The organism is Streptomyces sp. NPDC005820 (genome assembly GCF_040630255.1).
GTDB lineage: Bacteria > Actinomycetota > Actinomycetes > Streptomycetales > Streptomycetaceae > Streptomyces.
Window position 1 is genome coordinate 1 of the sequence record NZ_JBEXXE010000025.1, and the last position, 53,349, is coordinate 53,349.

At 70.3% G+C, this 53,349-nt stretch carries 60 protein-coding genes (1 of these 60 only partly in view); 32 read left to right on the plus strand and 28 right to left on the minus strand.

The window, feature by feature from the left end; translation table 11 throughout:
- Positions 1 to 456: 456 nt before the first annotated feature.
- Positions 457 to 987 (plus strand): hypothetical protein, encoded by a 531-nt coding sequence (locus ABZ464_RS28565; protein WP_359281116.1) that lies wholly within the window; start codon positions 457 to 459, stop codon positions 985 to 987.
- On the opposite strand, the gene ABZ464_RS28570 is transcribed toward ABZ464_RS28565, so the two are convergent.
- From ABZ464_RS28570 to ABZ464_RS28585, 4 genes are read right to left on the minus strand one after another with little or no spacing between them, the layout of a single operon-like run.
- A complete protein-coding gene (locus ABZ464_RS28570; protein ID WP_359281118.1) occupies positions 956 to 1,561 on the minus strand; it encodes a nucleoside triphosphate pyrophosphatase in 606 nt (201 codons plus the stop codon). The two genes, ABZ464_RS28565 and ABZ464_RS28570, sit on opposite strands and share 32 nt — an antisense overlap.
- A 4-nt stretch (positions 1,562 to 1,565) precedes the next feature.
- On the minus strand, positions 1,566 to 1,694 hold the full coding sequence (locus ABZ464_RS28575) for a hypothetical protein (protein ID WP_133912730.1): 129 nt from the start codon (positions 1,692 to 1,694) through the stop codon (positions 1,566 to 1,568).
- 52 nt (positions 1,695 to 1,746) lie between these two features.
- On the minus strand, positions 1,747 to 1,956 hold the full coding sequence (locus tag ABZ464_RS28580; RefSeq protein WP_359281120.1) for an acyl-CoA carboxylase epsilon subunit: 210 nt from the start codon (positions 1,954 to 1,956) through the stop codon (positions 1,747 to 1,749).
- 16 nt (positions 1,957 to 1,972) lie between these two features.
- A complete protein-coding gene (locus ABZ464_RS28585) occupies positions 1,973 to 3,586 on the minus strand; it encodes an acyl-CoA carboxylase subunit beta (RefSeq protein ID WP_359281123.1) in 1,614 nt (537 codons plus the stop codon).
- 110 nt (positions 3,587 to 3,696) lie between these two features.
- On the opposite strand from ABZ464_RS28585, the gene ABZ464_RS28590 reads away from it, so the two are divergent.
- Positions 3,697 to 4,563 (plus strand): biotin--[acetyl-CoA-carboxylase] ligase, encoded by an 867-nt coding sequence (locus ABZ464_RS28590; protein WP_359281126.1) that lies wholly within the window; start codon positions 3,697 to 3,699, stop codon positions 4,561 to 4,563.
- A 137-nt stretch (positions 4,564 to 4,700) separates the two neighbouring features.
- On the plus strand, positions 4,701 to 5,795 hold the full coding sequence (locus ABZ464_RS28595) for an adenylate/guanylate cyclase domain-containing protein (protein WP_359281129.1): 1,095 nt from the start codon (positions 4,701 to 4,703) through the stop codon (positions 5,793 to 5,795).
- Positions 5,796 to 5,919: 124 nt separating this feature from the next.
- On the opposite strand, the gene ABZ464_RS28600 is transcribed toward ABZ464_RS28595, so the two are convergent.
- Entirely contained in the window at positions 5,920 to 6,513 is a 594-nt protein-coding gene (locus tag ABZ464_RS28600; RefSeq protein ID WP_359281132.1) for a hypothetical protein, read from the minus strand.
- A gap of 259 nt (positions 6,514 to 6,772) precedes the next feature.
- Between ABZ464_RS28600 and ABZ464_RS28605 the strand changes: the two genes are divergently transcribed.
- From ABZ464_RS28605 to hutH, 3 genes are all read left to right on the plus strand, one after another.
- Positions 6,773 to 7,576, plus strand: a complete 804-nt coding sequence (locus tag ABZ464_RS28605; protein ID WP_359281135.1) for an enoyl-CoA hydratase-related protein — start codon at positions 6,773 to 6,775, stop codon at positions 7,574 to 7,576.
- Positions 7,577 to 7,657: 81 nt separating this feature from the next.
- A complete protein-coding gene (locus ABZ464_RS28610) occupies positions 7,658 to 8,803 on the plus strand; it encodes a GGDEF domain-containing protein (protein ID WP_359281137.1) in 1,146 nt (381 codons plus the stop codon).
- A gap of 99 nt (positions 8,804 to 8,902) precedes the next feature.
- Positions 8,903 to 10,441 (plus strand): histidine ammonia-lyase, encoded by a 1,539-nt coding sequence (hutH, locus tag ABZ464_RS28615; RefSeq protein WP_359281478.1) that lies wholly within the window; start codon positions 8,903 to 8,905, stop codon positions 10,439 to 10,441.
- 55 nt (positions 10,442 to 10,496) lie between these two features.
- Here hutH and ABZ464_RS28620 read toward each other — a convergent pair whose 3' ends face one another.
- A complete protein-coding gene (locus tag ABZ464_RS28620; protein ID WP_359281139.1) occupies positions 10,497 to 11,303 on the minus strand; it encodes a hypothetical protein in 807 nt (268 codons plus the stop codon).
- 42 nt (positions 11,304 to 11,345) lie between these two features.
- Entirely contained in the window at positions 11,346 to 11,672 is a 327-nt protein-coding gene (locus ABZ464_RS28625; protein WP_359281141.1) for an LPXTG cell wall anchor domain-containing protein, read from the minus strand.
- 109 nt (positions 11,673 to 11,781) lie between these two features.
- Here ABZ464_RS28625 and ABZ464_RS28630 point away from each other — a divergent pair, with 109 nt between their 5' ends.
- The 6 genes from ABZ464_RS28630 to ABZ464_RS28655 all read left to right on the plus strand — a co-directional run bounded on the left by ABZ464_RS28630 (position 11,782) and on the right by ABZ464_RS28655 (position 18,507).
- Positions 11,782 to 12,138: a hypothetical protein gene (locus tag ABZ464_RS28630; RefSeq protein WP_359281142.1), complete on the plus strand. Its 357-nt coding sequence runs from the start codon at positions 11,782 to 11,784 to the stop codon at positions 12,136 to 12,138.
- Between the two features lie 224 nt (positions 12,139 to 12,362).
- Complete coding sequence (locus tag ABZ464_RS28635; RefSeq protein ID WP_359281144.1) at positions 12,363 to 13,625, plus strand: Ig-like domain-containing protein; 1,263 nt, start codon at positions 12,363 to 12,365, stop codon at positions 13,623 to 13,625.
- 156 nt (positions 13,626 to 13,781) lie between these two features.
- A complete protein-coding gene (locus ABZ464_RS28640; RefSeq protein ID WP_359281146.1) occupies positions 13,782 to 15,263 on the plus strand; it encodes an ABC transporter permease in 1,482 nt (493 codons plus the stop codon).
- A gap of 133 nt (positions 15,264 to 15,396) precedes the next feature.
- On the plus strand, positions 15,397 to 16,083 hold the full coding sequence (locus tag ABZ464_RS28645) for an ABC transporter ATP-binding protein (protein ID WP_359281149.1): 687 nt from the start codon (positions 15,397 to 15,399) through the stop codon (positions 16,081 to 16,083).
- Positions 16,084 to 16,224: 141 nt separating this feature from the next.
- Complete coding sequence (locus tag ABZ464_RS28650) at positions 16,225 to 17,619, plus strand: VCBS repeat-containing protein (protein ID WP_359281151.1); 1,395 nt, start codon at positions 16,225 to 16,227, stop codon at positions 17,617 to 17,619.
- A 96-nt stretch (positions 17,620 to 17,715) separates the two neighbouring features.
- Positions 17,716 to 18,507: an antibiotic biosynthesis monooxygenase gene (locus ABZ464_RS28655; RefSeq protein ID WP_359281153.1), complete on the plus strand. Its 792-nt coding sequence runs from the start codon at positions 17,716 to 17,718 to the stop codon at positions 18,505 to 18,507.
- Here the strand turns inward: ABZ464_RS28655 and ABZ464_RS28660 are convergent.
- The gene (locus ABZ464_RS28660; protein ID WP_359281155.1) at positions 18,498 to 19,388 is read right to left on the minus strand and encodes a helix-turn-helix transcriptional regulator; all 891 of its coding nucleotides are present in this window, start codon (positions 19,386 to 19,388) and stop codon (positions 18,498 to 18,500) included. The genes ABZ464_RS28655 and ABZ464_RS28660 overlap by 10 nt on opposite strands.
- Positions 19,389 to 19,560: 172 nt before the next feature.
- Between ABZ464_RS28660 and ABZ464_RS28665 the strand changes: the two genes are divergently transcribed.
- Positions 19,561 to 20,601, plus strand: a complete 1,041-nt coding sequence (locus ABZ464_RS28665; protein WP_359281157.1) for an NAD(P)-dependent alcohol dehydrogenase — start codon at positions 19,561 to 19,563, stop codon at positions 20,599 to 20,601.
- 58 nt (positions 20,602 to 20,659) lie between these two features.
- Here ABZ464_RS28665 and ABZ464_RS28670 read toward each other — a convergent pair whose 3' ends face one another.
- Both ABZ464_RS28670 and ABZ464_RS28675 read right to left on the minus strand, forming a co-directional pair.
- A complete protein-coding gene (locus ABZ464_RS28670; protein ID WP_359281160.1) occupies positions 20,660 to 21,073 on the minus strand; it encodes a hypothetical protein in 414 nt (137 codons plus the stop codon).
- An 80-nt stretch (positions 21,074 to 21,153) separates the two neighbouring features.
- A complete protein-coding gene (locus ABZ464_RS28675) occupies positions 21,154 to 22,266 on the minus strand; it encodes a serine hydrolase domain-containing protein (RefSeq protein ID WP_359281161.1) in 1,113 nt (370 codons plus the stop codon).
- 158 nt (positions 22,267 to 22,424) lie between these two features.
- Between ABZ464_RS28675 and ABZ464_RS28680 the strand changes: the two genes are divergently transcribed.
- From ABZ464_RS28680 to msrA (ABZ464_RS28690), 3 genes are all read left to right on the plus strand, one after another.
- A complete protein-coding gene (locus ABZ464_RS28680; protein WP_359281163.1) occupies positions 22,425 to 23,207 on the plus strand; it encodes a hypothetical protein in 783 nt (260 codons plus the stop codon).
- Positions 23,208 to 23,372: 165 nt separating this feature from the next.
- Positions 23,373 to 24,170, plus strand: a complete 798-nt coding sequence (locus ABZ464_RS28685; protein WP_359281165.1) for a carbon-nitrogen family hydrolase — start codon at positions 23,373 to 23,375, stop codon at positions 24,168 to 24,170.
- A gap of 804 nt (positions 24,171 to 24,974) precedes the next feature.
- Positions 24,975 to 25,487 (plus strand): peptide-methionine (S)-S-oxide reductase MsrA, encoded by a 513-nt coding sequence (msrA, locus tag ABZ464_RS28690; protein ID WP_359281167.1) that lies wholly within the window; start codon positions 24,975 to 24,977, stop codon positions 25,485 to 25,487.
- Positions 25,488 to 25,597: 110 nt separating this feature from the next.
- On the opposite strand, the gene ABZ464_RS28695 is transcribed toward msrA (ABZ464_RS28690), so the two are convergent.
- Positions 25,598 to 26,101, minus strand: a complete 504-nt coding sequence (locus tag ABZ464_RS28695; protein ID WP_359281168.1) for a hypothetical protein — start codon at positions 26,099 to 26,101, stop codon at positions 25,598 to 25,600.
- 227 nt (positions 26,102 to 26,328) lie between these two features.
- Between ABZ464_RS28695 and ABZ464_RS28700 the strand changes: the two genes are divergently transcribed.
- A complete protein-coding gene (locus ABZ464_RS28700) occupies positions 26,329 to 27,294 on the plus strand; it encodes a pyridoxal-phosphate dependent enzyme (RefSeq protein WP_359281170.1) in 966 nt (321 codons plus the stop codon).
- Between the two features lie 103 nt (positions 27,295 to 27,397).
- Here ABZ464_RS28700 and ABZ464_RS28705 read toward each other — a convergent pair whose 3' ends face one another.
- The 5 genes from ABZ464_RS28705 to ABZ464_RS28725 all read right to left on the minus strand — a co-directional run bounded on the left by ABZ464_RS28705 (position 27,398) and on the right by ABZ464_RS28725 (position 29,680).
- Positions 27,398 to 27,724: a hypothetical protein gene (locus tag ABZ464_RS28705; RefSeq protein WP_359281173.1), complete on the minus strand. Its 327-nt coding sequence runs from the start codon at positions 27,722 to 27,724 to the stop codon at positions 27,398 to 27,400.
- 122 nt (positions 27,725 to 27,846) lie between these two features.
- Entirely contained in the window at positions 27,847 to 28,308 is a 462-nt protein-coding gene (locus tag ABZ464_RS28710; RefSeq protein WP_359281175.1) for an SUKH-4 family immunity protein, read from the minus strand.
- 98 nt (positions 28,309 to 28,406) lie between these two features.
- Entirely contained in the window at positions 28,407 to 28,637 is a 231-nt protein-coding gene (locus ABZ464_RS28715; RefSeq protein WP_359281177.1) for a hypothetical protein, read from the minus strand.
- Between the two features lie 123 nt (positions 28,638 to 28,760).
- Positions 28,761 to 29,384 carry a hypothetical protein gene (locus ABZ464_RS28720; RefSeq protein WP_359281180.1) on the minus strand — a complete coding sequence of 208 codons (624 nt, stop codon included), beginning with the start codon at positions 29,382 to 29,384 and terminating at the stop codon, positions 28,761 to 28,763.
- A 113-nt stretch (positions 29,385 to 29,497) separates the two neighbouring features.
- A complete protein-coding gene (locus ABZ464_RS28725) occupies positions 29,498 to 29,680 on the minus strand; it encodes a hypothetical protein (protein ID WP_359281182.1) in 183 nt (60 codons plus the stop codon).
- 167 nt (positions 29,681 to 29,847) lie between these two features.
- On the opposite strand from ABZ464_RS28725, the gene ABZ464_RS28730 reads away from it, so the two are divergent.
- The gene (locus ABZ464_RS28730) at positions 29,848 to 30,474 is read left to right on the plus strand and encodes a hypothetical protein (protein ID WP_359281184.1); all 627 of its coding nucleotides are present in this window, start codon (positions 29,848 to 29,850) and stop codon (positions 30,472 to 30,474) included.
- 77 nt (positions 30,475 to 30,551) lie between these two features.
- On the opposite strand, the gene ABZ464_RS28735 is transcribed toward ABZ464_RS28730, so the two are convergent.
- A complete protein-coding gene (locus tag ABZ464_RS28735; RefSeq protein ID WP_359281185.1) occupies positions 30,552 to 31,469 on the minus strand; it encodes an alpha/beta fold hydrolase in 918 nt (305 codons plus the stop codon).
- Positions 31,470 to 31,586: 117 nt separating this feature from the next.
- On the opposite strand from ABZ464_RS28735, the gene ABZ464_RS28740 reads away from it, so the two are divergent.
- The 6 genes from ABZ464_RS28740 to ABZ464_RS28765 all read left to right on the plus strand — a co-directional run bounded on the left by ABZ464_RS28740 (position 31,587) and on the right by ABZ464_RS28765 (position 36,011).
- On the plus strand, positions 31,587 to 32,192 hold the full coding sequence (locus tag ABZ464_RS28740) for a TetR/AcrR family transcriptional regulator (protein ID WP_359281188.1): 606 nt from the start codon (positions 31,587 to 31,589) through the stop codon (positions 32,190 to 32,192).
- Positions 32,193 to 32,371: 179 nt separating this feature from the next.
- Entirely contained in the window at positions 32,372 to 32,758 is a 387-nt protein-coding gene (locus ABZ464_RS28745) for a hypothetical protein (RefSeq protein WP_359281190.1), read from the plus strand.
- A 274-nt stretch (positions 32,759 to 33,032) separates the two neighbouring features.
- Complete coding sequence (locus ABZ464_RS28750; protein ID WP_359281488.1) at positions 33,033 to 33,182, plus strand: hypothetical protein; 150 nt, start codon at positions 33,033 to 33,035, stop codon at positions 33,180 to 33,182.
- A 230-nt stretch (positions 33,183 to 33,412) separates the two neighbouring features.
- Entirely contained in the window at positions 33,413 to 34,240 is an 828-nt protein-coding gene (locus ABZ464_RS28755; protein ID WP_359281193.1) for a DUF6585 family protein, read from the plus strand.
- Between the two features lie 185 nt (positions 34,241 to 34,425).
- Complete coding sequence (locus tag ABZ464_RS28760) at positions 34,426 to 35,028, plus strand: DUF4291 domain-containing protein (RefSeq protein ID WP_359281480.1); 603 nt, start codon at positions 34,426 to 34,428, stop codon at positions 35,026 to 35,028.
- 359 nt (positions 35,029 to 35,387) lie between these two features.
- Positions 35,388 to 36,011 (plus strand): hypothetical protein, encoded by a 624-nt coding sequence (locus ABZ464_RS28765; RefSeq protein WP_359281195.1) that lies wholly within the window; start codon positions 35,388 to 35,390, stop codon positions 36,009 to 36,011.
- Positions 36,012 to 36,384: 373 nt separating this feature from the next.
- Here the strand turns inward: ABZ464_RS28765 and ABZ464_RS28770 are convergent, their stop codons facing one another.
- Positions 36,385 to 36,693, minus strand: coding sequence for a hypothetical protein (locus ABZ464_RS28770; RefSeq protein ID WP_359281197.1), 309 nt, complete (start codon positions 36,691 to 36,693; stop codon positions 36,385 to 36,387).
- Positions 36,694 to 36,778: 85 nt separating this feature from the next.
- Between ABZ464_RS28770 and ABZ464_RS28775 the strand changes: the two genes are divergently transcribed.
- Both ABZ464_RS28775 and ABZ464_RS28780 read left to right on the plus strand, forming a co-directional pair.
- On the plus strand, positions 36,779 to 37,414 hold the full coding sequence (locus ABZ464_RS28775; RefSeq protein WP_359281199.1) for a hypothetical protein: 636 nt from the start codon (positions 36,779 to 36,781) through the stop codon (positions 37,412 to 37,414).
- A gap of 210 nt (positions 37,415 to 37,624) precedes the next feature.
- The gene (locus ABZ464_RS28780; RefSeq protein WP_359281202.1) at positions 37,625 to 38,248 is read left to right on the plus strand and encodes a hypothetical protein; all 624 of its coding nucleotides are present in this window, start codon (positions 37,625 to 37,627) and stop codon (positions 38,246 to 38,248) included.
- Positions 38,249 to 38,591: 343 nt separating this feature from the next.
- Here the strand turns inward: ABZ464_RS28780 and ABZ464_RS28785 are convergent, their stop codons facing one another.
- The 4 genes from ABZ464_RS28785 to ABZ464_RS28800 form a co-directional block, all read right to left on the minus strand.
- The gene (locus tag ABZ464_RS28785) at positions 38,592 to 38,735 is read right to left on the minus strand and encodes a DUF4291 family protein (protein ID WP_359281482.1); all 144 of its coding nucleotides are present in this window, start codon (positions 38,733 to 38,735) and stop codon (positions 38,592 to 38,594) included.
- A gap of 251 nt (positions 38,736 to 38,986) precedes the next feature.
- Positions 38,987 to 39,325 (minus strand): hypothetical protein, encoded by a 339-nt coding sequence (locus tag ABZ464_RS28790; protein ID WP_359281204.1) that lies wholly within the window; start codon positions 39,323 to 39,325, stop codon positions 38,987 to 38,989.
- A complete protein-coding gene (gene msrA / locus ABZ464_RS28795) occupies positions 39,318 to 39,983 on the minus strand; it encodes a peptide-methionine (S)-S-oxide reductase MsrA (RefSeq protein ID WP_359281207.1) in 666 nt (221 codons plus the stop codon). Before msrA (ABZ464_RS28795) ends, ABZ464_RS28790 begins: the two co-directional genes overlap by 8 nt.
- 207 nt (positions 39,984 to 40,190) lie before the next feature.
- A complete protein-coding gene (locus tag ABZ464_RS28800; RefSeq protein WP_359281209.1) occupies positions 40,191 to 41,309 on the minus strand; it encodes a hypothetical protein in 1,119 nt (372 codons plus the stop codon).
- Positions 41,310 to 41,498: 189 nt separating this feature from the next.
- Here ABZ464_RS28800 and ABZ464_RS28805 point away from each other — a divergent pair, with 189 nt between their 5' ends.
- Positions 41,499 to 42,653, plus strand: coding sequence for a cystathionine gamma-synthase (locus ABZ464_RS28805; RefSeq protein WP_359281211.1), 1,155 nt, complete (start codon positions 41,499 to 41,501; stop codon positions 42,651 to 42,653).
- 54 nt (positions 42,654 to 42,707) lie between these two features.
- Here ABZ464_RS28805 and ABZ464_RS28810 read toward each other — a convergent pair whose 3' ends face one another.
- The 3 genes from ABZ464_RS28810 to ABZ464_RS28820 all read right to left on the minus strand — a co-directional run bounded on the left by ABZ464_RS28810 (position 42,708) and on the right by ABZ464_RS28820 (position 44,184).
- Entirely contained in the window at positions 42,708 to 42,956 is a 249-nt protein-coding gene (locus tag ABZ464_RS28810; protein WP_359281213.1) for a hypothetical protein, read from the minus strand.
- Complete coding sequence (locus ABZ464_RS28815; RefSeq protein WP_359281215.1) at positions 42,953 to 43,465, minus strand: sigma factor-like helix-turn-helix DNA-binding protein; 513 nt, start codon at positions 43,463 to 43,465, stop codon at positions 42,953 to 42,955. Before ABZ464_RS28815 ends, ABZ464_RS28810 begins: the two co-directional genes overlap by 4 nt.
- A gap of 209 nt (positions 43,466 to 43,674) precedes the next feature.
- Entirely contained in the window at positions 43,675 to 44,184 is a 510-nt protein-coding gene (locus ABZ464_RS28820) for a MarR family transcriptional regulator (RefSeq protein WP_359281483.1), read from the minus strand.
- Positions 44,185 to 44,351: 167 nt separating this feature from the next.
- On the opposite strand from ABZ464_RS28820, the gene ilvA reads away from it, so the two are divergent.
- The 3 genes from ilvA (at position 44,352) to ABZ464_RS28835 (ending at position 47,640) form a co-directional block, all read left to right on the plus strand.
- Positions 44,352 to 45,581 (plus strand): threonine ammonia-lyase, encoded by a 1,230-nt coding sequence (ilvA, locus tag ABZ464_RS28825; protein WP_359281216.1) that lies wholly within the window; start codon positions 44,352 to 44,354, stop codon positions 45,579 to 45,581.
- A 185-nt stretch (positions 45,582 to 45,766) separates the two neighbouring features.
- Positions 45,767 to 46,786 (plus strand): ATP-binding cassette domain-containing protein, encoded by a 1,020-nt coding sequence (locus ABZ464_RS28830; protein WP_359281218.1) that lies wholly within the window; start codon positions 45,767 to 45,769, stop codon positions 46,784 to 46,786.
- Positions 46,783 to 47,640, plus strand: coding sequence for an ABC transporter permease (locus tag ABZ464_RS28835; protein WP_359281221.1), 858 nt, complete (start codon positions 46,783 to 46,785; stop codon positions 47,638 to 47,640). The genes ABZ464_RS28830 and ABZ464_RS28835 overlap by 4 nt, the downstream gene beginning before the upstream one ends.
- A gap of 78 nt (positions 47,641 to 47,718) precedes the next feature.
- Here ABZ464_RS28835 and greA read toward each other — a convergent pair whose 3' ends face one another.
- Both greA and ABZ464_RS28845 read right to left on the minus strand, forming a co-directional pair.
- The gene (gene greA / locus ABZ464_RS28840; RefSeq protein WP_067248623.1) at positions 47,719 to 48,219 is read right to left on the minus strand and encodes a transcription elongation factor GreA; all 501 of its coding nucleotides are present in this window, start codon (positions 48,217 to 48,219) and stop codon (positions 47,719 to 47,721) included.
- 177 nt (positions 48,220 to 48,396) lie between these two features.
- Positions 48,397 to 48,798: a DUF4307 domain-containing protein gene (locus ABZ464_RS28845; RefSeq protein WP_359281225.1), complete on the minus strand. Its 402-nt coding sequence runs from the start codon at positions 48,796 to 48,798 to the stop codon at positions 48,397 to 48,399.
- Positions 48,799 to 48,913: 115 nt separating this feature from the next.
- Here ABZ464_RS28845 and mca point away from each other — a divergent pair, with 115 nt between their 5' ends.
- Positions 48,914 to 49,795, plus strand: a complete 882-nt coding sequence (gene mca, locus ABZ464_RS28850) for a mycothiol conjugate amidase Mca (RefSeq protein WP_359281227.1) — start codon at positions 48,914 to 48,916, stop codon at positions 49,793 to 49,795.
- The gene (locus ABZ464_RS28855; protein WP_359281229.1) at positions 49,788 to 50,078 is read left to right on the plus strand and encodes a hypothetical protein; all 291 of its coding nucleotides are present in this window, start codon (positions 49,788 to 49,790) and stop codon (positions 50,076 to 50,078) included. The genes mca and ABZ464_RS28855 overlap by 8 nt, the downstream gene beginning before the upstream one ends.
- Positions 50,079 to 50,148: 70 nt before the next feature.
- Here the strand turns inward: ABZ464_RS28855 and ABZ464_RS28860 are convergent, their stop codons facing one another.
- Positions 50,149 to 53,349: the 3' portion of a tetratricopeptide repeat protein gene (locus ABZ464_RS28860; protein WP_359281231.1), read on the minus strand. It continues 21 nt past the right edge of the window; only the last 3,201 of its 3,222 coding nucleotides appear in the window; its start codon lies beyond the right edge, outside the window; its stop codon occupies positions 50,149 to 50,151.

Here is a 53,349-nt window from a genome sequence, read left to right on the forward strand (position 1 = left end):
TGCCCGGGCCACGCGGACAGCGATTTCGCCACGGTTGGCGATGAGCACCTTGCGCACGATTGAGGCTCCCTCCTTGAAACAAGCCGAGTTTAGGGACTGCCGACACGACACATCGACCCGTCCCCAAAGGTGAGCTTGCCCACACGGAGCGTGATGCCAGGCTCACTCGACCGTGAAATCCCTTGTAGTACCGCCGTACGCAGCACTCCACCCGGCAACCCTAGCCCTCTCATGTGGTCAAGGTCTCTGTGAGAGCGTGCTGCGGCCCACTCCGTTTCTTTGTGGAGTCCCTACGAATGGCCCAACGATTCTTTGCCCCGCACAGAACCCTTGTCCCCGGGTTTACCCGTTAGTAGCGTTCACGATGTTTCGAACGTACTTGGGGTAACTGAAACCCTGCTCGACTCCGGATCGAGGGATCGAGGATCGAGCGCAGGCGAAAGTGGGTGGGGAACGGTGGTGCGAAGACCGCTGGCGTGGATCGTGGCTCTGGTGCTGTTCGCGGAGGGGTTCGGCATCGCGCTGCTGAACTGGGCCCTGGGGATCATGGCCGACTCCCAGAACATGTCCATGGCCGGCATCGATCCGGACGTCATGTCGACGTCCTCGAAGGTCGGCGGGATCGTCTTCGGCCTCTACTTCGCCGCCTGCGGCGTGGTCGCCCTGCTGGTGGCCCTGCGCAACCGGGCCCCCGCCCTCCCCGGCCGGATCCTGCTGATCAGCGCGGCCGTGACGCACGCTCTGCTCGGTGCGCTCGCCTGGGGGCTCCTCGGCCGGGCGCAGTTCGCGTTCATGATCGTGGTGCTCGGGCTGATCGTCCTGCTCCTGATGACGTACGACGCCCCGCCGGCGCCCTCGGCCGAGGGCCCCGCGACCGAGGGTCCCGCGGCCGAGGGTCCCGCGGCCGAGGGGCCCGGGGACGGGGAGCCCGGTGAGGGCGGCGACGGTCCGGGGGTCACGCCTCCGGCGGCGCCCACAGCTCAGTGATGCCGACGCCCAGCTGACCCAGCAGCCTGCGGACCAGCGGCAGGCTGATGCCGATGACGTTGCCGTGGTCGCCGTCGATGCCGTCGATGAACGGTGCCGAACGGCCGTCCAGCGTGAACGCCCCCGCCACATGGAGGGGCTCACCCGAGGCGACGTACTCCGCGATCTCCTCGTCGCTCGGCTCGCCGAAGCGGACCACCGTGGAGGCGGTCGCGGAGGCGTAGCGCCCGCTGAGGGTGTCGTAGACGCAGTGGCCCGTCTGGAGCGTGCCCGCCCGGCCGCGCATCGCCTTCCAGCGCGCCGTGGCCTCCGCCGCGTCGGCGGGCTTGCCCAGCGCCTCGCCGTCCAGGTCGAGCACGGAGTCGCAGCCGATCACCAGCGCGCCCTTGGCGTCCGGGCGCGCCGCCACGACGCTCGCCTTGGCCTCCGCGAGCGCGAGGGCCAGCTCGGCCGGGGTGGGGGCGGTCACCGCGTCCTCGTCGACCCCGCTGACGATGACCTCGGGGGCGAGGCCGGCCTGCCGCAGGAGGTTCAGGCGGGCGGGGGACTGGGAGGCGAGGACGAGTCTGCGCATGCGGTCAGCGTAGGCCCAGCACGATCATCGCCACCACCATGGCCAGGGCGAGGAAGAAGCCGAGCCGCCTCAGGGTCTCCTGCATGTCGCGGAGTTCCTTGGGCGGCTCGTTCTTCGGGTCTGACCACAGCATTCCACCAGCGTGGGGCTTGGCCGGGGGGGTTGGCCTGAGTAGGGGTACTTATTTACGCCGGCCAGTAGGTGCGGGTCCATGACGCCCGGCCCGGCTGGGGGACGCGGTGGCCTGCGATCCTTGCCGGGTCGGACCACGCGTCCCTCGGGCCCTCCGCGCCGGGCGGGGTGGCTGCTGCCGCCGCGGCGCGGGCTCGGACCACCGCCAGGGCGGCGGCCAGCTCCTCGGGGGTCGGGTTGCCCCGTACGACCTTGATGTTCATGACGGCTCCCGGCCGGCTAGAGGGGGATGTTGCCGTGCTTCTTCGGGGGGAGGGACTCGCGCTTGGTACGGAGCTGGCGCAGGCCGCGGACGATGTGGCGGCGGGTGTCGGACGGCATGATCACGGAGTCGATGTAGCCGCGCTCGGCCGCGATGTAGGGGTTGAGGAGGGTGTCCTCGTACTCCTGGATGAGGCGGGCGCGCACGGCCTCCAGGTCCTCCCCGTTCGCCTCCGCCTCCGCGATCGTGCGGCGGTGCAGGATGTTGACCGCGCCCTGGGCGCCCATCACGGCGATCTGGGCGGTGGGCCAGGCGAGGTTGAGGTCGGCGCCCAGGTGCTTGGAGCCCATGACGTCGTACGCGCCGCCGAAGGCCTTGCGGGTGATGACCGTGATGAGGGGGACGGTGGCCTCGGCGTAGGCGTAGATCAGCTTGGCGCCGCGGCGGATGATGCCGTCGTGCTCCTGGTCGACGCCGGGCAGGAAGCCGGGGACGTCGACGAAGGTCAGCACCGGGATGTTGAAGGCGTCGCAGGTCCGGACGAAGCGGGCCGCCTTCTCGCTCGCCTTGATGTCGAGGCAGCCGGCGAACTGCATCGGCTGGTTGGCGACGATGCCGACCGGGTGGCCCTCGACACGGCCGTAGCCGGTGAGGATGTTCGGTGCGAACAGCGGCTGCGTCTCGAAGAACTCGGCGTCGTCCAGGATGTGTTCGATCACCGTGTGCATGTCGTACGGCTGGTTCGCGCTGTCCGGGACGAGGGTGTCCAGCTCCAGGTCCTCGTCGGTGAGCGCGAGGTCCGCCTCCTCGGGGAAGACCGGGGCCTCGGAGAGGTTGTTGGACGGCAGGTAGGACAGCAGCTGCTTGATGTACTCGATCGCGTCCTTCTCGTCGCCGGCCATGTGGTGGGCCACGCCCGAGACGGAGTTGTGGGTGCGGGCGCCGCCGAGCTCCTCGAAGCCGACGTCCTCGCCGGTGACCGTCTTGATGACGTCCGGGCCGGTGATGAACATGTGGGACGTCTGGTCGACCATGACCGTGAAGTCGGTGATCGCGGGGGAGTACACCGCGCCGCCCGCGCAGGGGCCGACGACCAGGCTGATCTGCGGGATGACACCGGAGGCGTGGGTGTTGCGGCGGAAGATCTCGCCGTACGCGCCGAGGGAGGCCACGCCCTCCTGGATGCGGGCGCCGCCGGAGTCGTTGATGCCGATGACCGGGCAGCCGGTCTTCAGCGCGAAGTCCATCACCTTGACGATCTTCTGGCCGTAGACCTCGCCCAGCGCGCCGCCGAAGACGGTGAAGTCCTGGGAGAACACGGCCACCGGGCGGCCGTCGACCGTGCCGTAGCCGGTCACGACACCGTCGCCGTAGGGGCGGTTCTTCTCCAGGCCGAAGTTGGTGGAGCGGTGCCGGGTGAACTCGTCCAGCTCGACGAACGAGCCCTCGTCGAGGAGGAGTTCGATGCGCTCACGGGCCGTCAGCTTGCCCTTGGCGTGCTGCTTCTCCACGGCGCGTGCGGAGCCGGCGTGCGTCGCTTCCTCGATACGGCGCTGGAGATCCGCGAGCTTCCCCGCGGTGGTGTGGATGTCGATCCCTGGGATCTCGTGACGCTCTTCCGGCTCGGACATCGGGATGCGGCTCCCTGCCTGCTCAAAAGGGGGGACGGTTACTCATCCGTAGAGTAGTGCTGCGTCCAGCGATCAGCAGTGCGGCGTTTCACACACCTAGGGTGGCTTGCATGACGCCCCGAGATGCCTCAGACGCGAACGGCAGCCGCTGGTCCGACCTCGACCGGCCGCCCCTCAACGCCACATCCCTGCGCCGGGCGCTGGTCCGCGACGGCGGTTTCTACGGTGACCTGGAGGTCGTCCAGCGCACCGGGTCCACCAACTCCGACCTCGTGGCCCGTGCCGCGGCGGGGAAGGCGGACGAGGGGGCCGTGCTGGTGGCCGAGGAGCAGACCTCCGGGCGCGGCCGCCTGGACCGGCAGTGGACGGCGCCCCCGCGCTCCGGCCTGTTCTTCTCCGTGCTGCTGTGCCCGGCCGAGGTCCCCGTCGCCCGCTGGGGCTGGCTGCCGCTGCTCACCGGTGTCGCCGTCGCCAACGGCCTGGCGCGGGCGGCGGGCGTGGACACGGCACTCAAGTGGCCCAACGACCTGCTGGTGACCGTGGGGGGCGAGGAGCGCAAGGCCGGCGGGATCCTCGCCGAGCGGGCCGGGGAGGGCGCTGTGGTCGTGGGCGTCGGTGTCAACGTCACCCTGCGCGCGGACGAACTGCCGGTCCCGCTGGCGGGCTCCCTGGCCCTGGCCGGGGCGGCGAACACGGACCGCGATCCGCTGCTACGGGCCGTTCTGCGGTCGCTGGAGGAGTGGTACGGCCGCTGGCGGGCGGCCGGCGGCGACCCCGCGGCGAGCGGTCTGCAGGAGGCGTACGCGGCGGGCTGCGCGACCCTGGGGCGCGAGGTGCGGGCCGAGCTGCCGGGGGACCGGTCGGTGGTGGGGGAGGCGGTCGCCGTGGACGGGGACGGGCGGCTCGTGATCGCCACGCGGGAAGGGGTGCAGGAGCCGGTGGGGGCGGGGGACATCGTGCATCTGAGGCCCGCGTGAGCGAAAAACAGCCGACGCCGGGTGCCGCCCCCGTCAAGGGGACTTACCGTCGGCTCCACGGGCGTGAGCTACCGCACACTGCCGTAGAGTTGAGGCCGGTCGATACCTGACCGCGGAAGATCGGAAGGGCAGCAGGCGTGACCGTCGACGACACGGGCTCCGACGATCCCGACGAGGGCAACCCGCTCGCGCTGCGCCTCGAACAGCTCATTCTCGGCGCCGAGCGGCGCTACACCCCGTTTCAGGCGGCCCGCAGCGCCGGTGTCTCCATGGAGCTGGCGTCCCGTTTCTGGCGGGCGATGGGCTTCGCCGACATCGGGCAGGCCAAGGCGCTCACCGAGGCCGACGTCCTGGCGCTGCGCCGGCTGGCCGGTCTGGTCGAGGCGGGGCTGCTGAGCGAGGCGATGGCGGTGCAGGTGGCGCGGTCCACGGGGCAGACCACCGCCCGGTTGGCGGAGTGGCAGATCGACTCCTTCCTGGAGGGCCTGACCGAGCCGCCCGAGCCGGGAATGACCCGTACCGAGGTCACGTACCCCATCGTCGAACTGCTGCTGCCCGAGCTGGAGGAGTTCCTCGTCTACGTCTGGCGCCGGCAGCTCGCCGCCTCGGCCGGGCGGGTCGTGCAGGCCGCGGACGACGAGGAGATGGTGGACCGGCGGCTCGCCGTCTGCTTCGCCGATCTGGTCGGCTTCACCCGGCTGACCCGCCGGATGGAGGAGGAGGAGCTCGGCGAGCTGGTCGAGGCGTTCGAGACCACCTCCGCCGACCTGGTGGCGGCCCGTGGCGGACGGCTGATCAAGACCCTCGGCGACGAGGTGCTGTACGCGGCGGACGACGCGGGCACCGCCGCCGACATCGCGCTGCTGTTGGTCGAGACGATGGGCAACGACGAGACGATGCCCGAGCTGCGGGTCGGCATGGCCTTCGGCACGGTCACGACCCGGATGGGCGATGTCTTCGGCACGACGGTGAACCTGGCCTCGCGGCTGACGTCGATAGCGCCGCGGGACGCCGTGCTCGTGGACAGCGCGTTCGCCGAGGAGCTGATCCGCACCGGGGACGCGCCGGCCTCGGAGGCGGAGGCCGCCGAGGCGGCCGCGGCGGCGGAGAAGGAGGGCGAGGAGCCGCCGAAGTACCGCTTCGCGCTCCAGCCGATGTGGCAGCGCCCGGTGCGCGGCCTCGGCGTGGTCGAGCCCTGGCTCCTGACCCGCCGCCAGGACCCACCCGACTGACCGCCGCTCTCGGAGCCTGTGTCACAGCCCCGGCCGGGCGCGCGGCGTCTGGTACGCGCTCCCCCAGAGGGACGCCCCCCCATGACCCCGCGCGCTGATCCGGCCGGGGCTGTGGCACGTGCTCTCACGGCCCGGACGTCAGGTTCAGCGGGTCCACGCACAGCCCTACGACGGGGACGCACACCCCCGGCTGCCGGGTCTGCTCGGGCTGTGGCGGGGTGAGGGCGGGCGCGGGGGCCGGGGGCGGGGGTGGTGTCGGAGTGGGCCGGGGCGCGGCGGTGCGGGTCGGGGCGGGGGCCGGGGGGTGCGAGGGGGCGGGGGTGTAGGAGGCGCCCGGGGTCAGGGCGACGGAGGTGGGCGCGCCCGGGGTGCCGGGGACCAGGCTGACCTCGGGGGCCGGTTCGGCGCTCGCCGCGCCCATGGCGGAGGGCGGGGGCGGGGTGGCCGCGACGGTGGCGCCGGCGTTGGCCGCGTGGTCCGTGGCGGTGTCGGCGCCGGTGACCGGGTCGGGGCGGGGTTCCGCCTCCGCGGTGCCGATACCGGTGACCCCGCTCGGGCCGGAGGACATCCGCACGAGGCTCAGCACCCCGGCGGCCAGCGCGAGGCCGCCCGCGGCGAACAGCACCTTGCGGGGCCGGGGCCGCCGATGCCGCCCCCGCGGCGCCGCCCAGAGCCGACTGGTCTCCACCTGCGCGTCGTCCACCGGTGTGCCGGTCATCGCGTCCCTCCCGCTGCGGTCACGCCCCCACTGCGCCGGGGCGGACGCACGTTATGCGCTCTCTTGAGCGGTCGGGGAGGACTTGGGCGAGATGTCACTCGAACGGGTGGGCGCCCCCGTCGAGGACGCGTGAACCCGCCCCGCCGGGGAACCGCCCCGCTCCCCGCGCCCGGGTCGGCCCTTTCCTCCGGCGGGCGGGCCTGGGATGATCGGGGTACGGGATGTTAACCGTCGTTAACCGGGTGCGTTGGAGGACTTCATGGATGAGGAGCGGTTCGGGGAGTTCGTGGTGGTGCGGCGGCACGGGGACGGGGGGCACGTCGCGGAGCTGGTGCTCGACCGGCCCAAGGCCATGAACGCCGTGTCCACCGAGATGGCCCGGTGTCTCAGCCGCGCGTGTGCGGCGCTGGGGGAGGACCGGGGCGTCCGGGTCGTCGTGCTCACCTCGACGCACGAGCGGGCGTTCTGCGTCGGCGCCGACCTCAAGGAGCGCAACTCCTTCAGCGACGACGACCTGCGGCGCCAGCGGCCGGTCACGCGCGGGGCGTACACCGGGGTGCTGGAGCTGCCGGTGCCGACCGTCGCCGCGGTGCACGGGTTCGCCCTGGGCGGCGGCTACGAGCTGGCCCTCGCCTGCGATGTGATCGTGGCCGACCCCACGGCCGTGGTGGGGCTGCCGGAGGTGTCGGTGGGGGTGATTCCGGGCGGCGGCGGTACGCAGCTGCTGCCCCGCCGGGTGGGGGCGGCGCGGGCCGCCGAGCTGATCTTCACGGCGCGGCGCGTGGAGGCCGGGGAGGCGCGGGAGCTGGGCCTGGTGGATGTGCTGGTGGAGGAGGGGCGGGACCGGGAGGAGGCGCTGGTGATGGCCGCGCGGATCGCGGGGAACTCACCGGTGGGGCTGCGGGCCGCCAAGCGGGCGTTGCGCCTCGGGCAGGGGCTGGACCTGCGGGCGGGTCTGGAGGTCGAGGACGCCGCCTGGCGGACCACGGCGTTCTCGGGGGACCGGGCGGAGGGGGTCGCCGCGTTCAACGAGAAGCGGGCGGCCCGGTGGCCGGGGGAGTGAACGCCCCCGTCCCACGCCGCCTCCTCACTCTAAGTGCCCTCTCGTGTCCCGTTTTGTAGTAAATATCCCTAACCTGGGGCAATGGGTGAGGACAGACGCCTCGCGGCCGTCGTGGCGCTCGCACAGGGGATGGCCGCCGCGCACACACCCCGGGAGTCGTGGCGGGCGGCGGCGCTCGGGGCGTGCCGGGCGCTGGCCGGCGGGTTCGCCGCGCTGTCGGTCTGGGAGCGGGACCTCGGGCGGCTGCGGGTCCTGGTGAACGTGGGGGACCGGGCCGCCGACGAGGAGGAGTTCCCCGAGACCGAGGCCTACCCGGTGCACCAGTTCCCCGAGATCACCGAGTTCCTGCACGAGCGCTGGGTGTCCGGCGGCGAGCCCAACGCCTGGGTCGAGACGGCCGAGGGGGCGGCGGCGGGGCGGCCCGGGTACTGCCACCAGAGGGTCGCCGCCCTGCGCCGCCGGGGGCGCGGGTCCTGCGTCGTCGCGCCGATCGTGCTGCACGGGCGCGCCTGGGGCGAGATGTATGTCGCCCGCTCCTCCGGCACCCCCGTCTTCGACCGCGCCGACGCCGACTTCGCGACCGTCCTCGCGGCCGTCGTCGCCGCCGGGCTGGCCCAGACCGAGCGGCTGGAGGAGGCCCGCCGGCTCGCCTTCACCGACGCCCTCACCGGCCTCGCCAACCGCCGCGCCGTCGACGTACGCCTGGAGGAGGCGGTCGAGCGGCACCGGGCGCGGGGTGTCGTGGTGAGCCTGGTCGTCTGTGACCTGAACGGGCTCAAGCGGGTCAACGACACGCGGGGGCACGCGGTGGGCGACCGGCTGCTGGAGCGGTTCGGGTCGGTGCTGTCGCTGTGCGGGGCCATGCTGCCGGGGGCGCTGGCCGCGCGGCTCGGCGGGGACGAGTTCTGTCTGCTCGCGGCCGGGCCGACCGCCGACGACGTGGTGGAGGTGGCCGGCGAGCTGTGCCGCCGGGCCGGGGAGCTGGAGCTGGGCGAGGGCGTGGCCTGCGGGGTCGCCTCCACCGGCGATCCCATCGGGCCCGTGCGCACCGCCCGCAGGCTCTTCCGGCTCGCGGACGCCGCCCAGTACCGTGCCAAGGCCGTACGGGCCGCCCGTCCGGTGGTCGCGGGCCGCGAGGGCCCGGACGATCCCGTCGTCCGGCTGGCCGACGAGCCGCCGGGGGAGCGGCCGGCGGCCGAGCGCCGCAGCTTCCGCGGCCGGCCCTGAACCCGGCCGCGCGGGCACTGTGACGTATTCGGTAAGGGGTGAACCGGGCACCCACTGGTGACATCTTCGTCTTCACTGCGTACGCTCCTGAATATGGATATGCACACTGTGGTGGTGGGGACGTCCGGGGTGACCGCGTCCGACGTACTCGCCGTGGCGCGCGGCGGGGCCCGCGTCGAGCTCTCCGGGGAGGCGGTCGCGGCCCTCGCGGCGGCCCGCGGCATCGTGGACGCGCTCGCGGCCAAGCCCGACCCGGTCTACGGCGTCTCCACCGGGTTCGGCGCCCTCGCCACCCGGCACATCAGCCAGGAGCTGCGCACCCAGCTCCAGCGCAACATCGTCCGCTCGCACGCCGCCGGCATGGGCCCGCGCGTCGAGCGCGAGGTCGTCCGCGCGCTGATGTTCCTGCGGCTGAAGACCGTCTGCTCGGGACACACGGGCGTGCGCCCCGAGGTGGCGCAGACCATGGCCGACATCCTGAACGCCGGCATCACCCCCGTCGTCCACGAGTACGGCTCCCTCGGCTGCTCCGGCGACCTCGCACCCCTGTCGCACTGCGCCCTCACGCTGATGGGCGAGGGCGAGGCCGAGGGCCCGGACGGGACCGTGCACCCCGCCGCCGACCTGCTCGCCGAGGCCGGCATCGACCCGGTCGAACTCCGGGAGAAGGAGGGACTCGCCCTCCTCAACGGCACAGACGGCATGCTCGGCATGCTGATCATGGCCCTCGCCGACCTGGACCGGCTCTACAAGTCCGCCGACATCACCGCAGCCCTGAGCCTCGAGGCGCTGCTCGGCACCGACAAGGTCCTCGCCCCCGAGCTGCACGCCATCCGCCCGCACCCGGGCCAGGGCGACTCCGCCGCCAACATGCTCGCCGTCCTCACCGGCTCCGAGCTCACCGGACACCACCAGGACGACGCCCCCCGCGTCCAGGACGCCTACTCGGTGCGCTGCGCCCCGCAGGTCGCCGGCGCCGGGCGCGACACGATGGCCCACGCCCGGCTCGTCGCCGAGCGGGAACTGGCCTCGGCCGTCGACAACCCCGTGGTCCTGCCCGACGGCCGGGTGGAGTCCAACGGCAACTTCCACGGCGCCCCGGTGGCGTACGTCCTGGACTTCCTCGCGATCGCGGTCGCCGACCTCGCCTCCATCGCCGAGCGGCGCACGGACCGGCTGCTGGACAAGAACCGCAGCCACGGTCTGCCGCCGTTCCTCGCCGACGACGCCGGGGTCGACTCAGGGCTGATGATCGCCCAGTACACGCAGGCCGCGCTGGTCGCCGAGCTGAAGCGGCTCGCCGTACCCGCCTCGGCGGACTCGATCCCGTCCTCCGCGATGCAGGAGGACCACGTCTCGATGGGCTGGTCGGCGGCGCGCAAGCTGCGCACGGCCGTCGACAACCTCACGCGCGTCATCGCCGTCGAGCTGTACGCGGCCACCCGCGGCATCGAGCTGCGCGAGGGGCTCACCCCGGCGCCCGCGACCCGCGCGGTCCTGGACGCCGTACGGAAGGCCGGGGTCGAGGGGCCCGGTCCCGACCGGTTCCTGTCGCCCGACCTCGCGGCGGCGGACGCGTTCGTGCGCGAGGGACTGCTGGTCGCGGCGGCGGAGACCGTCACCGGACCGCTGAGGTAGCACAGTCGGGCCCTGCCGTACGGGTGTGACGGCAGGGCCCGTTGTGGTGGGTGGGTTACTTGAGCTTGCCGAGCTGGGCCGTGACCACGGCCGCCGGCACCGGGCCCATCTCACCGCCGTCCGCGAACGCGGCGAAGTTGACCGTGTAGAACGTCGCCACGGTGTTGCCCTCGCGGATCACCTCGGCGTGGAAGGTGGCCGTGCCCTCGCCGTCCATGTCGACGTCCTCGGAGAATGCCACCGACTCGTCGCCGCCCCCGGTGCCCTTCTCCGCGGCGACCTTGGTGACCTTCGAGGTCTCGCCCTCGGCCTTGAGGCCGTAGCCGCCGGCGCAGGCCTGCACGCCGTCGGACACGGCCTTCATGGCCTTCTCGGCGCCGTCGCCGTCGTACGAGGAGAGGCCCACGAACGTCATGTCGATGTCGAAGGCGCCCTCGATGTCGGCCTCGCTGACGTCGTCCAGCGAGGTCGGCGAGGACGACGCCTTGTCCGTGGAGACGGTGTTGCTGACGTTGGCGTCCGTGTCGCCCGGGGCGAGCCCGCCCGTGGCCCAGGCCAGCGGGTCGCAGGCCGCCTTGTCGGTCTTCACGGCGGACTTGGACTTGGGGAGCGTGTCGTCCCCGCCGGCCACCTTGTAGCCCTTGATCTCGCCCTGCGCGAGCAGCAGCTTCTCCAGCTCGGCCGAGGTCCGCGCCTTCGCGTCCGAGCCGGACGACGAGGACGACGACGAGGAACCCTTGGAACCCCCGGACTTCCCGGAGTCCTTCGACCCGTCGTCCGACGAGCAGCCCGTCAGCAGAGCGAGTGACAGTGCGCCGATCGCGGCGGTGGAGCACAGCCGCGCCCCCGATGTTCTCTTCATGCGCGGACTATGAAACGTCTGTCAAAGAAGAGTCAAGCCAATTCAAAAACCCAGGCGTTCCCGGCGTACCGAATAGACGACGAATCCCGCGCCGAGGGCGAGCAGCGTGGTTCCGCCGATCACGTACGGGGTGGTGTCGAAGCTTCCGGTGTCCGCGAGCCGGGTGCCGTCGTCGGCCGTCGTGGACGCGGTGGTCGCGTTCGTCACGGTGGTCGTGGACGCGGCTCGCGCCTGGGCGGTGACCTGCGTCGTCGTCCCGGTTCTCGCCGTGGTGTCCTGGGTCGCGTTGGCGGACGGGACGAACCACAGGGCGCCCAGCAGGGTGCCCGCGGCGGTGGCGGTCAGCAACGGACGGCGAGCGGATGACACCGGATATCGATCCCCTTGTGGCGCTGGCGAATTGGCCCTGGGGCCCGATGCTAGTGAAAGGCGCGGGTCGCGGGAAAGTTGCGGGAGCTGTGAGCCGTACGCTCCGGGCATGAGCGCTGAGGAGACATCACGTTTTGTACGGGTTCGGGTGGACCTGGTGGTGGAGGTGCACGACCCGGACGGGCTGACGGAGACGGCGGTCGGGCGGATCGAGGACGATCCCGAACTCCCGGACGCCGAGCGCGGCCACGCCCGGAGCGCTGTGACGGAAGACACCGCGGAGGCCCTCGCCTACCTCGTGGATCCGTTCGACCTGGTCAGCGGGGTGCCGGGGGTGGAGCTCCAGCAGGCATCCTGGTCCACGGAACAGATCGACTACGACCCGGACTCGCCTGAGTGGGGTCCGTACGAGGATGATGGCGGGGACGAGAACGACGACGACGGCGATGGAGCCGGCATCGGCTGAGCGGCCCGGGGAATTCGTCAACCCCGGACGGCAACCGCCCTCCGGGGTTTCGTCGTCTCAGTGGACGCACGGACCACCCCCCGCACCACCCGTCCCGGGCGGGCCCCACCGCCCGTGTGGACGTGGCGTGGCCCACACATTCGGAGAATGTGGAACGGGGCCGACCGGTCGCAGCGTTTAAGTTCGTTGACGGGGACACTCGGGGTTTCAGGAAATCGGCAACGATGGAGAAGCGTGTGATGACGGACAGTAGGCGGCGCCGAGGTCTGATGACGGCGTCCGCACTGCTCGGCGGTGTGCTGATGCTGACCGCGTGTTCCAGCGGCGACAGCAGCGCCTCGGACGGCAAGGACAGCTCCTCGCAGGCCAAGGCCGACGAGGCGGCGGCGAAGAAGTCCTCCGAGGCGCAGATCAAGATCACGCCCGCGGACGGCTCGAACAACGCCTCCATCAACAACTCGGCGGCCGTCACGGTGAGCAAGGGCACGCTCACCGAGGTGACGATGACCACCGCCGAGGGCACCGCCGTCGAGGGCACGCTCTCCGCCGACAAGACCACCTGGAAGCCCAACGCCCAGCTGGAGCGCTCGACCACCTACAAGGTCGCCGCCAGCGCGAAGGACTCCAAGGGCCTCGAAGCCCACGAGAACGCGTCCTTCACCACGGTCTCCCCGGACAACAGCTTCATAGCCAACTTCACGCCCGAGGACGGCTCGACCGTCGGCGTCGGCATGCCCGTCTCGATCAACTTCAACAAGGAGATCACCGACAAGGCGGCCGTGCAGAAGGGCATCACCGTCACCTCCAGCAGCGGCCAGGAGGTCGTCTGCCACTGGTTCTCCACCGTCCGCATGGACTGCCGTCCCGAGGACTACTGGAAGGAGGACTCCACCGTCACGCTGAAGCTGGCGCTCGACGGTGTCGAGGGCTCCAACGGTGTCGTCGGCGTCCAGCAGAAGACGGTCACCTTCAAGATCGGCCGCAACCAGGTCACCACCGTCGACGCGCAGACCAAGCAGATGAAGGTCACGCAGGACGGCAAGGTCGTCAAGACCATCCCGATCTCCGCCGGTTCGCCCGACAACAAGACGTACGAAGGCCAGATGGTGATCTCCGAGAAGTTCAAGGAGACCCGGATGAACGGCGCGACGGTCGGTTTCACCGACGACGACGGCAAGGGCGAGTACGACATCAAGGACGTCCCGCACGCCATGCGCCTGACCACCTCCGGCACCTTCGTGCACGGCAACTACTGGGGCGCCAAGTCGATCTTCGGCGCGGTGAACACCAGCCACGGCTGCGTCGGCCTCTCGGACACCAAGGGCGCCAACGACGCGAGCACGCCGGCCGCGTGGTTCTACAACAACTCGATCATCGGTGACGTCGTGGTCGTCCAGAACACCGGCGACAAGACAGTGGCCCCGGACAACGGCCTCAACGGCTGGAACATGGACTGGGCCCAGTGGAAGGCCGGTTCGGCGGTCTGAGCCCCGTCTCAGCCGTCTGATCCCTGGTCAGCCCACAGTTTCAGGATGCCGCCCCCAGGGGCGGCATCGCTGTTTCCGGGGTCAACCACAGCCTTCTCATCGTTCTCTTATTTCTGCCTTATGCAGTCATCACGCGCCGTACCTACCTTGCGGCGCATGTTCTTCACCTACCTGAGGCGCGAGCTGCGCCGCCGCAGAAAGGCGGCCCTCGTCGTCGCCTCCGGACTCGCGCTGGGCATCGCGCTGGTCATCGTGGTCTCCTCCGTGTCCTCCGGCATGGGGAAGGCCCAGGACAAGGTCCTGCAGAGCCTCTACGGCCTGGGTACGGACATGACGGTCACCAAGGCCGCCTCACCCACCGCGAACGCCTCGGACCGCCCGCGCTTCCAGTTCGACGCGCAGGACAACGACTCCGACGAGGAGCAGAGCACCGACCGGGTCATGGTCCAGGGCTTCCAGACCCTCGCGACCACCACCGTCTCCAAGGTCGGCAAGCAGAGCGGCGTCGCCGACGCGGTCGGCGGACTGAGCCTCCAGGTCATCAAGGTCAGCGGCCAGTTCACCCGCGGCCAGTTCCAGCAGAACGGCAACGGCGGCCAGCAGGGCGGCGGCCCCGGCGGCAACGGTGGCGGCAACGGCCAGCCGCAGGGTGAAGTGCAGGGCGGCGGCGCCGACTTCGACGTCAACAACTACTCCGTCTTCGGCACCGACGTCACCCAGCCCGACCTCGGCCCGCTGACCTCCTCCAAGATCACCAGCGGTCGTACCTTCAAGACCACGGAGAACGACGGCAAGGTCGCCGTCGTCGACTCGGCGTACGCCAAGGAGAAGAAGCTCAAGGTCGGTTCGACCGTCACCATCAAGAGCGTCAAGTTCAAGGTGGTCGGCGTCGCCACGGCCGACAGCGGCGACTCCGCCGCCAACGTCTACATCCCGCTGACCCAGGCCCAGACGATCAGCGACTCGAAGAACAAGGTCACCACGATCTACGTCAAGGCGACCGACTCGCAGAAGATCGACAGCGTCAAGTCCGCGATCCAGAAGAACGTCTCGGGTACGACGGTGACGACCTCTGCCGACCTCGCGGACACCGTCTCCGGCTCCCTCTCCACGGCCTCCTCCCTCGCCACCAACGTCGGCAAGTGGCTGTCCATCGCGGTCCTCGTCGCGGCCTTCCTGGTCGCCGGCCTGTTGACCTCCTCCGCGGTGTCCCGCCGCGTCCGTGAGTTCGGCACCCTCAAGGCCCTGGGCTGGAAGTCCCGCCGGGTCACCGGCCAGGTGGTCGGCGAGGCCATGGTCAACGGCCTGCTCGGCGGCGCCCTCGGCATCGCCCTGGGCCTCGCCGGCGCGTACGCCGTGACCGCGGTCAGCCCCACCCTGGAAGCCTCCCTGGGCGGCGGCGGCGGTGGCGGCGGCATGGGCCAGGGCGGCCCCGGCGGCGGCGGTGGCGGCTTCGGCGGCGGCCCCGGCCGCGCGGCGTCCAAGACCCTCGACGTGGCCCTCACGGCCCCGGTGAGCGTGACGACGGTGGCCATCGCGGTGGGCCTGGCGGTGGCGGGCGGCCTGATCGCCGGTGCCTTCGGCGGCTGGCGCGCGTCCCGTCTGCGCCCGGCGGACGCACTGCGCCGCGTCGAGTAACGACGCTTCGGCCAACCGATAGGGGCGCGGGGCTGTATCTCCATGCGGCTCCGCCGCGTGGGCGCGACCAGCCCCAACGCACCAGCAGTCGAACGACAACGCGCACCACCCCGAACCCCTCCCAGGAGCCACCATGTACGAACTGAAGGGCGTCACCAAGCGCTACACCCGGGGCAAGGACATCGTCCACGCCCTCGACGGCGTCGACCTGACCATCGCCGACGGCGACCGCCTGGTCATCCAGGGCCCCACCGGCGGCGGCAAGTCCACCCTGCTCCAGATGCTCGGCGGCCTCGACCGCCCCTCCGAGGGCGAGGTCGTCCTCGACGGCACCGACCTCGCGAAGCTCTCCGAGGCCAAGCTGACGAAGGTCCGCAGCGAGAACATCGGCTTCGTCTTCCAGTCCTTCAACCTCATCCCGACGCTCACCGCCCAGGAGAACGTCGAGACGGCCCTCGTCCCGCTCGGCGTCAAGGTCAAGGAGCGGCGCGAGCGGGCCGCGGAGGCGCTGAAGTCGGTGGGCCTCGGCGAACGCCTCGGCCACCTCCCCTCGGAGATGTCCGGCGGCCAGCAGCAGCGCGTCGCCATCGCCCGCGCGCTGGTGAAGCAGCCGAAGGTCCTCCTCGCCGACGAGCCCACCGGCAACCTCGACGAGGGCATGCGCGACGAGATCATGGACGTCCTGGAGCGCCTGTGGAAGGAGCACGGGCTGACCTTCATCATGGTCACCCACGACTCCTCGATCGCGAAGAAGGCCCCTCGGGTGGCGACGATCCGCAAGGGCAAGATCACGGTGAAGGAGAACGCGGCGTCCTCGTGACGCGGAGACGGTCGTCGCGGAGACGGTCGTCTCCGCGACGACGTACAACCCTCTTCCGCCGTCGTGCGTCTCCCCTGTACCCCGCACCACAAGATCACCGGGGACCGGCCCCGCCCGGCCCCGTGCGCACGCAGGAGACGCATGTTCACGCGCAGGACGTCCCGCCCGTTCCGGCTCGCTCTCGCGACCGCCACCGCCGTGTCCCTCACTGGCGGCGGGCTGCTCGCCCTCTCGGGGACCGCCGCGGCCGCGCCCGCGAAGTACGCCGACGACTTCAACGGAGACGGCTACCGGGACTACGCCCAGGCCTCCCTCGGCGGTTCCTTCACCGTGACGTACGGGACCGCGACCGGTCCCGGCACCGTGCGGAAGACGTTCACGCAGAACAGCGCGGGCATTCCCGGGACCGCCGGGGACGCCGGCGGCTACGGGGACGTCTTCGGTGACGACCTGGCCGCCGCCGACCTCAACCGGGACGGCTACGCCGACCTCGCGGTCACCGACTTCACCGAGAAGGTGAGCGGCAAGGTCGACTCGGGAGCGGTCACCATCATGTGGGGCGCGAAGGCCGGCCTCGGCGCCAAGGCCACCCGGCTCCCCGTGGGCGCCGTCAGCCGGCGGGGCTTCGGCAAGGCCGTCGAGACCGGTGACTTCAACGGCGACGGCAAGGCGGACCTGGCGGTCGTGGACTCCATCGGCACCGCCTACATCTTCCGGGGCGGCTTCTCCACGACCGGGACGACCGGCAAGGTCACCAAGCACCACCTGCCCGTGGGCTCGCCCGACATCCTCGAACCGACCGGACTCGTCGCCGGGAAGGTCACCAAGGACAAGGCCACCGACCTGTACGTCCTCGGCCAGGGCTACCGCAACGACAAGATGACCCAGGACGCCTGGTTCCTGCGCGGCGGCACCACCGTCAAGCCCGCCGCCAGGGTCACGCCGATCAACAACGCGGTCCCCGACTACAGCCCCACGGGCGTCATCGCGGACTTCGACAAGAACGGCTACGGAGACCTGGCCGTCAGCGACGTCCGCTACGACAACGGCGCCGGCTCGGTGGTCGTCGTACGCGGCGGAGCGTCCGGCCCCACCACCAAGTACCGCCTCACCCAGTCCACTTCGGGCGTCGCCACGGCCGCCACCAAGAACGACGGCTTCGGTGACGAGCTCTCCGCGGGCGACACCAACCGCGACGGCTACCCGGACCTCGCGGTGAGCGCGGAGGAGGAGAAGGTCGGCTCGGCGGTGTCGGCGGGCGGCGTCCACATCCTGCGCGGCGGCACGAAGGGCCTGACCGGCGCCGGTTCCCAGTGGTTCACCCGGGCCACCGCAGGCGTCCCCGGGGACCCCACGGCGTACCAGAGGTTCGGGCTGAACCTCCGGCTGCGCGACACCGACCGGGACGGCGACGCGGACCTGGTGATCGGCGACGACGACTACGAGCAGACGAGCCTGCTCCTCCCGGGCGGCGCCGCCGGTGTCACCACCACCTCGGTGACGGCGGTGGGCGTGTGGCCGAGCTTCCCCCAGTGACTGAGTTCCAGTGACTGAGCTCCCGTGACTGAGCGCTGAGCGAACACACCCCCGGAAGAGCAGCGTCCGCCCGTCTCCTCGTGCTTGCGTAGCCCCATGACGGCACCCGAGACAGCCACGCCTCAGACCACGGTCGAGTACATCCGGTACCGGATCCCCGAAGAGCGGTCGGCGGAGTTCCTCGCCGCCTACACCCGCGCCGCGGTCCACCTCGCGTCCTCCCCGCACTGCGTCGACTACGAACTCGCCCGCTGCGAGGAGGACTTCGAGCACTTCATCCTGCGCATCACCTGGACGTCCACGGAGGACCACCTCCAGGGGTTCCGGACGTCGGACCTGTTCCCCGCCTTCCTCGCCGAGATCCGGCCCTACATCGGCGCCATAGAGGAGATGCGGCACTACAAGGCCACGGCGGTGCGCGGAGCCGGTTCCGCGGTGCCGACGCTGTACGCGTGGGCGGGCGGGGCGGAGGCCTTCGCCCGGCTGACCGAGGTGTTCTACGCCAAGGTCGTCGAGGACGAACTCCTCGCCCCCGTCTTCGCCGGTCTGGCCCCCGAGCACGCCGAGCACGTCGCGCTCTGGCTCGCGGAGGTCTTCGGCGGGCCGCAGACGTACTCGCTCACCCAGGGCGGCCACAGCCACATGGTCGCCAAGCACTTCGGGCTGGGCATTACCGAGGCCCAGCGGCGGCGCTGGGTCAACCTCGTCCAGGACGCCGCCGACGAGGCCGGTCTGCCCACGGACGCGGAGTTCCGGTCCGCGTTCCTCGCCTACGTCGAGTGGGGCACCCGGCTCGCGGTGTACTTCTCCGGGCCGGACGCCAAGCCGCCCGCCGAGCAGCCGGTGCCGACCTGGGGCTGGGGCGCGGCGCCTCCGTATCAGGGGTGAGAACCGGCCCGCGTCGCGTCCACCCCCCACGCCGCCAGCAGGCGCAGCGCCTCCGCCGAGGGCGACCCCGGTTCCGCGTGGTAGGTCACCAGCGTCTGATCGCCGTCCTCCGCGAGCTTGAAGCCCTCGAAGTTGAGGAAGAGCTCACCGACGAGCGGATGCCGCAGGTGCTTCACGCCGTGGCTCTTCTCCTTCACGTCGTGGGTCGCCCACAGCCGGCGGAACTCCTCGCTCTTGACCGAGAGTTCACCGACGACGGCGGACAGGCGCGGGTCGTCGGGATAGCAGCCGGCGTTCATGCGCAGGGCGCAGACGACGTCGATCGCCTTCTGCTCCCAGTTCACGAACAGCTCCCGGTAGTCCGGCTTCAGGAACACCATCCGCGCCCAGTTCCGCTCCGCAGGCGGCAGCTCCGCCCAGTCGCCGAACACCGCGGCCGCCATCCGGTTCCAGGCGAGGATCTCCGCCCGCCGCCCGACGACGTACGCGGGCACGGAGTCCATCGTGTCGATCAGCTGCTGCAGCGCGACCCGCACCTGCTGCGGGCGCGCGGCCTGCTTCTTCTTGTGCTTCGGCTTCGCGAGATGGGTGAGATGCGCGTGCTCGGCGTCCGTCAGCCGCAGCGCCCGCGCGATGGAGTCCAGCACCTCCGCCGAGACATTGCGCCCGTTGCCCTGTTCCAGGCGCGTGTAGTACGCCACCGACACCCCGGCCAGCTGCGCCAGCTCCTCGCGCCGCAGCCCCGGCACCCTGCGGTGCCGGCCGAAGTCCGGCAGCCCCACGTCCTCGGGCTTGAGCCGGGCCCGCCGGGTGCGCAGGAACTCGCTCAGCTCGGCGCGCCGGTCCAGGGACGCGCCGGAGGCGTCGGGGGTTGAGTCCATACGTCCAGTATTCATGGTCGTACGACTGCCATCCTGACCCCGCCAGTGGTAGGCACGGCAGACGTACGCAAAGGTGTGACCTGGGTGAATCCCTCCGGCTGCGGCAGGCTGGTCGCCGTACCGGCCGGAAGGCAGGCCGGGACGACAAACCCCCCGCTAGGAGATCCCCGGCATGACCACCGTTGCCGCGTACGCCGCGCCCGCAGCCAAGGCTCCGCTGGAGCGCACGACGATCGAGCGCCGTCCGGTCGGCGAGTTCGACGTCCTGATCGACATCAAGTTCGCCGGTATCTGTCACTCCGACATCCACCAGGCGCGTGAGGGCTGGGGCGAGGCGATGTTCCCCATGGTCCCCGGCCACGAGATCGCGGGCATCGTCTCCGAGGTCGGCCCCGGCGTCACCAAGTACGCCGTCGGCGACCGGGTCGGCGTCGGCTGCCTCGTCGACTCCTGCCGTGAGTGCGACAACTGCGAGGCCGGCCTGGAGCAGTACTGCACCGGCGGCGCCGTCGGGACGTACAACGCGATCGGCAAGGACGGCGAGCCCACCTACGGCGGCTACGCCGAGAAGATCGTCGTCGACGAGAACTTCGCCGTCCGCATCCCCGACGGCCTCTCCCTCGACGTGGCCGCCCCGCTGCTGTGCGCCGGCATCACCACGTACTCCCCGCTGAAGCGCTGGAACGCCGGCCCCGGCAAGAAGGTCGCGATCCTCGGCATGGGCGGCCTCGGCCACATGGGCGTCAAGATCGCGCACGCGCTCGGCGCCGAGGTGACCGTGCTGTCGCAGTCGCTGCGCAAGAAGGACGACGGCCTGAAGCTGGGCGCCGACCACTACTACGCCACCAGCGACGAGCAGACCTTCCAGGACCTGCGCGGCTCCTTCGACCTGATCCTCTCCACGGTCTCGGCCCCGCTGGACTTCAACGCCTACCTCTCGCTGCTGAAGCCCGAGGGCGCGCTGGTGAACGTGGGCGCCCCCGAGGAGCCGATCTCGCTCAACCTGTTCTCGGTGATCGGCGGCGGCAAGACCCTCGCCGGTTCCGCGATCGGAGGCATCGCGCAGACCCAGGAGATGCTCGACTTCTGCGCGGAGCACGGCTTCGGCGCCGAGATCGAGGTCATCGCCGCGGAAGAGATCAACGACGCGTACGAGCGCGTCCTGACGAGCGATGTGCGCTACCGGTTCGTGATCGACACGGCGACGATCTGACGGTCGTACGCAAAGGGCCCTGGGCGTACCCGCCCAGGGCCCTTTTCGGTCCTCGGTTTCAGCGCAGGCAGTCGAGCGCTCCGTCCGCCGCCGGCTGGAACACCGACCACACGATCATGGCCTGCAGGACGAGCAGCAGGACCCCGGCCGGCAGCACCATCCCCGCCATCTGCACCGGCCCGCGCGGGCGGCGCGACAGCAGCAGCCGGCGTCCGGCGAGGCCCACGGACGCGAGGGTGGCGAGCAGCCCGGCGCAGGCCGCCGCATACATCGGCCAGGTGTTCGGCAGGGTGCGGCAGGCGTCCAGCTCGGCACCGGCGTGCCGGTCCTCGAACACATTGAAGCCGTACGCCATCAGCACCCCGACGGCGAGCAGCACGACGGAGGCGGCGGCGATCCACCACCCCTCGTCGGCCGCTTCGGGGTCGGCGGCGGGGCCGATGTCCAGGTCCGTGAGCGTGTCGGTACTCATGCCCGTCAGGATGCGCACGGGACCCGGTCAGGTTCCCTTCCCCGCCGTTGCCGGGTGTCGTCGGGTGTCGTCGGGTGTTGTCAGGCCCGCAGCCCCTTGAGCCCGTCGTAGACGGACATCACGATCTCCATGCCCCGGGTGTCCTCGGCCGGTTCGCGCATCTGCTGCGTCACATACGCCACCGTCATCCGCGACTCGGGTTCGATCATCACCAGCGAGCCGCCCCAGCCGCCCCAGCCGTACGTGCCGCCGAACAGCCCGTAGCCCAGGCCCCAGCGCATCGGCCGGCCCAGCACCCGGTCCTCGCCGTCGAACTGCTCCTCGCCCGCACGCGCAGAGCCCTCCGGCGACAGCAGCCGCACCCCGCCGACCGTCCCGCCGCAGGCCAGCACCGACTGGACGAGGGCGACCGAACGGGCGTTGCCGAAGCCGCTCGCGGCCGGGATCTGCGCCCGCCGCCAGGCCACGCCGTTCCCGTCGCGGACCCGGAACGCCGTCGCGCCGGTGTCCGTGGGGGCGTCGGGCGCGCCCGCGGCGTAGTCGTCACCCCGCGACGGCGGGGGCACCGTGAGCGCCACCCGCCCGTCGTGCTCCGCGCCCAGCCCCATGTGGAAGTCCGCCCCCAGCGGCCCCGCGATCTCGTCGGCGAAGAACGCGCCCGGACTGCGGCCGCTGATCCGGCGGACGAGTTCGCCCACGAGGAAACCCTGCGTGACCGAGTGGTACCCGGCCGCGCTGCCCGGCTCCCAGTCCGGCGCCCGCGCGGCGAGCCGTGCCGTGGCGGCCGGCCAGTCGTAGACCTCCGCCACCGGCCCGTCCCAGTGCGGCAGACCCGCCGTGTGCCCGAGCAGATGCCGGACCAGCACCCCCTCCTTGCCCGCCGCGGCGAACTCGGGCCAGTACCGGGCGACGGGCGCGTCGAGGTCGAGCTCGCCCCGGTCGGCCAGCACCAGCGCGCACAGCGCGGTCATCGTCTTCGTCACCGAATAGACGTTGGCGATCGTGTCCCGCTCCCACGGCACCGTGCGCTCCGCGTCGGCGAACCCGCCCCAGACGTCCACCACCGCCTCGCCGTCGACGTACACGGCCACCGAGCCGCCCACGTCCCCACCGTCCAGCAACGCGGCCAGCGCCTGGGGCACCGCCGAGAACAGATCGTCGTACGAGCCGTGAATGTCAGCCGTGTGAGCCATAGGGGTATTAGCCCGCGCCGACGCCCCGACCGGCAACCGAATTCCGGGCGGGGCCGTATCCCGGCGCAGTAGCGGGGGTACGTAGATCTACTGACGTCGACGGTTCCCGGGCCGGATACCGTCCCGGGAACGGACGACGAACGGGGGGAGGGAAGCGCGTGTTCGGCTGCCTGGGGATCGTGCTGTTGCTCGTCATCGTCGGCGAGTTCCTCACCCTGCCGGTCTGGATGTACGACCTGATGGCGGCCCAGACACCCCCGCAGCACCCCGACTTCGCCCAGCTGACCCTGCTGGTGCTCGTCTCCCTGCTCACCGCCACGGCCATCGTCGGGTCCTCGGGCCGCCGCAGACCCGGCCGGTTCCCGCAGGTCGTCGCCTGCGGGCTGCTGCTCCTCGGGCTCTGTCTCGCGGAGGCCCTGTGGCTGCGGCAGAAGATGGACACCGGCAACTGGAGCCTCGAGGCGGGCGTCGAGAGCCTCGCGGCCGGCGCGACCGCCCTCGTCTTCCGCCGGCTGCTGCGCCGCTGGGAGCGCGGCAGGCCCCTGCCTGGCGAGATCTGGCTGGCGATGGTGCCGTTCCGTGAGCGGGAGGAGACCTCCCGCCACTACTGCGTGGTCGTCGGACGCGGACCGGCCCACGCGAAGGTCCTGCAGATCACCTCGCAGAACAAGGACGACCGCGGCGACCACGTCCGCATCCCCGGCGAGGGCTGGGCCGTCAACTCCTCCAAGGACGCCCACTGGATCGAGACAGGCCTGCCCCCGCGCCACGTCCCGTACCGCGACTTCCTCAAGACCACCCCGCAGGGTCCCTGCCCCCGCACGACCTGGCGCCGGATCCGCACCCGGCACGACACCGGCCACCGGACCGGCCTGCGCCGGGCGTGCGCGCAAGCCGTGCGGCGCGCCCAAGATCTCTTGACCACCTCCAGGGGCGACTGATCCGGGTGTCGCCGAGACGACCGAGGCGGCGCGACCGCCGAGCGGGTCGGACAGGGAGACGCCGGGGTAAGCCGGTCCGGGGCGCGGGATGCGCCGGTGGCTCCTTACGCTCGTAGAGGACCCGTTTCCTTGGACCGCGCCGAAGCGGTCCCGGAGGTGACAGCCATGCGTGCCTCGTTGATCCAGCTGTCCGTGGACGCGTCGGACTCCGCCGACGAGCGCCGCCGACGGGCGGCTTCGCTGGTCCGCGACCGGGCGGGCGACGACCTGGTGGTCCTGCCGGAGCTGTGGGCGGCCGGCGCGTGGTCGTACGACCGCTGGGAACGCGACGCCGAGCGCATCGACGGCCCCACCGCCGAGGCCATGTCAGCCGCGGCGCGTCACGCCGGGGTGTGGCTGCACGCCGGGTCGATCGTCGAGCGGGACGGGGACGGGACCCTGTACAACACCGCGCTCCTCTTCGACCGGGCCGGCGACCTGCGCGGCCACTATCGCAAGATCCACCGGTACGGCTTCGACACCGGCGAGGCGACCCTGATGGGCGGCGGCGGCGACATCGTGACCGTCCCCACCGACCTCGGCGTGATCGGCCTCGCCACCTGCTACGACCTCCGCTTCCCCGAACTCTTCCGCGGCCTGCTCGACGCGGGCGCGGAACTGATCGCGGTGCCCGCCGCCTGGCCCGCGGCCCGGCTCACCCACTGGCAGCTCCTCACCCGCACCAGGGCCCTGGAGGAGCAGGTCTTCCTGCTGGCCTGCTGCGCCACGGGCACCCATGGCGACATGCGGCAGGCCGGACACAGCATGGTCATCGACCCCTGGGGAACGGTCCTCGGCGAGGCCGGCACCACGGAGGAGACGGTGACGGCGGACCTCGCCCTGTCCGAGGTCACCCGCATCCGCTCCGAGCTCCCCGTCCTGCGCGACCGCGTCCTCGCGATCGAGGCACCGGTACGACGCTGACCCCGAAGGGACCGGCGGTGGCCGTACGACCCCTGCCAGACCGGCGTGAACGAGGTCGCGCTTCCCGGGGCGAGCCGGACCTCGGGGAGGCTGTTCCCGGCCGTCGGGGCGATCGTGAAGGACGGACCAGAACGGTCTCGCCATCATGGTGACCGACGATGCGTCCCCCTGGGTTCAGCCGCCCCCGGCTGCAAGCAGATGGAAGCCGTACTCCGAAGTGGAGGGAGCAGGAGGGGAGTTCCGCTACCTCGCCGTGCCGGTCGGGCCGATGCCGTACGAGCCCGACGCCGCCGACATCGCTGTGTGACGCTCCGCCCAGGGCTAGCCTTGTGTCGTGACGTCGATTGACGAGTGGCCGGACTTTCCCGAAGGCCTCGACCCCAGGAGCGTTTCCTTCCGGGAAGCTCGCTGCACATGGCACGGTGCGAGGTGCACGGAACCACCGATCAAGGTCGTGCGCACCCGAGACGGAGCACGGTGGGCGGCATGCGCCCGCGCGGTACGCACGATCGCTGCCGACCGGGGCGACTGACCGGACGACGGGTCGCTGGAGCGGTCCCGGGAACCGCGGCCATGGCTGCTCCCGCAGTCGGACGCGGCCCGTCGCCGGCCGCCCACCCCGGGGACCGACTTCCACGACTCTCCTCCGACCCGCAGGTGACCGGGGTCGCGCTCGGACACGCCCGGGACGGGTAAGGAATCGCTGGGCAGCCTCGCGCGTTGAGGACAGTGGCCAGGGGATGCCGGTGGTGTGCGAGCCGAGTAGCCCGAGTGACCGAACTGACAGACATTGGAGGGGCCGTAATGGCTGCGCAGACGCAGAGGGCCGTGCTGGCGGGCGGATGCTTCTGGGGGATGGAGGAGCTGATCCGCCGCCTCCCGGGCGTGACGGCGACCCGGGTCGGATACACCGGGGGTGACGTGCCGAACGCGACGTACCGCAACCACGGCACGCACGCGGAGGCCATCGAGATCCTCTACGACCCCGAGAAGACCGACTACCGCGCGCTCCTGGAGTTCTTCTTCCAGATCCACGACCCGAGCACCAAGAACCGCCAGGGCAACGACATCGGCCTCAGCTACCGCTCGGCGATCTACTACGTGGACGACGAGCAGAAGCGGATCGCCGAGGACACGATCGCGGATGTGGACGCCTCCGGCCTGTGGCCCGGCAAGGTCGTCACCGAGGTGGAGCCCGTCGGCCCCTTCTGGGAGGCGGAACCCGAGCACCAGGACTACCTGCAGCGCTACCCGGACGGCTACACCTGCCACTTCCCCCGCCCGGGATGGCGACTGCCCACCCGCACGGAGAGCTGACCCCGAGACGGTCCGGCAACAGGGGGAAGACCGAACCACCCGCTTCCCCACCGCCGGACCGCGCCTCCCACCCGACAGGCTGAGCATCTGAGGTTCCCCCGGCGCCGCTCTCAGCGGAGGACACCGTGCCTTCTCGCCTGGCTCAGCAACGCCTCCACCAGGGCGGGCTTCTGTCCCAGAACCACGAACGCCACGACTGCGGAACCGCGCGGCGAGATCTCGATCCGGTGGAAGGCCATGACGAGCGACAACGCGACGGTCCGCCTCACTTCGATCACGTCGCTCCACGCCACCGCTCGGTGCACACGGCCGAACCAGTCGGTGACGGCCAGACCATCCCGGTAGAGGTAGCACCTTCTGATCCGGAACTTGGCGGACACCCGAAGCCATGCCGGCCGGATGGCGAACAGGCCGAGGATCATGGCGCTCGCGACGACGCCCCTGGTGAGCGCCGACTCGGGTCGATTGACGAACAGCATGATCATGTAGGCGGCGTAGAGCCCTACCGCGAACCGCCGCGCCATCTGCGCAAGCCCACCCGCGACACCCGCAATGGAATGATCTCCCTGCTTCGCACCGAGATTGAGCCCGTCACCACCATTGCCCACGACCATCCGCCTGCTCTCCCGCCGGCCCGGAACACCTTGATCCTCTTGCCGGGGGCTCAGCCAACCAGGGGCGCGCTGACAGCCTCGTCGGTGACGTTACGTACGCGCCTACGTATTTCCCGGGTCGAGGCCCAAACCAGCATGCGCCCGTGGCTCGACTCCCGCCGCGGCGAGCCTGTGCCGCCCAGGAATCGACGATTACTCCGTCGGCGGCGGCGCTACGCTCCTGTGCCGTGCAGAAGACGCGTCTCGACACTGCCCGGATCCGGGCGGCACGCCGGATGATCGACCCCATCTTTCTCGACACTCCGCTGTACCGTTGCGAGGCGCTGGAACCCGCCCTCGGGTGCACGGTGAGCATCAAGCTCGAAACGGCGAACCCGGTCCGCAGCTTCAAGGCCCGCGGCACCGAGGTCGTCGCGAGCCTGCTCGCCGAGAGTGACTCGCGAGCCGTGGTGTGCGCCAGCGCGGGCAACCTTGGCCAAGCCCTCGCCTGGTCCGGTCGCGGCCGCGGGCTCGACGTCACCGTCGTGGCATCCCGCTTCGCGACCGCGGCCAAGCTTGATCGCATCCGCGCCCTGGGGGCCAGGCTGGAGCTGGTGGACGGCGACCACGAGATGGCTCGCGAGCGAGCGGCGGCCATCGCACGGTACGACGGCGTCCGGCTGCTCGAGGACAGCCTGGACATCGAGACCTGCGAGGGCGCGGCGACCATCGGGCTGGAACTGGTGGAGACCGCACCGTCGTTCGACACCGTCCTGATCGCCCTCGGCGGCGGGGCACTGGCCACCGGCGTGGGCCATGTGGTGAAGGCATCGGCACCCGAGGTCGAGGTGATCTGCGTCCAGCCGCTGGGCGCACCGGCGATGACACGCTCGTGGCGCCAACGGCGCGTCGTCACCACCGACTCGACCAGGACCATCGCTGACAGCGTCGCCGGCCGGCGCCCCATCCCGGCGGTCCTGAACGACCTTCTCCTGGTCGCCGCCGACGCCGTCCTGGTGCAGGAGGCGTCGATCATCGCCGGTATGAGGATGCTCCTCGACCACGCCGGCCTCGTCGTCGAACCGTCGGCCGCGCTCGGCATCGCGGCGATCCTCGAAGACCGTGACCGCTTCGCCGGCCGGCACATGGTCACCATCGTGTGCGGCAACAACGTGGACATGGACGCCTATCACCGCTGGATCGGTGCGGCTTGACGATCCACGCCAAGCCGCGTTCACAGCCCTGTGGCTCGGACGGCCGCCACCGCACATCCAACCGTCGGAGCAGCCGTCCCACCGACCCTTCCCGGTCGGAGCACTACGTCTCGCGCAGATTCTCGACCTCGGCGGCCAGCACGGCCATGCCGCGCACGTGCGTGTAGTACCTGGTCGCGTACTCGTCGTCGATCGCCGGGAGGACCTTGTCGAACACCGCCAGGAGCCGCGTCAGGCCCTCACGGTGCCTTTCGGAGAGAGGTCCTTTCACGACGCTCGCCGCGTAGCCTTGGGCGTCGGCGTCGAGCATCACCATGTCTCGATCCTCGACCTCCAGTCCGCGGAAGCCGGGCGGGAACGGCATGGCCATGTGCTCGGCCGTCATCCGCACGAGCGCATCCCATTTCTCTTCGAACACGTCGGCGATCATGCCAGGCACACGCAGGCATCCAAGCGCGGTCCGCGCGACCGGGGTGAACCTACGGGGCATTCGCCGGGACGCACGCCCCTCGCCATCGCAGCTTCAGCGGCCTTCCCCGATGTTCCGCGAGGTCACACACTCATGCCGTAACCCAGCTCCTCGGCCCCGATGTGCCAGAAGGAGTTCTCGTCGGCCACAGCCTCGGCGTCAAGCATCCCGAACCGTTCCAGCAATGCCTCAGTGAGCGCGTCGGCGGCTTGCTCAGCCAGGTCCTCGGCCTCGTCGTCACCCAGACCGTCCCCGGGGCCCTCGTATGCAGCGGCCTCGGCAGCGGCTTCCTCGTAAGCGCGGTTGAAGGCGACGAACGCCTCAACGCTGGAGTTCACCAGTTGCGGAACACCGCCCTCCGGCAGACACCACAGCGAGCCGTCATCACGCCGCAGGGCGAGCGCGCTCAGCCCTGGGTCGACCGCGACCAGGGCATACTGCGCACCGTCGACCGCGCGTTGCGCAAAAGGGGAGCCCTGCCACACCCCGGGGTACGGGCAGCGACCACATCCGGCCAGGAGCGAGGCGACTTCAACGTCGTTCATGCCGAGACCGTAGCCCGCCCCCGCCCCCGCCCCGCCCCCGGCCTCCCGCGCCTCCCGCCGACGCTCCACCAAGCCACTGAACCTATGCGGCCACAGCACTAGACGGCTGATCTGTAGACGGCTCGGACCGGATCGATCTTCACCAACGCGCCCTTCGACTCAAGCCGACGGAGAACTCGCCGCGCTTCCTTCTCCGCGGCCCGCTGGTCGACCGGCTCGTGCCCGGAGTCGCGCAATGTGGTCGCGGCTCGCTGCGCATCCCAGATACCGCCCAAAGCCTCGACCGCCTTGGCGACGACGTCCTCGTGTGTCTGTGGCACATCGGTCATCGATACTCCTCCCATGGGGTCCCCAGGCTGACGACTCGGAACGTCTCAGCCGCGCAAGAAGTCTACGAACGCGGCTTGGTGACCCACGTCAAGCCTCGTTCACAGTCCTTCGGCGCGGGTGGCTCAGGAGGTGGCGTTCCAGGAGTGTGCGACGTCGATGACGAGGCGATCGTCCAGCTGCGTCACCCGGAACGGCAGCCGCGCGCGCACGCCAACCCCGATCCGCACATCGTTCTCGAGGGCAGCGGCGTAGCGAGTGTCCTTGAACGTCTTGTAGCCCGTGATGTCCACTCCGGGCAGCGGTTGCCCGTGCTGCCCCGGATAGGACTGAGATCCGGTCGACGGGTCGTAGTTCGGACCCACGGCGATCTGGAGGATCGCCCCGCCCTCTACGGGAATCTCCCCCGAAGCGGGCGTGACCAGCTTGTCGACGTACTTGACCTGGTAGTCGATCGGGCCGGCCGCAGTCCCCTTGAAGTCGAGGACCATGCGGTCGAAGCACTCGTGCTGACCGGTCCTGATGTCCACCAGCGGGGGCTTGTAGCTCCCACCGTCCTCACCACCGGTCCACACGTGCTTCTCGAGGCTCCCCCACCCGGTCTCACACACTGCCGACGCGTCGGTGTCGGCCTGCGCCGTCCCCGCCGCTCCTGCGATCCCGGCTCCTGCCAGCATGAGTGCTGCAAGTGTGGTTCCGAGTCGTCGCATTCCCGCTCCCATGATCGAGTACCTGTGCACGGCGCCCATGCCCCTCCGACAGGCGTGACATGTGAAGCCGTTGCGGTTCAGGCTGGGCTCACCGTGTGACCGGACCTGGCCCGGACCATCACGAAACGACAACGGCAGCCGATCAGGCCGGTCTACCGCCGCAGATACGCGAGCACGTCCTCGACCACCGGATACGGCGACGCCCGCCGCAACTGCCGCTTCCGGTCGACGTGGTCACCGTGCAGCTCCGGCACATGGCGCGACGGACACGCAGGCCGCAGCGCCCACCCGAACCCCTCCGGGCCGATCTCGATCGCCAGAACGGTTTCCTGCAATGCGGTGTGCGCCTACTCCTTGAAGACCTGCCATTCCTCATCGGACCACGGCGACGGATTCGGCGGGTGGTCCCAGTCGACCGACGACCGATACGACCTGGACAACCTCGCCGGCTCGGCACGGGTGGCCGGGCTGATGGGCAGCCTCTCTTTGAGAGGATCAGCGCATGGCAGCCTCCGACGAACATCCCCCCGACGGCTGGGCCTTCCTCGGAGTCGGAGACCCGGTCCTGGTCGTCCACGACGAACAGCGCGGCCTTCTGGCTGTGGCAGGCACCGACGCGCACACCAGAGCTACGCCGGTCGCGGTCTGCAACAGCCGTTCCTTCGTCCGTCGCGCGCTCATTCGCTCACGCTTCCCCGTGCACGCGCTGGCCTTCCACCCCCGGCGTCCGCTGCTCGCGATAGGCACCGGCGGGTACGACGGTGGCTACTTCTTCGAAGGGGAGCTACTGCTTCTGCACCTGAAAACAGGCGCGGTCACTTCTCTCATCGAGGACGAGTTCGGCCGTCAGGTTCTCGGGCTGGAGTGGCTCGACGAACGGTCGCTGCGTGTCCTCATGGCACCGCCGGACGACTGGCAGGACGAAGCGGCGCACGAGAACGGACACGTCGCCGTGGTGGACCGAGCCGACTGGACCACCGTCCCCGCCCGGTCACTCAGCGGTCGGGACCTGGCCGGCCCAAGGACCTCCGCACCGCGTCCCGAACCCCGCGAGGCAGCGCAACGAGCGGTCGCCGCACTGCGATCCCTCTGGCAGGCCCAACGAGCGGAACCCTCGGGAGACCTGTGAAGGTCTCCTGACATCACCGGGTCGGCACGACGCACCCTGGTCACGGATGGAGTCTGCCCCGTCCGGGGGCGCGCCCGTCAGTCGATCGAGTCCATGAAGCCCAGCATCCGGCGGTTGACCTCGTCCGCGTGGTCGATCTGCGGTCCGTGACCGGTGTTCGAGACGATCTCGGCCCGGGCGCCCTGTATCAGCCGCGGAACGCGCTCCACTTGCCGCATCGGATGCACAAGAAGGCTTCGCCTGCCGAGCACCAGATAGAGCGGGGTGCGGACGGCGGACAGTTCCTCGTCGGACAGCGGCAGCGGAGCCGGGCGGCGAATGCGGTAGGCGCGGACGCCCGCTCTGATCATCGCGCGCAGCTGCGGCACGACGAGGACCGGCTGCTCGAGCCAGGCCGCCAGTCGAGGGCGCAGCGCCGTGGGCGCGAAGGTCGCGAAGAGACTGACGAAAATCCAGACGAAGAAACGCAGGCCGACCTTCTCAAGGCCGCCGGGGTCGAGCAGGGTGACCGAGGCGAGGCGTGCGGGCCTGCGGTGTGCCTGATTCAGGGCGAGCCATCCTCCGTAGGAGGAACCGACCAGGTGGACACGGTCGAGACCGAGGCCGGCGAGTGTCTCGTCCAGCCACTGGGCGGCACGTTCGGGCTGGTGAACGGGTTCACGCTGATCACTGCGGCCGGGATCGCCCGGTGTGTCGATCGCGTAGACGGGGCGCTCGGCGCTGAGCGCCGGAGTGTTCGGGTACCACATCGCGGAGCAACTGCCGGCGCCATGCACCAGGACCACCGGGGTGCGGGAGGCGTCGGCCGGGTCGCCCGGGCCGTACCGGTAGACGTGCGTCGTCCCGAAGCTGGTCTCCACGTCCTCCTGCGCGACAGCCGGCGCACCCATCGCGTAGACGGCGTCGCACGCGGAGAAGTAATGCTCACGAAGGGCGTCGCTCACATACCGCCCCACATCGGGTCGCACGCGTTCGCGGGTCGTGGTCTCGGGCAAGGAAGGCCACCTCCAGAGGCAACAACTCGATCGTGGTACGACCGTACCATGAAATTGATACAGCTGTATCATGAAAATGGCCGAGCAACAGGCGCAGACGGACGAGAGGCGCGACCGATGCCGAAGCGCGTGGACCACGCACAACGACGAACCGAGATCGCCGAGGCGCTCGTCAGGGTCGCGGGGCGACGCGGGCTGCACGCCGTGGGGATGCGCGACGTGGCGGCGGAGGCCGGTGTGTCACTGCGGCTGGTCCAGTACTACTTCGAGACCAAGGAAAAGCTGTTGCTCTTCGGGCTGCACCATCTGACGGAGAGGTTCGGAGAGCGGGTTGCCGCCCGGGTTCGAGCCGCCGGGAGCAGTCCGGGCCCACGCGCCGTGATCGAGGCGCTTCTGATGGCGGCACTGCCGACCGATGAGGAGAGCCGCACCTTCCACTTTCTCTACACCTCGTATGCCGTCCTGTCAGTGACCGACGAGGCCCTCGCCGCCCAGCCCTTCATCGCGAACCCGGATGCCGCCGAGGGCACCCTCACCGAGCTTCTCCGGCAGGCGGAAGAGGCCGGTCTCACCGGGCCTGGAATCGATGCGAGAGCCGAAGCGGTGAGCCTGCTCGCCATGTCGGCCGGACTCGGCACCAGCATCCTCGTCGGCCAGCGCAGCCCGGAGTCCGCAACCGCGATCCTGAATCTTCACCTGAACCGGATCTTCCAGGCTCGTTGACAGGTTTCGCACGGTGACGGGGTCTGTGAACGCGGCTCGATGACTCAGGTCAAGCCTCGACGTAAGACGCATATCTCCACTGTGCGCTTCGCGTTCGGCTGTCTTCGCCGCCTCGGCGACATGACTCGCGTCCTGGCGGACAGGCATCATCGGAGTCCGACGCTGAAGGAGTGACGCCCGTGAGACTGGTCTGCGACCCCGAGTACGGCGAAGTGGATCTGTCCGCATCGTCGGAAGAGCTGACATGGTTGGCAAACGCCGTGGCCCAGGGCGACGGGCTGCTCGGCTCTATCCAAGCGCCGGGCGGCAACGCCCTGGCTGGAGTCGAGGTCAAAGGCACTTCCGGCCCCGGCGTCCTCATTCGCCGGGACGCCGAGCGGCAGATCCTTGTGATCAGCGGCGACTCCGCCGGCAGGGCGGTACTCGCGGAGAATCTGCGGGACATGGCGACTGCCGAAGACGGCGGTCACCTCCACATCGATTACTTCCCCGGACATTTCTACCTCGCCGAAGGATCACTGCCCTTGGTGGTCAACAGCCCGCACGGCGGCATGCCAACCCGGTGAGTGGGTCCCCGTCGCCGCCAGGCATGAAAAGGGTTGCGGGCGCGGCTTGCTTCCGTGTCAAGCCGTGTTCGAGAGCTCTACGGCTGGAAGTGATCAGGCTCAGACGGCAGAACGTTCAGATGGTGCAAGGCCAGTTGGAGCAGCCCTGCGGCAGGAGACGACTGCTCGAAAGGCTCTAGCGGCGAGTTCAGAGCCACCGCGAGTACCGGCAGGCAGCGGCTCCACGGGCCACGGAGGAGCTGAACACGCAGGTTGCGTTGTCGCAGGCCTCAGCATGGCCGACGCCCTCCGTGCCGGACACTCGGCTGCCGGACGACTACAACGTCTTGGGCATGTCGTGGACTGGGACTTCGTGCCGGGCGGCAAGGGATACACGGGCGACTTGGAGGAACTCGTTCAGGATTTCGGCATCGAGGTGCAGTAGCCCCACTCGGGCCCCGCCGCAGTGTTGGTCGGGGTCTGTGAACGCGGCTTGATGATCCATGTCCAGCCTCGTCCACAACCGTTCACGGCCGGGGACCGTCAACGCCAGGAGGACGACAGCCGTCTACCGCTTTCCAGCCAGACGTCGTAGCATCTCGACAATATTTCGGACCGTCAACTCGGCTTGTTCATAGGCCTGTTGGGGTGCAACGGCGTGCGATGGGAGTGGCGATGACGGCCCGAAACCTATGGGACGAGATCCCGGCGACCGTGCCGGGGGCGGCGGCGGAGCGACAGTTGGGCGCCGGTCTGTACGCGTTTCGCTCACGGACCAGTTCGGTGTCCTGGTGGGGCTCGTTCATGCTGCTCCTGGTCACCGCGCTGTGCGTGATGATGATCTTCGTCATCAGCGGTGAGAGCGAGTGGACGAACGCGATCCTCTTCATCATTCTCGGCGGGTGCACCTTCCTCGGGGCGATCGCCGTCCCCCTGGTCGCATGGTTCAGACCGGTGGCATGGTGCGCCGTCTTCGAGCACGGTGTCGTGTACCAGTACGGTGCGCAGTCCCCGATCGCCGGGGCCTGGGACGAGATCACCGGATGTCAGCGACACGCGACGGACCTCGTACGCAACGGGGTCACCATGTCCACCACGCATTCCGTGGACGTCCAGACGCCGGCCGGCAACTTCACGGTGTCGGGTGACACGCCCGACGCGCAGGAAATCGGCGCCCTGATCGCGAACGGCTGGGTCGCGATCCAGAACCGGATCGCCGAAGAGGACGCCACGGCCCGAATGGCCCAACTCGGCGAGTTGTTGCAGACCGGCGAGCGGGTGGCGTTCGGACCGTTCACGGTGGGCCTGGCCGGGCTCGAGCACGGGGGCACTGTCACGGACTGGAAGAGGATCAGCGAGGTCGAGCTGATGGGGTCGACCATCTGCGTGGTCGTGACCGGTGAGCGCAAACCGGTCCGGGTGCCTGTCTCCGACGTACCGGACGCCGTTCTGTTCCTCACCGTGTCGGACGCCTTGCGACGGGCCTCGCGGCAGACCAGGTGAGTCAGGGCTCGCCCTGCCCCACCGGTACCCGCCACGACCGGGCATCGCTGGGATGGCGCTCCATGAGACGGACGCTGCTCGGCCGCTCGGGCGAATGCGTACCGCCGCGCCGGCGTGCTCCGTCGCGTCGGGCAACGGTCGAAAACCGCTGGCCACCTGAGCCGGCCGAGCCCACGCTGTACGCCATGGAAGAACCGCACCGCAGGATCCGTGCGCTCCACACGGCAGCCACGATCACCGTCTACCAGGCGTACTCCCCTGAAATCGGAATGCCCGCCATCCGCGACGGCCGCTTTCCCGCCGCCTGGAAGCCTGACCGCATGACGTGGATCAAACCCAGCTTCCTGTGGATGATGTACCGCTCCAACTGGGGCACGAGCGCCGGACAGGAGACCGTTCTTGCCATCGAGATCGATCGCGGTGGCTTCGACTGGGCACTGCGTCACTCCTGCCTGTCGAGTTACGTCCGCGGGCTGCATCCCGACCGCAGCACCTGGCAGCGTGACCTCAAGCGGGCACCGTCCCGCGTCCAGTGGGATCCCGAACGTGACCTGAACCTACGTCCCTTGCCTCACCGTTCGCTGCAACTGGGGCTGTCGGGCGAGGCATCGTCGCGTTACGCGGACGAGTGGATCGTGTCCATCAGTGACGTGACCCCGCTAGCCCGCGAAATCCGTGCGCTCGTCGGTCGGGGCGATCCGGACTCCGCTGCCCAACTCCTCCCGCAGGAACAGCCATACCCCGCCGACGACGAACTACTGGCCCATCTGGGGAGGGGCCCAGGGTGACCAGGATGTGGTGGCTCATGCAGGGAGAGGTACGGATTGGTCAACTCCGCGCGTACGGCATCGATCAGCCGACATTCTTGTGCCACTTCTCGCCTGGGCCGGGCTGGGAGCCCGTCAGTCCGCTGTTCGAGGCGTGGGCGGCAGTACAGGGCCCCGACCCTGACGGGAGCCGGCACGCGAAGGCCCTCCGGCCTTTGATGGATCTGGGGCTGACCCTGCACCCTTCGGACGGGAGCCCGCCCTTGGGCCTCTTCACAGACTGCATCCTGCGCATCTATGGGGACACGGCCCGTCTCCGTTGCTGATCAGCCGACAAATGCGGGTGCCTGTCCAGTCCGGCGCTGTTACGGTGCCGCTTCGTGAGTACGGGCATCCATGGCGGCATCGAGTTTCGTCACCCCGGCGCCGACACCGACTACTACGACGGTGAGCCATGGGTGGCCGCCATGGACCTTTGGCCGCTGTACGACCAGACCGACTACGCGGCCTTCGGCTGTCTTTTCGGAGTGCGCAACTACGCGGGCTTTCAACCGCTCGCACCAGACCGCGGTCTTCCCGTCGATCTGTCGAGAGGAATGCGCTCGCAGCTCGAGCTCTGGGTCGCGGCGGGAGACCTGCACGGCGCGAGCTGGGTCAGTTGGGCGGAGCTTGCTTCACTGGATCCCGCGACCACGCCGGATCACTTCATCGGCCGGCTGACCTGGCACACGAAATCGCTGCCCTCGATCCTGCACCAACAGCTCGTGCCCGATCCATGGCCGTCGGAAGCCCTGGCCGCAGTGGGCACGCCGCCCCCGGACCTGCACAGCACACGGGGACGCGTGGAATGGAACACTGCCGAAGTGATGTGCGTGTACGAACCGTTGACCGTCGGAGCTGTTCTGGGCCCTGAGACTCACTGGCCCCATGTCTTGGCCGTGATGAAGGCTCTGGCAGGCCGCTTCGGTGATGACGGCGTCCGCCTCGTCGTGGCGTTCGACTGACCCCACAGAGAGCCCTCACGCTCCAGGGCCTTTCGGCCGTCAGGTACTGGGACTGGAGTGGCTCGACGAACGGTCGCTGCGTGTCCTCATGGCACCGCCGGACGACTGGCAGGACGAACCGGCGCACGGGAACGGACACCACCGTCCCCGCCCGGTCACTCAGCGGTCGGGACCTGGCCGGCCCAAGGACCTCCCCACGCGTCCCGAGCCCCGCGAGGCAGCGCAGTGAGCGGTCCCCACTGCGGTCCCTCTGGCAAGCCCAACAGGCCGGAAGCTTTGCTCGTAGCTCTCTCGCAGCCCTCTTCACCTGTACGGCGCTCCTTCCTTGGAGCGACGCCGACTCTGTGCCGCTTGCGCGGAGATCCTGCCGCCTTCAAAGCAGGCTTTCGTCCCGAACCACCCAGCCCGCACCCAACTCGCGGCGCAGAGCCTCCAAGGCGGTGTGCGCGTGCTCCTTGAAAACCTGCCATTCCCCATCGGACCACGGCGACGGATTCGGCGGATAGTCCCAGTCAATCGACGACTGATACGACCTGGACAACCTCGCCAGCTCGGCCCGGGTAGCCGGGCTGACGGGCAGCCGCTCCGGCTCGCAGGGATACCCGTACGGGCTGCCCATGTCCTCCGGCCACAACGGAATGTCTACGCCGGCCTCGAAGAAGAACCGCAGGTAATGGATCACACGGCATCCTCCCAGAAGTGCGCTGAGTCGGTACCGTCAGAGACGCGGCTACCGCGCGGAGCCAGGCAGTTGAGAGGATCCGGGCATGGCAGCCTCCGACGAACATCCCACCGACGACTGGGCCTTCTTCGGAGTCGGACACCCGTTCCTGGTAGTCCACGCCGAACAACGCGGCCTTCTGGCTGTGGCAGGCACGTACGCACACACCAGAGCCACGTCGGTCGCGGTCTACAACAGCCGTTCCTTTGTCCCCCGCGCGTTCATTCGCTCACGCTTCCCCGTGCACGCACTGGCCGCCCACCCTCGGCGTCCGCTTCGTCCGGCCTGCGTGTTCGCGGGCACGGACGTGTTCGTGGTGACCATGGACTGGTCGAACACACCGGCCGGGCCCGCGGGCTACCCAACACCACGACAGATACTGCACCCCAACGGCATCCGCTGGTGGACAGAGCCGGATAAGGACGACCCCGACCCGGCGTTCCACACCCATACACGTCTGTACGCCGACCGCCATCGGTGGAACCGTGGCTGCCTCGACGGGCTGTTGCGAGCCGTCGCGGACGAGGCGGTCGTCGAAGTCTTCGTTGCCGACACGGAACTGCAGCGCATCTACCATCCCTACGACGGCGGCGCAGACGTCATCCTTGCCACGCCTGCAGAGCGTGACCGTGTGCGTGACCAACACACAGACTGGCTTTCCAGCCACCCAGCCGGCCTCTGAGAGCCGCAGCGGCTCCCCTTTCCCCAGCCGACGCGCAGTGGTCTGTCAACGCGGCTTGATGACTCATGTCAATGCGCGTTCACAGACCTTTGACTGGAACCGACACGAAGGCCGGGGGACGCGGCAGTCTGCGCATCACTGACCGGCTCTGTCGCTGACCTTCAATAGTGATGTGCCTCGTGCAGGCCAGGACCGTTAGGGTGCGCTGTCATGGGCACGGACATCTACGGCGGGATCGAGTTTCGTCATACCTACGCTGGCACCGAAGACTATGACGGCGAGCCGTGGGTGACTGCCATGGATCTCTGGCCGCTGTATGACGAGACCGACTACACGGCCTTTGGCCTTCTCTTCGGAGTGCGCAACTACGCAGGCTTCCCGCCGCTTGCACCCGCTCGTGGTCTTCCCGCTGACCTGTCGAGCGGTATGCGCTCGCAGTTGGGCTCGTGGATCGAGCGGGGCGAGATGGACTGTGCGAGTTGGGTCAGTTGGGGGGAGCTCACCTCCCTCGACCCTGCGACCGGGCCAGAGCACTTCGTCGGCCGCGTGACTTGGTACAAAAAGTCACTGCCGTCGACACTGCATCGCCAGCCGGTATCCCATCAGTGGCCGTCGGAGTTCTTGTCCCTGGTGGGCGTGCCGCCTCTGGACTGTCGCAAAGCTTCAGAACGTGTTGAGTGGACCACCGACGATCTGGTCTGCGTTTACGAACCACTGACCGCGGGCGCTGTCTTGGGTTCGGAGACTCACTGGCCGCACGTCTTCGCTGTGATGAAGGCTCTGGCCGGCCGATTCGGTGACGACGGGGTCCGCTTGGTCGTGGCGTTCGACTGACAGCGCAGTGACCGGAGCCTCATGCGGGACAGCGGTCCTGTGGGGTCCTCGGTAGCCGCCGGCTCTTCGCCGTCAGGGAGCCGCTCACGGGCGAGAGGAGCTTTGACGGGACTGAGTCAGTCCATCAGCAGTTCGTCAAGGCACTCAACGGAACTCAGAGAGTCCGCCTCCCCGGCCATGGCCACCAGCCGCCCATAGTACTGCCGTGTGATGGTGCAGGGCATCCTCCTAGATCCACGAGCACATGGTGCCGAACGCTAACCTCGTTGCTTGTCGGCGAGCGGTCGACGTCCCTAACGGGCGCCAGCCCTGGCCAGCCATCTGCTCATGCGCCCGTTGAGGTCTATGAACGCGGCATGATCATCCACGTCATCCTGTCCCGCTTCCACCCGTCGCGGAAGCGGCCCTCGTGGGCGGCGGGCAGGCCGATCTCCGGGGAGTATGCCGGGTAGACGGTGATGGTGGATTCCGCGTAGGCCGCACGGATCCCGCGTGCGGTTCTTCCATGGCGTACAGCGTGGGGCCGGCCAGTTCAGGCAACCATTGATTTTCGACTGGCGTTGGTGGTTGTGGGTGGCGGGCACCGTGCGAGTTGTCGGCGCCACGGCAGCAGCCCTCGTCGGACACCCGGCTCACATCGGCTACTTGTCCGTGGCCGCTGGTGCCGGATCACTGTCCGTCAGTCCCTCCCTGGGCTGTGGCGGCCCAGAGAGACTGCCGGCGCGCGCCGTCACTTGCTCATCGCTCGATGAAGCGGGGTTCCGGCCAGTTCGTGATCGGCTCGTCGGAGACCGAGTAGATCTCCAGGAGCGAGAGATAGCCGTCCTCGGTACAGACCATGACACCCGCTGCCCGCGGGGTGGTGTACCCGGCGTCCACGGCCGGATTGTCGTGCGACGGCGCCGGAGCCGCCGCCGTGCGGTCCACGCGCAGGTCGACCGTCGCACAGCCGCAACCGCACCGGCCCACCACCCGCGTGTGGGGAATCTGGGCCAGCAGGGCGCTGCTCACCGGATCCGAGCCGGCCAGCAGCGCCCGCAGCGTCGCCGTGACTTCCGGCGACAAGGGCTCAGCCATCCGCCCTGACCACCCCGATCGGGCAGGACACACCCGTCCCGCCGACCCCGCAGTACCCCGCCGGATTCTTGTAGAGGTACTGCTGGTGGTAAGCCTCCGCCGGATAGAAGGTGCGGTCCTCCGACGGAAGGATCTCCGTGGTGATCGTGCCGTGGCCGGAGGCCGTCAGGACCTGTTGGTACGCGGTGCGGGAGGTCTCCGCCGTGGTGGTGTGTTCCGGGGTGTGGGTGTAGATCGCGGAGCGGTACTGGGTGCCGACGTCGTTGCCCTGGCGGAAGCCCTGGGTGGGGTCGTGGGACTCCCAGAACGTCTTCAGGAGGCGCTCGTAGGAGACGACGGCGGGGTCGAAGACCACGCGGACGACCTCCGTGTGGCCGGTCAGGCCGGAGCAGACCTCCTCGTAGGTGGGGTGCTCGGTGTGGCCGCCCTGGTAGCCGACCAGGGTCGTCCACACGCCGGCCGGGAGTTGCCAGAACATGCGCTCGGCTCCCCAGAAGCAGCCCAGGCCGAAGTCGGCGACCTCGTGACCCTCGGGATAGGGGCCGAGCAGCGGGGTGCCGAGGACGGTGTGGCGGTCGGGCACCGTGAAGATCGGTTGCGGGCGGCCCTCCAGCGCCTGCTCGGCGGTGGGCAGGACGGGCGTACGGCCGAACAGCATGACGCGGGCTCCTTCGTCTCCGGATGGCGCCGAACCGCTTGCGGCGCCCGGGGCCGGGCGCGCCGAGCTTTCTGTGGGCGGCAGTCCGGCGAACGCCTCGGTGGCGTCCCGCATTCCGGCCGCACACCCCCAACCCCACAGCCGCACACGCCCCGCCCTCATTCCGTCCCCCCCTCATTCCGTCCCCCCCCCGTCCCGTCCCCCCGGTCAGTGGGGGAGCGTCGCCGGGCTGCCCCCGTTCGCCTCGTAGCCCGCCACCGCCAGTGCCCGGTAGACCGCGAACTCGCCGGCCGGGTCCGGGGAGAGGGTCCAGGGGAGGGCGCCGACATGGCCGTCGACGTGTATCAGCTGGTTCATGGCCTCGGCCCAGCGCTCGCTGCGGACGAGGAAGAAGATCAGCAGATGGCGGACGTGCGCCAGCATCGGGTCGTCGGGGCGGGCCGCGTGCACCGTGAACAGGGCGCCGTGGATCGCCTTCGTCACGACCTCGCTCTGGTAGAAGCTGCTGACCAGGTTGACCTCGGGGAGATGCTCGAAGACACCGAACAGCGGCATCGCGGCGAGCAGCGAACCCTGGGGCGCGCGGGCCGCGGCCGCCTCCGTGAACGAGGTCGCCAGCTCGCGCGAGCCGTGCCACTTCTCGCACCAGTAGTGCAGGGCCGCCAGGTGCGCGCCCATGTGCGCGGGGGCGCGGTCCAGGATCTTCAGCCACAGCTGCTCGAACTCGGACTGCGAGTAGTGCAGACCGCGCGCGACCGACAGCTCGACGATGTACGGCACCGGGTCACCGGGGGAGAGCAGCGCCGCCTGGCCGCAGGCGTCCTTCGCCTCCTCCATGATGATCCGGAAGTCGTCCGTGCCCGGCGTGGACGTCCGCCAGGCCTGCTGGACCAGGAACTCGGCGTGCACCGCGGCGCCGCCCGCGTCCTTGGGCGCCTCCGCCCGCCACACGCGCAGCCACTGCCCGCCCGGCGCCTCGCCGACCCCGCCCGGCCGCTGCTTCAGCTCCAGCGCGGCCGCGCCCGCGAAGGCCTGCACCCGCTGCCAGCGCAGCTCGCCCTCGATCTCCGTGCCGGCCAGCAGCTGCTGCGCCGCCCGGTAGTCCTGGGTGTGCTGTACCACGTCCAGGACGTCCAGCAGGTCCTGGTCGGGGCCGGGCATACGGATGTCCAGCTCCTCCGTGCGCACGAAGCCGTAGTCGGCCGGGTCCGCGGCGTCCGGGTGGCCCGCCGGGACCTGCTCGATCATGCCGCGCCGGCGCCGCAGGAACGGCAGCAGCACGAAGCTGATCATGATCAGAGCCATCAGGACCCAGAGAATTTCCATGTCTCAAGCGAACCAGACGCCGCCGACAATTGGCCAACCCCGGCCCCGGAGCCTGTGGAAAAACGTCTCTTCCGGTCGGGGTCCACCCTTGTCCACCCCCGGTTCACCCGTCCTCGGCGTCGGGAACGCGGCCCATCCGCCGGGCGGCTGTCCGGCAGCAGCCCCGCGAGCGCACTACGCTCGATGCCCATGAGCGACAGGCACATCAGTCAGCACTTCGAGACCCTCGCGATCCACGCGGGCAACACCGCCGATCCCCTCACCGGCGCGGTCGTCCCGCCGATCTACCAGGTCTCGACCTACAAGCAGGACGGCGTCGGCGGCCTGCGCGGCGGCTACGAGTACAGCCGCAGCGCCAACCCGACCCGCACCGCCCTGGAGGAGAACCTCGCGGCCCTCGAGGGCGGCCGCCGAGGACTTGCGTTCGCTTCCGGACTGGCGGCCGAGGACTGCCTGTTGCGTACGCTGCTCAGCCCCGGCGACCACGTGGTCATCCCCAACGACGCGTACGGCGGCACCTTCCGTCTCTTCGCCAAGGTCGTCGCCCGCTGGGGCGTGGAGTGGTCGGTCGCCGACACCAGCGACCCCTCCTCCGTACGGGCCGCGATCACCCCGAAGACCAAGGCCGTGTGGGTGGAGACCCCCTCCAACCCGCTGCTCGGCATCACCGACATCGCGGCCGTCGCCCAGATCGCCCGGGACGCGGGCGCGAGGCTCGTCGTCGACAACACCTTCGCCACGCCGTACCTGCAGCAGCCGCTGTCGCTCGGCGCGGACGTCGTGGTGCACTCCCTGACCAAGTACATGGGCGGCCACTCCGACGTCGTCGGCGGCGCGCTGATCACCGCCGACGAGACGCTCGGCGAGGAGCTGGCGTTCCACCAGAACGCGATGGGCGCGGTCGCCGGGCCCTTCGACTCCTGGCTGGTGCTGCGCGGCACCAAGACGCTGTCGGTGCGCATGGACCGGCACAGCGAGAACGCCACCAAGGTCGCCGACATGCTGACCCGCCACGCGCGCGTGACGCAGGTGCTCTACCCGGGCCTGCCCGAGCACCCCGGTCACGAGGTCGCGGCCAAGCAGATGCGGTCCTTCGGAGGCATGATCTCCTTCCGTGTCACCGGCGGCGAGGAGGCGGCCGTCGAGGTCTGCAACCGCGCCAAGGTGTTCACGCTCGGCGAGTCCCTGGGCGGCGTCGAGTCCCTCATCGAGCACCCGGGCCGTATGACGCACGCCTCGGTGGCGGGCTCGGCCCTGGAGGTGCCCGCCGACCTGGTCCGGCTCTCCGTGGGCATCGAGAACGTCGAGGACCTGCTCGAGGACCTGCAGCAGGCCCTGGGCTAGCCCCGCGAAGCCTCGCCCCCGGCGAGGCATCCCGCGAGGCATCCCGCGAGGTGGTCACCAGCCGCTGACCGGTGGAGTCGTCTCCGAGGGCGGCTCCACCCAGGGGCGGGCCGTGACGGCCCAGACCACGAAGGCCACGGTCGCCGCGAACAGCAGCAGCCACAGCAGCCACAGGGCGATCGTCCGGCGCCGCAGCATGCGGCTGCCCAGCCGGAACACGTCCGCGGGGAGATCGGCCGGGACCTCCGGTGCGGTCCGCTCCATCATCTGCCGTACGGCGGCCTCCCGTTCGGGCCGGTTCACGACGGGGTGGCCGTCTTCGCGCTCACGCGCGCGGGAGCCGGTCCGCGCGGCGGATGCAGCAGGGCCGCGGTGGCCCGGTCGCAGATCAGGTGGACCCGTTCCGCGGGCAGCCCGAGCAGCGCCGCCACCTGCTCCTCGGCGACCCCCTCGTGCAGCCGGAGGACCAGGACGAGCCGGTGCTGAGGGGAGAGCACGGCCAGTGGGCCGGCGGGCCGCGCGCGGGCCGGACCGAACGGCAGCACGAGGTACCGGTGCCATGCACCGCGCGCGAAGCGGACGGCCAGGCACTCCCGCGCGTGGTTGTACGGATCCTCGCCGCGCAGCCGGTCCCAGCACGCGTACGTGTGCGCGAGGGCGTGGGTCAGCAGGCGCCGCGCGCGGGGGTTCTCCTCCGCCGTCTCCGCGGTGAGCAGGGTGGCGGTCCGCAGCAGCCGTCCGCCCGCCCCGGCCAGGAACGCCTCGAACTCCCGGACCCGGCGCGCTTCCTGGACCGTACGCCTCGCTCGCACCCCGAGCCTCCCGCCTGCCGGCGACCCCCTGGAAACGGATCCCGGCGGAGTACGGGTGCGGCACCACGTACGGCGCGGAGGGACCCGGTCTCATATGAGGCCAGGGGTGGGCTTTCGGTCAAGAGCCGCGCACGCGCCGTATGCATATCGCGTACGAGAACCACGCACCCCGGCGGGAAACCGCCCTGCACGCGTGCGTGCCCGGGGCCTCAGGAAGCGGCCGGTGCCGGCTCCGCGCCCGGTACGCCCTGGACGGCCATCCGGGAGGACAGGGCGACGTTGAAGCGGGTGAGCAGGGAGCAGAACGCCTCCCGCTCCTCCGGGGCCCAGTCCTCGGTCAGCTCGGCCATCAACTGCCGCCGGGAGGACCGTACTTCCTCCAGTCGCGACTGCCCGCGCGGGGACAGCTGGAGCACCACGGCCCGCCCGTCCTCGGGGTGCGAGGTCCGCTTGACCAGGCCGGTGTCGACGAGGGGAGCCACCTGCCGGGTGACGGTCGACGAGTCGATCCCCATGCTCGCCGCGAGCGCCTTGACGCCCATCGGGCCTTCTTTGTCGAGACGGTTGAGCAGCAGGTACGCGGCGCGGTCCATGGAGTTGCGCACCTGGCCGACGCCGCCCAGGCGGGTCTGTTCGGCCCGGCGTGCGAAGACCGCGACCTCGTGCTGCAGCGTGTCGAGAAGACCGGTGTCACCGACGGTCGTCATGTCCATCGACATTTCTGGTGTTGTGGGCATGGCCGGGGGCTCACTTCATGAAGGGGGTGCTGGCAGGAATGGGGGACAGAGTACGCGGCCGGAAGCCGGGTCGTACCGGGGCTGCGCAAACCAGTCTCGGTGGTTGGTCACAGCGGCCGTTCCCGCCTGTGAACTGCGATGCTGATGTCATGAGCTATGGCACGGCTGACTCCTTTCGGCCCGTCACCCTCGACGATGTGCGCGGCGCCCAGAAGATGCTTTCGGGGGTGGCGCGCATGACGGCGATGGAGGGCAGCAGGCATCTGTCCCAGCTCGTCGGGGCGCCGGTGCACCTCAAGTGCGAGAACCTCCAGCGGACCGGATCCTTCAAGCTGCGCGGCGCGTATGTGCGGATCGCGGGGCTGCTGCCGGAGGAGCGGGCCGCCGGGGTGGTCGCGGCGAGCGCCGGCAACCACGCGCAGGGCGTGGCGCTGGCGTCGTCGCTGCTGGGCGTGCGCTCCACGGTGTTCATGCCCAAGGGCGCCCCGCTGCCCAAGATCAGCGCGACCCGGGAGTACGGCGCGGAGGTGCGCCTGCACGGTCAGGTGGTCGACGAGACGCTGGCCGCCGCGCAGGAGTACGCGGAGCGGACGGGCGCGGTGTTCATCCATCCCTTCGACCACGCCGATGTGATCGCGGGCCAGGGCACGGTCGGCCTGGAGATCCTGGAGCAGTGTCCGGAGGTGGGCACGGTCGTCGTCGGGATGGGCGGCGGGGGGCTCGCGGCGGGAATCGCGGTCGCGGTGAAGTCGCTGCGGCCGGACGTGCGGATCGTGGGTGTGCAGGCGGAGGGGGCGGCGGCGTATCCGCCCTCGCTGGCGGCCGGGCGGCCGGTGTCGATCGAGGCGCCGGCGACGATGGCCGACGGGATCAAGGTCGGCCGGCCCGGTGACGTGCCGTTCGGGATCGTCGGCGCGCTGGTGGACGAGGTGCGCACGGTGTCGGAGGGCGAGTTGTCCGCCGCGCTGCTGCTCTGCCTGGAGCGGGCCAAGCTGGTCGTCGAACCGGCGGGGGCGAGTCCGGTCGCGGCGCTGCTGAGCGAGCCCGGCGCGTTCGCGGGCCCGGTGGTCGCGGTGGTGTCCGGGGGCAACGTCGACCCGGTGCTGATGCAGCGCGTGCTGCGGCACGGCATGGCCGCGCAGGGCCGCTACCTGGCGGTCAGCGTGCGGCTGACGGACCGGCCGGGCGCGCTCGCGACGCTGCTGGGGGTGTTGTCAGTGGTCGACGCTAACGTTCTGGACGTGAGCCATGTGCGGACCGATCCGAGGCTCGGGCTGACCGAGGCGGAGGTCGAGCTGCACCTGGAGACGAAGGGGCCGGCGCACTGCGCCGAGGTCGGCCAGGCTCTGCGCGACGCGGGGTACACGGTCGTCGTCTGACCCGCCACGGCCGCCGGGAAACCGGTGAACGTGCAGGTCGGAGGCTATTCGCTCACTCACACGAGCGAACTCCATTGTGAGTCGCGATACATCGCGTTATGGTGGATGGGCGGTCGCCCGTCGGGCGTCCGAACAGCGCAAACCCCGGCTTTTCGAAGGAATCCCCGAAGACGTGGAGAACTTTTATGCCAGGCGCCATCTATGCCGAAGGCCTGGTCAAGACCTTCGGTGACGTAAGGGCTCTGGACGGCGTCGACCTGGACGTCCCGGAGGGCACCGTCCTCGGCCTGCTCGGGCCGAACGGCGCGGGCAAGACCACCGCGGTCCGCTGCCTGACCACCCTCCTGCGCCCCGACAGCGGGCGGCTGGAGGTCGCCGGCCTCGACGTGCTCAAGCACCCCAACGAGGTGCGCCGCTCGATCGGCCTGTCCGGCCAGTTCGCGGCGGTCGACGAATACCTCACCGGCCGCGAGAACCTCCAGATGGTCGGACAGCTCTACCAGATGAGGGCGAGGGCCGCGAAGGCCCGCGCCGAGGAGCTGCTGGAGCAGTTCGACCTCACCGAGGCCGCCGACCGCACGGCCAAGACCTACTCCGGAGGCATGCGCCGCCGGCTCGACCTGGCCGCGGCGCTGGTGGTCTCCCCACCGGTCATGTTCATGGACGAGCCGACGACCGGCCTCGACCCCCGCAACCGCCAACTCCTGTGGGACGTGATCAAGCGCCTCGTCTCCGGCGGTACGACACTGCTGCTCACCACCCAGTATCTGGAGGAGGCCGACCACCTCGCCCATGACATCGCGGTCGTCGACCACGGCAAGGTCATCGCCCGCGGCACCTCCGACCAGCTCAAGGCCCGCACCGGCGGCGAGCGCATCGAGGTCGTGGTCCACGAACGCGAGCAGATCCCCCTCGCCCGCGAGGTGCTCGCCGGCTTCGGCAAGGGCGAGACCACCGTCGAGGAGCACACCCGCTGCCTCACCGTGCCCGTCACCGGCGGCGCGAAGCTCCTCGCCGAGGTCATCCGAGAACTGGACGGCCGCGGCATAGAGATGGACGACATAGGTCTGCGCCGCCCGACCCTCGACGACGTCTTCCTGTCCCTGACCGGACACGTCGCCGAGATGAAGGCCGAGGGGAACGGCGACGAGCAGGGCCAGGACAGGAGCAAGGGCAGGCAGAAGGACGAGGAGGCCACAGTATGACCGCCGTCACCGGCACCGTGCGGGGGGCGGCCCCCACCCACCCCATGGGTCAGTCCGTCCGAGACTCCCTGGTCGTTGCAAAACGCAACTTGATCCGGATGTCACGGATTCCGGAAATGGTTATTTTTGGTCTAATTCAGCCCATTATGTTCGTGGTGCTGTTCACCTATGTCTTCGGGGGGTCCATGCGGATCGGCGGCAGCACCAGCGCCACCGACTACAAGAACTTCCTGATGGCGGGGATCTTCGCGCAGACCGTGACCTTCGCCACCGCGGGGGCCGGCGCCGGGATCGCCGACGACATGCACAAGGGCCTGATAGACCGCTTCCGCTCCCTGCCCATGGCGCGCGGTGCGGTTCTCACCGGGCGGACCCTCGCCGACCTCGTGCAGACCGCGCTCACCCTGCTCGTCCTGGCGGTCGTCGCGCTCCTGGTGGGCTGGCGCCCCGGCTCCGACGGCTCCACCAACGCCGGACGGGTCCTGGCCGCCTTCGGTCTGCTGCTTCTGCTCGGCTATGCGTTCACCTGGATCGGCGCCCTGATAGGCCTGAGCGTCCGCACCCCGGAGGCGGCCACCTCCGGCGGGCTGATCTGGCTCTTCCCGGTGACCTTCATATCCAACGCGTTCGTCGACACCAGCAACATGACGCCCTGGCTGCGGCACATCGCCGAGTGGAACCCCTTCAGCGCGACCGTCCAGGCCTGCCGGGTGCTGTTCGCCAACCCCGGACAGTCACCCTCCGACGCCTGGCCCATGCAGCATCCGGTCTGGGCCTCGCTGATCTACTCGGTGTTGATCGTCCTGATCTTCCGCACGCTGGCGGTGCGCAAGTACCGCTCGGCGACGGCCTGACCGCCGGATCTCGTACCCGGACATGGCGAAGCCCCCGGCCGCTCGGGCGCCAGGGGCTCGTCAGGAGAAGGAGGTGGCTCAGCCGCTGTAGGGCTCGGCCTTGAGGATGCGCACGGAGGCCTTCTTGCCGTTCGGCAGTTCGTACTCCGCGTCCTCGCCGACCTTGTGACCGATCACGCCGGTGCCCAGCGGGGACTGCGGCGAGTAGGTCTCGATGTCGGAGCTCGCGTACTCGCGCGAGGCGAGGAGGAACGTCATGGTGTCGTCCTCGTCACCGTCGAAGGCGATCGTCACGACCATGCCGGGCGCCACGGCACCGTCCGCGGAGGCCGGAGCCTCGCCGACCTTGGCGTTCTCAAGGAGCTGGGTCAGCTGGCGCACGCGGAGCTCCTGCTTGCCCTGCTCCTCCTTGGCCGCGTGGTACCCGCCGTTCTCGCGCAGGTCGCCCTCCTCGCGCGCGGCCGCGATCTTGGCGGCGATCTCCGTGCGCGCAGGACCAGTAAGGTGCTCAAGCTCTTCCTTGAGCTTGTTGTACGCCTCCTGGGTAAGCCAGGTGACGGACTCGCTGGTCTGGGTCACAGGTGCTCCTCGTCGGTACTGGGAATACAAAGCATCGCCCTACCCTCAAGCATGTTCCTCAGGGGATGGGCGAAACCACGAGCCTAACAATTCCGCGGGCAAAGGGGGAGGACATAAGCCACCAGAATTACGTCAACGCAGGTCAGCGTGTACGTAATGCGGAGGACAGGGGGTGCCTCAGTCGGCGTGACAGCCCAGGAGCTCGGCCGTGGTGCCCTTGGCTGTCGTGCGGAGCGTGACCACCCTGTCGATCCGGGTGTCCGACCCGGAGAAGCGGAAGTCCGCGCGGCCCACCTCGGCGCCGTCGGCCGACTGGGAGCGCACCGTGCAGTAGCCGCTCGCACCCGCGTCCTTGCGGACCTCCAGGTGCACCTCGACCGCGTCGTCCGAGGTCGCCTTGAAGGTGATCACCTCGGCGCTGATCTTGTTCTGGCCGACATAGTGGTAGGCGAAGAAACCGACGATCACGAGCAGGACCCCGCCGAGCACGGCGCCCACGATCTTCAGGGTGCGGTCGGCCCGTTCGTCCGAGGTACGGCCGTAGCGGCCCTCGGGCACTCGGGTGCTCGCCGTACTCATGATCGTCCTCTCGGCGGGCCAAGGGCCCTGGAATTATTCGCTCCCCGATTCGGTCACTATAGAAGCCTGCGATCGCGCCGGCTCACATGGGCGCCGACTTACCGAGGATTGAGTCTTGACTGACCAGCTGCGACTGATGGCCGTGCACGCGCACCCCGACGACGAGTCGAGCAAGGGCGCGGCCACCATGGCCAAGTATGTGTCCGAGGGGGTGGACGTGCTGGTGGTGACCTGCACGGGCGGGGAGCGTGGCTCCATCCTCAATCCCAAGCTGCAGGGCGACAAGTACATCGAGGAGCACATCCACGAGGTACGCAAGAAGGAGATGGACGAGGCCCGCGAGATCCTCGGCATCAAGCAGGAGTGGCTCGGCTTCGTCGACTCCGGCCTGCCCGAGGGCGACCCGCTGCCGCCGCTGCCCGAGGGCTGCTTCGCCCTCGAGGACGTCGACAAGGCGGCCGGCGAGCTCGTGAGGCAGATCCGCTCCTTCCGCCCCCAGGTGATCACCACCTACGACGAGAACGGCGGCTATCCGCACCCCGACCACATCATGACCCACAAGATCTCGATGGTGGCGTTCGAGGGCGCGGACGACGCCGAGAAGTACCCCGAGGACGAGTTCGGGCCCGCGTACCGGCCGCTGAAGATGTACTACAACCAGGGCTTCAACCGTCCCCGCACCGAGGCGCTGCACCAGGCGATGCTCGACCGCGGCCTGGAGTCGCCCTACGGGGAGTGGCTCAAGCGCTGGGAGGAGTTCGCGGTGAAGGAGCGCACGCTCACCACGCACATCCCGTGCGCCGAGTTCTTCGAGATCCGGGACAAGGCGCTGATCGCCCACGCCACGCAGATCGATCCCGACGGCGGCTGGTTCCGGGTGCCGATGGAGATCCAGAAGGAGGTCTGGCCGACCGAGGAGTACGAGCTCGCGAAGGCTCTCGTCGATACGTCCATCCCCGAGGACGACCTCTTTGCGGGCGTCCGGGACAATGCCTGACATGAGCGCAAGCGTGAGCCTGGCAATGACGCATCTCGTCCCCCTCGCCAAGGAGGTCGACGAGAACAAGGTCACCCCCGGTGTCCTCGGCTTCATCGTGTTCGCGGCCATGGCGGTGGCGGTGTGGGCCCTGATGAAGTCGATGAACAAGCACATGGGCAAGGTCGACTTCGAGGAGGCCCCGGGCGGCGAGGAGACCTCCTCCGCGTCCCCCGCGGCCGGCTCGACGGGCTCGACGGGCTCGACGGGCTCGACGGGCAAGGCCTCCCCGGCCAAGGGCTGAGAGACCCGGCCGGGTGCTCGGGCTCAGGAGAGGGCACGGTCCCGTTCCTGAGCCCGCACCCCCGCCCTGCCTAGCGGGCGCCGTCCGGCGGGTTCACCGCCACCCCCATCACCTCCCGCTCGTGCCGGCCCGGCACCAGCCCGAGGCGCCAGGCCTGCCAGCCCGTCTCCAGGCGTATGCCGCGTTCCAGGAGGACGGCGTAGGCGGCGAGGGACTCGGACAGCTTGGCGTCCCGCAGGGGGTGGGCGGTGCGGGACAGCTGGGCCAGCTCCTCCTGGGCCACGGCCGTGCCGACCTCCACGCCGCCCGGTGCGCCGTACGGCAGGAGGGTGCAGCGCAGGAAGCGGGCCCAGTCCTCGCCGCGGCGGTCGCCGTAGGAGGAGAACAGGCCCGCCGCCTCGTCGCACAGGGCCAGGGCTTGCTGGGTGCGTTCGTTGCCCGCCTCGATGATCGCGAGCTCCAGGCAGGTCCACGCCTCGCCGTGGGAGACGCCGATGCGCTGGAAGTCGGCGCGGGCGTCGACGAGGAGCTGCCGGGCGAAACCGGAGTTGCGCAGGGAGCCGGTCTGGGCGGCCCGCTGGTCCCGGGTGACCCGCGCCGAGTGATGGCGGGCACAGGCCAGGCCGTAGACGTCACGCATCCGGGAGAACAGGGAGCGCGAGCGTTCCAGTTCGCGCACGGAGGCGTCCAGGTCACCGGTCTCCTCCAGGGCGAGGCCCAGGTAGTACACGGTCCAGGCCTCGCCGCGGGCGTCCTCGTTGCCGCGGTGCCGGGCCGCCGCCGCGCGCAGGCCCTCCACCGCGGGCGACGGATCGCCGGCGATCATGCGGGCCCGGGCCAGCTGGGTCAGCGCCCAGGCCTCGCCGCGCTCGTCGTGGGTGCGGCCGTACAGGCCGAGGGCGCGGTTGAGGTCGGCCTCCGCGGCGCGGACGTCGCCGCGGCGCAGGTTGAGCTGGCCGAGCTGGAAGTGGGCCCAGGCCTCGCCGTGCACGGAACCGCCCTCGCGGTGGAGCACCAGCGAGCGGGTCAGCAGGTCCAGGGCCTCGCCGAGGCGGGCGCGGTCCCGTTCCACCGCGGCCAGGGCGTGCATGGTCCAGGCGCGGTCCGTCGCCAGCTCGGGTGCGGCCTGCAGGTCCATCGCCTCCCGCAGCTTCGCCGCCGCCTCGGTGAGGCTGCCCTGGTGGTGCAGGGTGATGCCCAGGGAGCACAGGGCTCGGGCCGCGCCCGCGTCGTGATGGGCCTGGAGGTAGAGGTCGACGACCGAGGCCAGGGTGGTACGGGCCTTGTCGAGCTCGCCGAGCTGCCGGGCCGCGATGCCGGTGCGCCACTGCACGGACCGCACCAGCAGGTCCTGGCCGACCGACTGGGCCAGCTCGCTGATCTCACCGAGGCGGTAGAGGTCGCCGCGCAGCAGGCAGTAGTCGCACAGTGCGCCGAGCAGGCTCAGGACGGCCGTCTCGTGCACGCCCTCCGCCTGGCGCAGGGTCGCGGTGATGAAGCTCGACTCGTCGTCCAGCCAGCGCAGGGCCTCGTCGAGAGAGGTGAAGCCGTGCGGGGTGAACCGGTCCGAGCGGGTCGACATGTTGCCGTCGACCAGTCGCAGGACGGAGTCGGCGAGCTCGGCGTAGCTGACGATCAGGCGTTCCTGGGCGGCCGTGAGCTCGGTCTGCTCCTCCTCGTCGAGCAGCCGGGCCTGGGCGAAGGCGCGGACCAGGTCGTGCAGCCGGTAGCGGTCGCCGCGGACCCGGTCGGCCAGGCCCGCGTCCGCGAGGGCGGTGAGATGCCGGGTGGCGTCCTGGCGGTCGGTGGCGAGGAGGGCGGCGGCCGCGGCGGCGCCGAGCGAGGCCCGTCCGGCCAGCGCCAGCCGGCGCAGCAGCCGGCGGGTGCCTTCGGGCTGGTCGGTGTAGCGCAGCCACAGGGCGCGCTCGACGGGTGCGACCGGGCCGTACGCCCCGAGGTCCGTGGCCAGCCGGCGCGGTGAGCGCGGGCCCAGCGAGGAGCCCGCGATGCGCAGCGCCAGTGGCAGTCCGCCGCACAACTCCCGTATCCGGTCGGCGGATTCGGCGTCGTACGGTCCCGAGTCGTCCTGGGCGGCGGCGCTCAGCAGTTCCTCCGCGCCGGCCGCCTCCAGGGCTCGTACGGGCAGCCGGTGGACCCAGGCGGACAGTTCGGCGGGGAGGGCCAGCGGGTCGCGGGCGGTGACCAGGACGAGGCTGTCGGAGCGTTCCGGGACGAGGGTGCGCACCTGCTCGGGGTCGCGGGCGTCGTCCAGGAGGACGATCACCGGCAGGCCGGTGAGGTGCTGGTAGTAGAGGTCGGCGAGGCGTTTGACCTGCTGGTCGGGGGACGAGCGCTCGCGGAAGAGAAGCTGTTCCCGGGGTGCGCCGAGGCGGTTCAGCAGATGCAGCAGGGCGTCCCGGGTGGCCAGCGGGGTGCCCTCCGTGCTGTCGCCGCGCAGACCGACGACGCAGGCGCCGCGGAACTGGTCGCGCAGATCGTGCGCGGCGCGTACCGCGAGCGCGCTGCGGCCGCTACCGGGCGGGCCGTGCAGAACGACGACCGTGGGCCTGGTCTGGGTGCTGGCCCGGGCCGACTGCACCCACTGCCGGATCTGCGCCAGCTCCGCCCGCCGCCCCGCGAACGGGCCCACCGGCTCGGGCAGTTGCCCGAACGACTGCTCCAGCACGGTCCGTCCGCGCGCCGCCGCGCTCTTGTCCGCGCCCTTCAACTGCGGGCCGGGCGCCTTTTTCGGCCGGGGCCCGGTGGTCGCGTTCAGCACCCGCTGCTGGTCCAGGAACGGGCGGATCCCGCGTACCTCCAGTGCCGTCAGCCACTGCAACCGCAACTGCTCGGCGCCGCCGGGCTGTCCGACCTCGCCGGCGTGGTGGTGCGCGGCCGGCAGATGCGAGCCGGCCACCTTCACCACGGTCGCCGCGGCCCCCACGACGCCGACCGCCACCCCGGCCCCGAGGGCCGTGCCGGGTCCGGTCCCGAGCGCCAGGTCGGCGACCGCGGTCGTCACGGCGGCAACTCCCGCCACCAGTAAGGGAGTCCGGCCTCCGCCCTCCTTGGCGTACCGCTGGGCGAAGCTGACCCGTCCCGCGTCCCGTTCGTCCAGGGCGCGGGCGTAGGCCTCGTACTCCTCGGCGGCGGTCTGCGCCATCTCGTCCAGTGCCCCGCGGGCCCTGGTCATCAGCGTCTGCCGGTCGGCCTGACCGCCCGACCGCCGTACCTCTTCCTCCACGGCCCGCGCCAACAACCGCTCGGCCTC

What these genes read in the sequence shown, in the direction of transcription:
- ABZ464_RS28675 (WP_359281161.1), bottom strand. Translation starts at nt 22,266, where the DNA reads ATGGCTCACACGGCTGACATTCACGGCTCGTACGACGATCTGTTCTCG.
- ABZ464_RS28855 (WP_359281229.1), top strand. Translation starts at nt 49,788, where the DNA reads ATGCCTGACATGAGCGCAAGCGTGAGCCTGGCAATGACGCATCTCGTC.
- hutH (WP_359281478.1), top strand. Translation starts at nt 8,903, where the DNA reads ATGCACACTGTGGTGGTGGGGACGTCCGGGGTGACCGCGTCCGACGTA.
- ABZ464_RS28705 (WP_359281173.1), bottom strand. Translation starts at nt 27,724, where the DNA reads ATGATCGCCGACGTGTTCGAAGAGAAATGGGATGCGCTCGTGCGGATG.
- ABZ464_RS28845 (WP_359281225.1), bottom strand. Translation starts at nt 48,798, where the DNA reads ATGAGTACGGCGAGCACCCGAGTGCCCGAGGGCCGCTACGGCCGTACC.
- ABZ464_RS28730 (WP_359281184.1), top strand. Translation starts at nt 29,848, where the DNA reads ATGGCAGCCTCCGACGAACATCCCCCCGACGGCTGGGCCTTCCTCGGA.
- ABZ464_RS28630 (WP_359281142.1), top strand. Translation starts at nt 11,782, where the DNA reads ATGAGCGCTGAGGAGACATCACGTTTTGTACGGGTTCGGGTGGACCTG.
- ABZ464_RS28600 (WP_359281132.1), bottom strand. Translation starts at nt 6,513, where the DNA reads ATGACCGGCACACCGGTGGACGACGCGCAGGTGGAGACCAGTCGGCTC.
- ABZ464_RS28660 (WP_359281155.1), bottom strand. Translation starts at nt 19,388, where the DNA reads ATGGACTCAACCCCCGACGCCTCCGGCGCGTCCCTGGACCGGCGCGCC.
- ABZ464_RS28640 (WP_359281146.1), top strand. Translation starts at nt 13,782, where the DNA reads ATGTTCTTCACCTACCTGAGGCGCGAGCTGCGCCGCCGCAGAAAGGCG.
- ABZ464_RS28620 (WP_359281139.1), bottom strand. Translation starts at nt 11,303, where the DNA reads ATGAAGAGAACATCGGGGGCGCGGCTGTGCTCCACCGCCGCGATCGGC.
- ABZ464_RS28805 (WP_359281211.1), top strand. Translation starts at nt 41,499, where the DNA reads ATGAGCGACAGGCACATCAGTCAGCACTTCGAGACCCTCGCGATCCAC.
- ABZ464_RS28820 (WP_359281483.1), bottom strand. Translation starts at nt 44,184, where the DNA reads ATGTCGATGGACATGACGACCGTCGGTGACACCGGTCTTCTCGACACG.
- ABZ464_RS28670 (WP_359281160.1), bottom strand. Translation starts at nt 21,073, where the DNA reads ATGAGTACCGACACGCTCACGGACCTGGACATCGGCCCCGCCGCCGAC.
- ABZ464_RS28740 (WP_359281188.1), top strand. Translation starts at nt 31,587, where the DNA reads ATGCCGAAGCGCGTGGACCACGCACAACGACGAACCGAGATCGCCGAG.
- ABZ464_RS28605 (WP_359281135.1), top strand. Translation starts at nt 6,773, where the DNA reads ATGGATGAGGAGCGGTTCGGGGAGTTCGTGGTGGTGCGGCGGCACGGG.
- ABZ464_RS28645 (WP_359281149.1), top strand. Translation starts at nt 15,397, where the DNA reads ATGTACGAACTGAAGGGCGTCACCAAGCGCTACACCCGGGGCAAGGAC.
- ABZ464_RS28800 (WP_359281209.1), bottom strand. Translation starts at nt 41,309, where the DNA reads ATGGAAATTCTCTGGGTCCTGATGGCTCTGATCATGATCAGCTTCGTG.
- ABZ464_RS28750 (WP_359281488.1), top strand. Translation starts at nt 33,033, where the DNA reads ATGGCCGACGCCCTCCGTGCCGGACACTCGGCTGCCGGACGACTACAA.
- ABZ464_RS28755 (WP_359281193.1), top strand. Translation starts at nt 33,413, where the DNA reads ATGACGGCCCGAAACCTATGGGACGAGATCCCGGCGACCGTGCCGGGG.
- ABZ464_RS28590 (WP_359281126.1), top strand. Translation starts at nt 3,697, where the DNA reads ATGACGCCCCGAGATGCCTCAGACGCGAACGGCAGCCGCTGGTCCGAC.
- ABZ464_RS28715 (WP_359281177.1), bottom strand. Translation starts at nt 28,637, where the DNA reads ATGACCGATGTGCCACAGACACACGAGGACGTCGTCGCCAAGGCGGTC.
- ABZ464_RS28760 (WP_359281480.1), top strand. Translation starts at nt 34,426, where the DNA reads ATGGAAGAACCGCACCGCAGGATCCGTGCGCTCCACACGGCAGCCACG.
- ABZ464_RS28695 (WP_359281168.1), bottom strand. Translation starts at nt 26,101, where the DNA reads ATGGTCGTGGGCAATGGTGGTGACGGGCTCAATCTCGGTGCGAAGCAG.
- ABZ464_RS28650 (WP_359281151.1), top strand. Translation starts at nt 16,225, where the DNA reads ATGTTCACGCGCAGGACGTCCCGCCCGTTCCGGCTCGCTCTCGCGACC.
- msrA (WP_359281207.1), bottom strand. Translation starts at nt 39,983, where the DNA reads ATGCTGTTCGGCCGTACGCCCGTCCTGCCCACCGCCGAGCAGGCGCTG.
- ABZ464_RS28575 (WP_133912730.1), bottom strand. Translation starts at nt 1,694, where the DNA reads ATGCTGTGGTCAGACCCGAAGAACGAGCCGCCCAAGGAACTCCGCGAC.
- ABZ464_RS28585 (WP_359281123.1), bottom strand. Translation starts at nt 3,586, where the DNA reads ATGTCCGAGCCGGAAGAGCGTCACGAGATCCCAGGGATCGACATCCAC.
- ABZ464_RS28655 (WP_359281153.1), top strand. Translation starts at nt 17,716, where the DNA reads ATGACGGCACCCGAGACAGCCACGCCTCAGACCACGGTCGAGTACATC.
- ABZ464_RS28720 (WP_359281180.1), bottom strand. Translation starts at nt 29,384, where the DNA reads ATGGGCGCCGTGCACAGGTACTCGATCATGGGAGCGGGAATGCGACGA.
- ABZ464_RS28775 (WP_359281199.1), top strand. Translation starts at nt 36,779, where the DNA reads ATGGCAGCCTCCGACGAACATCCCACCGACGACTGGGCCTTCTTCGGA.
- ABZ464_RS28710 (WP_359281175.1), bottom strand. Translation starts at nt 28,308, where the DNA reads ATGAACGACGTTGAAGTCGCCTCGCTCCTGGCCGGATGTGGTCGCTGC.
- ABZ464_RS28665 (WP_359281157.1), top strand. Translation starts at nt 19,561, where the DNA reads ATGACCACCGTTGCCGCGTACGCCGCGCCCGCAGCCAAGGCTCCGCTG.
- ABZ464_RS28790 (WP_359281204.1), bottom strand. Translation starts at nt 39,325, where the DNA reads ATGGCTGAGCCCTTGTCGCCGGAAGTCACGGCGACGCTGCGGGCGCTG.
- ABZ464_RS28580 (WP_359281120.1), bottom strand. Translation starts at nt 1,956, where the DNA reads ATGAACATCAAGGTCGTACGGGGCAACCCGACCCCCGAGGAGCTGGCC.
- msrA (WP_359281167.1), top strand. Translation starts at nt 24,975, where the DNA reads ATGGCTGCGCAGACGCAGAGGGCCGTGCTGGCGGGCGGATGCTTCTGG.
- ABZ464_RS28685 (WP_359281165.1), top strand. Translation starts at nt 23,373, where the DNA reads ATGCGTGCCTCGTTGATCCAGCTGTCCGTGGACGCGTCGGACTCCGCC.
- ABZ464_RS28610 (WP_359281137.1), top strand. Translation starts at nt 7,658, where the DNA reads ATGGGTGAGGACAGACGCCTCGCGGCCGTCGTGGCGCTCGCACAGGGG.
- ABZ464_RS28830 (WP_359281218.1), top strand. Translation starts at nt 45,767, where the DNA reads ATGCCAGGCGCCATCTATGCCGAAGGCCTGGTCAAGACCTTCGGTGAC.
- ABZ464_RS28635 (WP_359281144.1), top strand. Translation starts at nt 12,363, where the DNA reads ATGGAGAAGCGTGTGATGACGGACAGTAGGCGGCGCCGAGGTCTGATG.
- ABZ464_RS28570 (WP_359281118.1), bottom strand. Translation starts at nt 1,561, where the DNA reads ATGCGCAGACTCGTCCTCGCCTCCCAGTCCCCCGCCCGCCTGAACCTC.
- ABZ464_RS28835 (WP_359281221.1), top strand. Translation starts at nt 46,783, where the DNA reads ATGACCGCCGTCACCGGCACCGTGCGGGGGGCGGCCCCCACCCACCCC.
- ilvA (WP_359281216.1), top strand. Translation starts at nt 44,352, where the DNA reads ATGAGCTATGGCACGGCTGACTCCTTTCGGCCCGTCACCCTCGACGAT.
- ABZ464_RS28780 (WP_359281202.1), top strand. Translation starts at nt 37,625, where the DNA reads ATGGGCACGGACATCTACGGCGGGATCGAGTTTCGTCATACCTACGCT.